Source organism: Flavobacterium sp., assembly GCF_041911335.1.
Classification (GTDB): Bacteria; Bacteroidota; Bacteroidia; order Flavobacteriales; family Flavobacteriaceae; genus Flavobacterium.
In genome coordinates this window covers 1-47514 of sequence record NZ_JAYRPD010000009.1, presented here as the reverse complement: position 1 = coordinate 47514, position 47514 = coordinate 1, and the positions used below count along the sequence as shown (strand labels likewise).

Genomic DNA, 47514 nt, shown 5'->3' with positions numbered 1-47514 from the left:
TAAAATCTGTTGAGTAATTTTGATTTTTTTTAGGCAAAAGACCTGTTCTGCCATATTGTTTATAAAACTTAACCCATTTATTAATGTTAGACTTGTTAGGCCCTTTCTGTTTAGAAACCAATTCACAAGAATAATGCTTCTCTAAAACTAATTCTACGCATTCTAACTTAAATGCATAATCATACTTGACTTTTCTTTCCATAAAAATACCCCCAAATAGTGTCTAACTTTTTGGGGGCAGTCTATTCGGCTCTTTTTTTTTGTTTTATATTTTTAAAAACTATCCATTGATAGCTTCAACTTTGATTCCTTCATCTTTCAACATATCTTTTAACATGTTTTCAATTCCATTTTTCAAAGTAAAAGTTGAAGATGGACAACCGCTACAAGCGCCTTGTAAAACTACTTTTACTCTTTTTTCTGTTGGATCAAAAGATTCAAACATAATATTTCCGCCATCGCTTTGAACTGCAGGTTTAACGTATTCTTCGATAATGTTGATGATTTGCTGAGAAGTAACATCAAGTGTGTCAAAATAAGCTTCTTGTTGTTTTTGATGAATTTCTGTTTTCACAATTGCTGTTTCATCAATTACAATGTTTCCGTTTTCAATGTACTCTTTAATAAAAGTTCTTAACTCCAAAGTAATTTCATCCCATTCTGTTATAGCAAATTTGGTAACCGAAATATAATTTTCGTCGATGAATACTTCTTTTACGAAAGGAAATTTAAATAATTCTTTTGCTAAAGGAGAAGCAGATGTTTCATCAATGTTTTTACATTCCAGAGCAGTTTTAGTTAGTAGTTTATTGCAAACAAATTTTAAAACTGATGGGTTAGGAGTGGTTTCAGCATAAACGGTTATTGGTTGTTTTTTTGTTTTGGTTTCATCTATTTTGATGATTTCTCCACCATTAGAAATGAACTCATTAATTTGATTGGCTACATCTTCTTGAACATCATCCCATTCTACAATTGAAAATTTTTCAATGGCGATAAAATTCCCTGAAACATAAACTGTTTTAACAAAAGGAAGAAAGAATAATTGTTTTGCTAAAGGAGAATTTTGCGTTTCGTCAATATTTTTGAATTCAAAATTCTCAGTTCTTACAATAATTTCATCCAATTCAAATTTTACAATGGCTGGATTTTGAGTTATTTTAGTTGCGATTACTTGCATAATACTTATTTTTTTGCAAAGATACAAAGTTCATAAGATATTTAGTTTGTTTTAGCAGGGCACTTTTTTTATTTAACTTTTTATTAGATTTTGATAAATACAATGTAAAAGTCTTATATAACATATAAAAATCACATATTAAATCTAATAATATTTAAGTGTATTGTAAAAGAAACACAAAAATTTATACCTTTGGCAAGTTCGTAGTAAAAAACCATATTTACTTATTGTTTTTTATTAATAATATTCTAATTTTAAACCATATGGTTTGATTAGGATTGTAATAGGTATGTTTTCATTAAACAATAACTACAATGAATTTTAAAAAGAGTTATTTTATTTTAGCATTTTTATTGGCACAATTTTCCTTTGCACAAGAAGGAATAGCTGTTTATTCTGATTATTTGTCGGATAATTATTATTTAATTCACCCTTCAATGGCAGGTGCTGCTAATTGTGGTAAAATTAGATTAACTGGTCGTCAACAATGGTTTGGACAAGACGAAGCTCCATCATTACAAACTGTTAGTTTTAATACAGCAATTGATCAGGATGGTATTTCTGGTGTAGGGGTAATTTTATTTAATGATAAAAATGGCTATCATTCACAAAAAGGTGCTAAATTAACGTATGCTCACCATTTAAGATTTTCTAGAGGTACAGTAGATTTAAATCAGTTGTCTTTTGGTTTAAGTACTGCTTTCGTTCAAAGTACTTTAGATGGTTCTACATTTACGGGTGATGACCCTGTTATTGTAAATGGTGTTATCCAAAAAGATGCTTATTTTAATATTGATTTAGGTGTTTCATATCACTACATGGACTTTTTTACTCATGTTACAATGAAAAACTTTTTAGCAAGCCAAAGAAGAGAGTTGTATTCTGAAGGATTTGAATCAGACAACTTAAGTAAATTATTGTGGAGTGTAGGTGCTGTTTTTGGTAATGAAGATAGATTACTTTTCGAACCTTCTTTTATGTATCAACGTATTTCTGAAACTAAAGAGTCTTCAATTGATTTAAATCTTAAAGTTTATAAAGCTGTTGATTTTGGTAAATTATGGGCTGCAGTTTCTTACAGAAGAAGTTTTGATAGCGCTCAGTATGAAGGTGGTAAACAAAATTTACAATGGGTTTCACCAATTTTAGGTGTTAACTATAAAAACTTTATGTTTTCATATACATACAGTCATGTTATGGGTGATATTAAGTTTGATAATGGAGGTTTTCATCAAATTACTTTAGGTATGAATGTTTTCTGTAAAGACAAACAATGGGATTGTAATTGTCCTGCAGTTAATTAAGAATAAAAATTTCAAGTATATTTGTCCCGATTTATCGGGACATTTTTTTTAAAAGAGTTAATTATGTTGATTAAAGAAGTAAATGGGAAGTTCCCTCAAATACCAGATGATTGTTATGTTGCTGAAAATGCAACTATTGTAGGAGATGTTTCTTTTGGTTCCAATTGTAGCGTTTGGTTTAATGCGGTAATAAGAGGTGATGTTAATTCAATAACTATAGGGAATAAGGTTAATATTCAAGATGGAGCCGTAGTTCATTGCACATATCAAAAACATCCAACGGTTATTGGAAATAATGTTTCTATTGGACATAATGCTATCGTGCATGGTTGTACAATAAAAGACAATGTTCTAATTGGGATGGGCGCTATTGTAATGGATAACTGTGTGATTGAAAGTAATTCAATTGTTGCTGCAGGTTCTGTTATTACGCAAAATACAGTCGTTGAATCGGGTTGTATTTATGCGGGTGTTCCTGCAAAGAAAGTTAAAGATATAGATCAAAGTGATTTTGCAGGTGAAATTGAACGTATTTCAAATAATTATGTAATGTATTCAGGTTGGTTTAAAGAATAAACTAAAAATTCTTATAAATTACATTTTCACAATTTCCTAGTATATTTTTTAAAACTTCAGGCTCGCTATTCGTATAGAATATTTGCGAGCTTTTTTTATTTGTAAGATTTAATAAATGACTTTGTTCTAATATTTTTTGTGTCTGTTTGGCTACTGCTTCACCAGAATCAATTATTTTAATTTGCGGAGGAATGATTTTTTTAATCTGTGGAATCAAATAAGGATAGTGACTGCAACCTAGTACCAAATAGTCAATATTTTTTTCCACCATTGGATTTAGATAACTCTTTAATAATTCCTCCATTTCTGCGGAATTCATATCTCCATTTTCTATCAATTGAACCAAACCATGGCCTATTTGTTCGATTATTGTAACGTCGGGATGATTTGCAACACTTTTATGAAATAATTCGCTATTAAGCGTTCCTTTTGTGGCTAATATGCCAATTTTTTGCGTTTTAGATTGAAGTGCTGCTGGTTTTATAGCGGGCTCGATCCCGATGAACGGGACATCATACTTAGCTCTAAGTTCTTTAATAGCGTTTGTAGTTGCTGTGTTACAGGCTACCACAATTATTTTACAGTTGTTTTCTAATAGAAACTCGGTATTCTTGCAGCTAAGTGCAATAATTTCGTCTTTAGATTTTAATCCATAGGGTGCATTCTTACTGTCTGCAAGGTAAATTGTGTTTTCATAAGGCATTAAGGCATGAACTTCCTTCCATATTGAAGTACCGCCAATACCTGAATCAAACAAGCCTATTGGATTTTTGTTTATCATAATAACAAAAATAAAAAAAACTGCTTAATCTTAGCTAAGATTAAGCAGTTTTTAAAAGCTTTTTATGATTAATTAGAAACCAAGTTCTTTTTTAACATCAGCTAATAAATCTGTTCCTCCTTCAAGAAATAAAACTACGCCAGGACTTGTAGCATCAAGAACATAGCTAACTCCTTTAGCTTTTGCTACTTTTTGAATAGCTTTTTGAGCTTTTTCATATATTGGCTTGTACAAATCCAATTCTTTTTGACCTAATTCTTTTTGAGCTGTTTGTTGGAATTGTTGAATACGATTCCCCATATCTTGCATTTCTTTAGAACGAGTTTCGTTTAACGCGTCACCAGCAGTAGCAGATTCTTGCTCATATTTTTGTAATTTTGTTTGGTATTCAGCTACCATGTTTTTGTAATCTTTGTCATAAGTGTCCTGAATTTTTTTCATTTGATCTTGAGCCGTTTTCATTTCAGGCATTGATGTAATTAAGGCCTGTAGATCAACATGAGCTACTTTAGATTGAGCTGAAACTTGCGTTCCAATAAAAAGTACGATTGCAATTGCTAAAGTTTTTAATTGTTTCATTTCTAATTTTAAAATTTAAGTTATTTAATTTTTTTCTCTGTTTCTGTTTTTGGTTCTTTTGCTTTTTTAGCAGCTTCTTTATCCTCTGCTATTTTTTTCTTTTTTTCTTCTAAAGCTTTTTTTCTCTCTTCAAGTTTTTTATTTCTTTCGTCTATAAGTTTTTGTCTAGCCTCTTTAGGATCGAGCTTTTTTGTTTCTTCTTTTACAATGTCTTTATCTTCGTTTGGGTTTTTGTCTATTTTATTATCAACTTTTTCTTCTTTATCACCCTCTGAAGTTTTATTTTCAATTACTGTGCCATTTTTTTTGGCATCACGTTCTTCTAGTAATTTTTTTCTTTTTTCGGCTGCCTCAGCTTTCTTTTGTTCGTTAGCTAATTTGCGCTCTTCTATTAATTTTTCTCTAGCAGCCTTTTTTTCATCTAAAATCCTTTTTCTTTCTGTAAATGCAGGATTTTCTTCAACAGCTTCGTCTAATGCTTCTTTTGCTTCTAAGGCTTTTAGTTGTTTTTTTGACATTTCTTCTCTTTTCTGAGAAGCAGTTAATTTCTTTACAACATAATCACTAATGTCGTATTTCTGAGCGGCAAATAACATTGTTAAATCAGACGATTTGTCAAAAACAAAATCATATTTTCGTTGTTCAGCAACATCTTGAACTATGGTAAAAATTTGATCTTGAATTGGTTTAACTAAAACAGATTTCTGAATAATCAAATCACCTTTTGGCCCAAAACGTTTTTCTTGATATTCTAAAAGTTCTTTTTCTAGATAAGCAATTTCTTCTTCTCTTTCCTCAATTAATTCTTTAGTTAAAAGTACTCTTTCTGTTTTTAAATTTTCTTTTAACTTATTGATTTCGGTTTTTTTAACTTCAATTTCTTGTTTCCATTTTTGTGCTTTTTGCTCTAATTGATTAATGGCATCCGCATAATCAGGCACTTTTTCCAAGATATATTCCATATCTATGTAGCCAATTTTAACTCCTCTAGCGGTTTGAGCTTTAGAAGAAAAAGTGATTAGTGCAACAAGTATAAATAATAATTTTTTCATTTTAACTTAATTTTGTTTCGTAGCTGTCTTACTTAATGAATGTTAAACGCAATAAAATGTGAAATATTTTTACGAATTTAACAAAAAGTACTAACAAACCCTAAAATTGTTGCCCAATAATAAAGTGTGTTTGCCAACCACTTTTAACTGTTTCCCCAGGGATTGGATCAAATCCATGTGCAAAGTCGATACCTAATAAACCAAATGCCGGCATAAATATACGTAAACCTACTCCCGCAGAGCGTTGTAAATTAAATGGATTGTAAAGCTTGAAATCATTAAATGCAGAACCGGCTTCTAAAAATGAAAGGGCATAAATTGATGCTGATTGATTCAAAGTAATTGGGTAACGTAACTCTAATGAGAATTTGTTATAAACTGTTCCTCCATCTTGAGAAGATAAAGAGTTATTTGGATACCCTCTTAATTGAATGGTTTCTCTACCATCAAGTGAATAATTTGCCAGTCCATCACCTCCTAAATAATAACGCTCAAAAGGTACTAAACCTCTGTCAGAGTTATAAGCTCCCATAAATCCAAATTCTCCTAGCGTTCTAAGTACAAGTTTTTCATATATTCTTGTGTACCAATCTGCTTTAAACTTAATTTTATAGTATTCTAACCAATTGAAACGTTTTTGGTCATATTTTGCTTTATCTAGTGAAGCTTGTTCCCAGTTTTCTCCAACAGTTTGATAAATTCCAGAACCTTCAAATGTTTCTTGAATATAATCACCAGCTACAGGATATTGCTCTTGATCATTTCCTTGAACTGCTATTCCTGCATTAGGGTCATATTGTAACTTGTATGCTTTTGAATTTTTTAATTCATTGTAGTCAATACCATTAAATAGTGAATACGGTAAAGTAAATTTTCCTGATATAGTGAACTCTGAACCCGTTGTAGGGAATATTGGATTAATTCCTTTACTGTTTCTTGATAAGGCAATTGTATAAGCTAAATTTCTTGATGAACCATTTCCAAAAGTAAATAATCCAGTATTGTAATTATTTAAATCATAGTATTGGAAAGAAACTGCCTGAGACAATACAAAGTAATCGTCAGGAACTGTTAATCTTTTTGCTATACCAACTGATAACGATGTTATGTTGAAACTTTGACTTCTTGTTACATCTCTAGTACTGTAGTTATACAAGAATTGTTTACTATGAGATATAGATGTTGAGAAGTTTATAGGTTTTTTCCCACCAAGCCATGGTTCTGAAAATGATAAACTATACGTTTGGAAATAAGAACTTCCCTGTAATCTTAAAGCCATTTTTTGTCCATCCCCCATTGGTAAAGGTTTGTAAGCTTCTTTTTTAAAGATATTTCTGGCTGAAAAGTTATTAAATGATAATCCAAGAGTTCCTATGAAACCACCACCGCCATAACCTCCTTGAAGTTCTACTTGACTAGATCCTTTTTCTACTACTTTGTATTCGATATCAACTGTTCCTGCTTGAGGATCTACATTTTTAAAATCGGGTTTAATTGCTTCTGGGTCAAAGAAGCCTAATTGTCCAATTTCTCTAATAGAACGAATTAAATCATCCTTACTGTATTTTTGTCCAGGTTTTGTTCTTAATTCTCTGTAGATTACGTGGTCATTTGTTCTATCGTTTCCTACAACTGTAATTTTATTAAAATACGCTATTGGTCCTTCGGTAATTCTAATTTCAAAATCAATAGTATCGTTAACAGTTCTCACTTCAACTGGATTAACACTTGAAAATAAATAACCGTTATTTTGATATAAATTCGTTATATCCTCACCGTCTGGTTTTGATGCGTCTGCAATTCTTTTTTGAAGAATTGTCCCATTATAAACATCCCCTTTTTTTATTCCTAAAATGTTGTTTAATTGTCGGTCAGTATATACCGTATTTCCAAGGTATCTAATGTCACCAAAATAGTATTTTCTTCCTTCTTCTACTTTTACTTTGATAGCAATAGTGTTGTTTTTTTTGTTATATGATACCGAGTCATAAATAATACGAGCATCTCTGTGTCCTTTTTCTTTGTATTTTGTAACAACGTTATCTAAATCTTCTTTGTATTTTTCTTTAATGAATTTTGATGATTTAAATATTCGTAAGACATTTTTTTGTTTCGTATTTTTAAATGCTTTTTTTAATTTGGCATCTGTTAATTCTGAATTTCCTTCAAAATCGATGCTTTTTACCTTAACTTTTGTTCCTTTATCTATATTAATTACCATGTTAACATTACTATTTGTACTGTCTGGTATCGTATTTATGGCAACTTTTGCATTATAAAAACCGTCTTTTTTATATTTGTTTTCAATATAGTTTTTGGTAGTAGTTAGTAAATTTTCGTTTACTATTTTCCCTTTCTTTAAATCCGTTTCTTTGATTATCTCTTCAGACTTTCCTTTTTTTACTCCTTTGATTTTAACATCAGATATTTTTGGTAATTCATTGATGTTTAATTCAAGGTAAATACTATCGCCTTTAATTTCGTTGACATAAAAATTCACATCAGAAAATAATCCTAATTTCCAAAGTTTTTTAATAGCTATACTTATGTCTTCTCCAGGAACAATTATTGATTGTCCTTTTTCTAAACCAGTAAAGGTTGTGACAGTTTGTTCGTTATAGGAAATTTTTCCTGTAACAGATACCTTAGCTAATATGTATTCTTTTCCGTTTTCAAGTTTAGTGTCTTGAGAAAAAATAGATGAGCTGTTTAGTAATATGAAAATTGAAAGTAGTTGTAATCCTTTTTTAAACATTTTTTTCGGGTATAATTTGTTCGCTAGTTTTTCCAAAGCGGCGTTCTCTTTTTTGATAACTAATAATTGCTTCATATAAATGATTTTCTGAAAAATCAGGCCAAAGGACTTCCGTGAAATAAAATTCTGCATAGGCTATTTGCCATAACAGGAAATTACTTATACGATGTTCGCCACTTGTTCTGATTACTAAATCGACATCTGGTAAATTGTGTGTGTAAAGATGCTGATTAATAATTGATTCGTCAATAGCCTCTTCAGAAATTATATTATTTTTAACTTTGTTTGAAATTTTTTTAACAGCTTGCATGAGTTCTTCTCTAGCGCCATAGCTAAGTGCTAAAGTTAGTGTCATCCTAGTGTTTTCAGAAGTTTTGTCTATTACTTCTTGTAATTCTTTTTGAACGCTTATGGGTAAATTTGTTAAATTTCCTATAGCATTTAATTTGATATTATTGGCTTGTAATGTTTTAATTTCCTTTTTTAAAGAAGAGATTAATAGTTTCATTAAGGTCTCTACTTCTAATTTTGGGCGATTCCAATTTTCAGTTGAAAACGCATAAAGAGTAAGGTTTTTTATGCCAAGTTTGGCACAAGTTTCAACAGTGGTTTTAACCGATTTGGTTCCACTTTCATGACCCAATGCTCGAATTAATCCCTTTTGTTTAGCCCATCTTCCATTTCCATCCATAATTATGGCTAAATGCTGTGGTAGAGTTGCTGTATTTATTTGTTGAACTAGCTCCATCTTTATTCTGTGCAAAAACAAGGGTTTTTGCCAAATGTATAAGTTAATGTTAAACCGGTAAATACATACCAATCATTACTATTTAAATTCCCAAAACGCAACGTTTCAAAATTGTCGTTTTTAGGATTGCTTCCGTCTAAATTGTCGGTAAATGTATATCGAAATCCAACTTCTGCTCCAATTATAAAATTTTGAAAAAATCGACCTTTTAATCCTACTATCATTGGTATAGCGAAAGCACTACTTTGATAATCTACATGACTAGTATTTCCTAAAATGTAAATTTCATCATAAATAAAATAACTTACACCACTGTAAACATAAGGGGAAACCTTTGTTTTAGAATCATGTAAATCAAAATCCATAAAATTAAATTCTAATCCAGCTGAAAATTCTTTTACACTATTTTCAAATGAATATCCTCTTAGGTTTCTACTTGGAACATCGCTGTCTATATCTTTCGATTTCAAACTCCCTTGGGTATATGAAAAACGATAAGCATGACGAGGACTTCTATTCCATTTATATAGAATTCCAATTGCAGGTTCATTTGGCGCGATATAAGTCGTTGGACCAACATCACCAATATAATTAACACCACCAACAAATACACCTAATTCGTTTATTTGAGCATGTGTGCTAAACCAGCAGAAAATCAGCGATATATAGATTAAAAAGTACTTCATTTTTTAAAATAGTTTGCAAATATAACAATATTGACTTCTTATCCCTATTTTATGGGATTTTTTTGTTGCTAATTAATACGCTAAAAACGTTAAAAAATGAAAAATGATATAAATTGAGTGTTAATTTCTTTTGTCTTCTCCCCAAAGTAATTTTTTTCGAATCGTATTTAGGAATGATTCTTCTTTAAATTCAATAATTGAAATGGTAAAAGGCGATTTTTTTATTCGAACAATCGTGTCTTTTGAAACCGCTGAAATTCTTGAATCTAATGAAATTAAGAATTGTTCTTCTCGACCCGAAATTCGAAGCTCAATTTCCATATCATCAGTTATTACTAATGGTCTGGCATTTAAATTGTGAGGTGCCATTGGAGTTATAACTAAGCTTTCTACATTCGGGGTAAGAACAGGTCCTCCGCAACTTAGTGAATATCCAGTTGAACCGGTTGGAGTTGAAACAATCAAACCATCTGCCCAATAGGATGTAAGATATTCTCCATTTAAATAGGTAACTATCGTTATCATCGAAGTGGTATCTTTTCTAGCGACAGTAACTTCGTTTAAAGCAAAATCTAATTCGCTAAAATTGTCATATTCTGGTGTGGTTTCAATGCTTAATAGTGTTCTTTTTGAAATTGCATAATCGTCATTAAGTAATTTTTGCAAAAGAGGTTCAATATTATCAAATTGTATTGTTGCTAAGAAACCTAATCTTCCAGCGTTAATTCCAATTATTGGGATGTTTTTATCTCTAACAAAAGTGGCTGCTTTTAAAATGGTTCCGTCGCCACCAATACTTATTAAAGCTTTAAAATCATTATTTAATGTTTTGTGGCAGGAATAGGTTTCGTAGTTTTTTGAAACGATATTTTTTTCTTTTAAAATGTCTAAAAAATGTGCTTCAAATGCAATTTCAATCTCTTTTGATTCTAAAAAAGCCACTACTTTTTGAACCGTTTCTGCCGTACTATTTTGATAATATTGACCAAATAATGCTATTTTCATTACGATCTATTTTAAATATTTAAGTATTTGTCTAAGTAATCTGAACGTTCTTTTAAGCTATTTAAATAAGAATCTTCCTGATGTTCCGAAATAATTTCATATTCATAACGTCTAAAAGTTTGAATGATATCGTTCAAGCCGCTTTGACTAATTTTTACAGTAATTTCTACTTTATTTCCTACAACATTTGAAATAAATAATCCTAAAATTTTAGCATTATTACTTTCAATAATTTGGGCTACTTGACTCATGGAAAATTTATCCGATTCTTTTTCTACGACAATAATGCCACCTTCTTCTTTTAAGAAAGGTGTTTCATGAAAAAAGCGAATTACATCTTCCAATTCGTAATATCCTAAATAAGCATTTTTGTCATCTAAAACCGGAATTAAGTTGCTCTCATTTTTAGCGAAAATTTCTAAAACATCAAGCCAAATTGTTGTAGTTCGAACAAAAAAACGTTCAAAATGAAATCGGCTATCATTAATTATGGCCTCGCTATTTATAAGTTCTACGTTTTCTTTGCTAACGCATCCTATATATATACCATCTTCGGTAACTGGAAAATGTGTGTAAGGAAAATCCAAAAATAAATCCTGTGCTTCAGCTATAGAATCGGTATGCTTTAGCGGTTTTATTTCGTTGTTTATGTAGCTTATTAAATTATTCATTGTGGATGTGATGAAAATATATCGCAAAATAATCAAAAAATACCACATGCTAGCTAACTTATACTTTGTATTTTTGTATAAATTAAAAATTATTATGACAAAGTTATCAGTAAATATTAATAAAATAGCCACACTTCGTAATTCAAGAGGAGGCAATGTGCCTGATTTATTGAAGGTTGCAAAAGACATTCAGCAATTTGGCGCCGATGGAATCACCATTCATCCAAGACCAGATGAAAGACACATTCGTTATCAAGATGCTCGCGATTTAAAATCGGTTGTATATACCGAATATAATATTGAAGGAAATCCACAACATAATTTTATTGATTTGGTTTTAGAGTGCAAACCTACTCAAGTGACTTTGGTTCCTGATGCTATTGGAGCATTAACTTCAAATGCAGGTTGGGATACAATAAAACATCAATCCTATTTAGTGGAGGTAATTCAAGAATTTCAAAGAAACGGTATCCGAACTTCTATTTTCGTAGATGCCGATGAAAAAATGATTGAAGGGGCAAAAGCAACCGGAACAGAAAGAATCGAATTATATACCGAATCTTTTGCTCACGAATATGGTTTGGGAAACAAAAACGGAATTGAGCCTTATGTGAAAGCTGCTATAAAAGCAAATGAATTAGGATTAGGAATTAATGCAGGTCATGATTTGAGTTTGGATAATTTCAAGTTTTTCAAAGATAATATTCCAGGATTACTTGAAGTTTCGATTGGTCATGCTTTAATTTCAGAATCTTTATATTTAGGATTGGAAAATGTAGTGAATATGTATCTTCAAAAATTGAAATAAGATGTTGTTGCATTCAAGAATAGAAGGAGCAGGAAAACCGTTAGTGATTGTCCATGGTTTTTTAGGGATGTCTGATAACTGGAAAACATTAGGAACTCAATTTGCTAATGAAGGCTTCCAAGTTCATGCTTTAGATTTAAGAAATCACGGTAAAAGTTTTCATTCTGAAAATTTTTCATATGATATTATGGTAGAGGATGTAAAGCAATATTGCGATTATCATCAACTAACAGATATCAATATTATTGGACATTCTATGGGTGGAAAAGTTGCAATGCTTTTAGCAACAACATATCCTGAATTAGTTTCTAAATTAATAGTGGCGGATATTGGTCCGAAATATTATGCGCCACATCACCAAACCATTTTAGCAGCTTTGAATGCTGTTGATTTTGCCAAAAAACCGAGTAGAGGAGAAGTGGAAGAAATCGTTTCGGGATACATAAAAGATTTTGGAACAAGACAGTTTTTACTAAAGAATTTGTATTGGGAAGCGCCTGAACAATTGTCTTTTCGTTTTAATTTAAAAGTTTTTAACGAAAAAATTGAGACTATAGGAACTGCGTTGCCATTTGAGAATATTTTTTCTAAAGCAACTTTGTTTTTAAGAGGGGATAAGTCGGATTATATTTTAGATAGCGATTTTGAAACCATCTATCACCATTTTCCAAAAGCAAAAATTGAAACCGTAAAGAATGCAGGACATTGGTTACATGCTGAAAATCCAAAAGATTTTTATTCCTACGTTCTAGATTTTATTAAATAAAACCACTAAAAAATTATGCATGCATAATTTTTTAGTTAAAAAAATTGTAAAATTCATATTTTGTTATAATTTTGAAGTATTGATTTTAACAAACAAAGAAAAAAAACTAACACATTTTTACATTATGAGAAAATTACTTTCTTTAACATTATTGGCTTTGGCTGGCTCTACTGCTTTTGCAGGTGGATATAGAGTAAGTATTCAGGGTCAAAAACAATTAGCTATGGGGCACACGGGTGTTGCTGTGGTGAATAGCGCTGAGGTTGCTTTTTTCAACCCTGCGGGTATGGTATATTTAGATAAAAAATTCAACTTATCTGTTGGAGGAAATGCATTATTTGCAAATGTTAAATTTCAAAATTCGACTTATAATTGGACTGCAGAAAGTAAAAATGTAGGAACTCCATTTAGTGTTTATGCTACTTATAAATTGAACGATTGGTTAACTGCTGGTTTAGCGGTTTATACTCCGTACGGGAGTGCTGTAGATTGGGATCAAGATTGGGAAGGGGCTCATTTAGTTAATAATATTGATTTACAAGCAATTTTTGTTCAACCATCTATTTCTGTTAGAGTTGGAGAACATTTTAGTGTGGGTGGTGGACCAATTTTTGCTACTGGTTCCGTAAATTTTAATAGAAATTTATCTGTCAATCCACTTCTTTCAGATGCAGAAGGAAATCCTACAGATGTTACTCTTGATGCAAAAGGAATTACGGCATGGGGTTATACAGCTGGTTTTATGTTCAATCCAACAGATAAATTAAGAATTGGTATGAATTACCGTTCTGAAATTATCATGGAGGCTCGCGATGGAGATGCAATTTATAATGACACACCAACTTTTAACCCATTAGCAAACACAACATTTAATGCAGATTTACCTTTGCCAGCTGAATTAACAGTGGGATTGTCTTATCAAGTTACAGATAAATGGTTATTAGCTTTTGACTATAATAGAACAATGTGGAGCGCTTATGAAGCTTTAGATGTAACATTTGGAAATGGTACAGAATCATTAAATCCAAGAAATTATCAAAATGTAAGTACTTATAGAGTTGGTACACAATATAAAGCAAATGATAAATTTACTTTCAGAGCAGGATGGTATTTTGATGAGAGTCCAGTTCAAGATGGTTACTTTGCACCAGAAACACCAAGAAACGACTCAATGGGATATACAGGTGGTTTAACATATCAAGTAAATAGTAAGTTAGGTGTTGATTTCTCATTCTTGTATTTACATTTTGATGAAATTGATAATTCATATAATCATTCAACTGATCCAATATCTGGACAGCCAAATCCTGACTTTGGAGGGACATATAAATCAGTTGTTTTCTCACCAGGTATTGGTATAACTTACGGTTTCTAATTTAAACTTAAAGAAAGATGAAAAATAAATTTATATATTTAGCTGTTTTAGCTGCTGGTTTTGCTTCGTGTGAACCAGAATTTGAAAATGAAGTGAGTGCAAACTATACTTCAGGAGATGCAGATTTCACCTCATATGTAGCTGTTGGTAATTCATTAACTGCAGGTTATATGGATGGTACAGTTTCTCGAGTAGGACAAACGTATTCATTTCCAAATTTATTAGCTCAAAAATTTGCACTTGTTGGAGGTGGAGAATTTACGCAACCTTCTTATGCGGAAGATGTTAATAATTTAGGAGGTTTAATGTTAGGGGGTATGCCAATCGAGTTTTTGACTGGTTATAATGAATTCAGAACTAGATTGGTAATTGATGCTTCTCAAGGGCGTCCTGAAAACATTGTAGGAACTTCAACAATAGAAGTTTCTAATATTAATGAAGGACCATATAATAACATGGGTGTGCCTGGTGCAAAATCGTTTCATCTAGGCGTTCCAAATTATGGTAATATCGCTGGTGTTGCAATTGGAGCTTCTAATCCTTATTTTGTTAGAATGGCAAGTAATCCAAGTGCTACAGTTTTAAGTGATGCTATGGCTAAAAATCCTACCTTTTTTACAAATTGGATTGGAGGTAACGATGTTTTATCATACGCAACTGGCGGTGGTGCTTTAGCAGACGATCCATTAACTCCAACAATAGATGAAAGTCTATTAAACACAGCAGCTTCTGATAACTATGGGGCTTCAAATGATAATGTTTTTGGATATAATAAAAATGATATAACAAGTCTAAATGTGTTTAGTTCTTCTTATAATACTATTATTAATACATTAACATCAAATGGTGCTAAAGGTGTTGTTGCTACAATTCCAAGTGTTACTTCTATCCCATATTTTACAACGGTTCCATTTGCACCATTATCGCCCACTGCTTTAGGAGGTGCTACTAACATTGCTACTCTTAATGCTCAATTGTATAATAATTTAGATGCAATTTTCACTGCTTTTGGTGAGCCAAATCGTGTAAATCCATTATCAGCTACTGCAGCTAATCCAATCCTTATTTATGATGTAGATGCAGCAGATAGATCAGCTCAAATTACAGCTGTTTTGACACCAACTCTTGGTGCAGCTACGGCTACAGCATTTGGACAAGTTTTTGGAAAAGCTCGTCAAACTACAGCTAACGATTTAATTGTTTTGCCTGCTTCTTCTGTTATTGGTTCTACTAATACGTCTTCTCCTTCACCATTAATTAATATCAATGGAGTTACTTTTCCAATGGCCAATAAATGGGTTTTAACTGCTAATGAAAAGGCAAAAGTAGCTAGTGCTACAGCGGCTTACAATAATTCAATCCGTTCAATTGCTGCATCTAAAGGATTGGCTGTTGCAGATATGAATGCAATTATGAACCAACTTGTAAGTGGTTTAAGAATTGAAACTGGTCAAGTTTACACGGCTAATTATTTTAGTGGAGTTGCAAATGAATGGAAAGTATTATTTTCATTAGATGGAGTTCATCCTAATGCTCGTGGATACGCTGTAATTGCAAATGAAATAATTAAAGTAATTAATCGTCATTATAATTCAAACTTACCATTACATAATGCGGGTTCTTTCCCAGGAATTAATATTGTAGGTTCAAATTAAGATTTTGTATAAAAATTAAAAAAGGCATCATTATTGATGCCTTTTTTTGTAATTTTAAATTTCTAAAAAAGATAAAATGAATTTATTAATTAAACTTCTTATTAGTACAATAGTAGTTTTTGTGCTGTCTTATTTTTTACCAGGTGTTCATGTTACTGATTTAACTGGAGCTTTGTTAGTTGCAGTAGTTTTAGGTCTTTTGAATACATTTTTAAAGCCTATTTTAGTATTGCTTACTATTCCAGTAACTTTTTTTACACTTGGATTGTTTTTATTGGTTATCAATGCTATAATAATTTTAATCTGCGATTATTTTATTGATGAATTCGAGGTCGTAGGGTTTTTAAATGCCTTATTATTTAGTATTTTATTGTCAATTATACAATCAATTTTAAATAAAATCTTTGTGAGTGAAGATTAATTTTTAGCGAATTGAATTTCAATAAATTAAAAACTTGTTTGGGTTGTAAAAATTCTATAATTTTGCAACCCAAATTTTATGGTACTTAAACAAAAGAAATAATGAACATTACAAAAACGCAAGTTGATGATTTAAATGCTATTGTAACAGTAGCAATTACCAAAGAAGATTATTCAGATAAAGTAGAAAAAGTATTAGCTGACTATAGAAAAAACGCATCAGTTCCAGGTTTTAGAAAAGGTGGAGTTCCAATGAGTTTAATTCAAAAACAATATGGTAAAGCTGTGTTGTTAGATGAAGTAAACAAAATTTTACAATCGTCTTTAAATGATTACTTAGTTGCTGAGAAATTAGATATTTTAGGCAATCCACTTCCAAAAGTTACAGAAGATTTCAATTGGGATAACGAAACCTTATCATTTGATTTCGAATTAGGATTAGCGCCTCAGTTTTCAGTTGATTTAACAGCAAAAAATAAGGTTACTAAATTCAACGTTATTGCTGATGATAAAATGTTGAATGAGCAAGTAGAAAGAATCCAAAAACAATACGGAAAATTAATTTCGCAACCAGAAGTTAAAGCAGATTACGAAGTAAGAGGAACTTTTACCAACGAAGAAAAAGGAATCAACGCTCCAGCTAATTTTGGTTTAGATATTTTTGCTGATAAAAAAGTAGCAAAAGCTTTCATCGGAAAAAAAGTAGGTGATGTGGTTACTATCGGAACAAAAGGTTTATTTGATGACGACCACAAATTAATGGATTACTTAAAAGTAGGTCATGATGATGTTCATGGTTTAGATATCAATGTTGATTTTACAATTGAAGAAATCAATTCAGTTGAAAAAGCAGAATTAAACCAAGAATTATTCGATAAATTATTCGGACCTGGAGTTATCTCTTCAGTTGAAGATTTAAAGGCTAGAATTAAAGAAGATGCGGAAGCACAATTTGCACAACAAGCTGATCAAAAATTCTTAAACGATGTTACAGAATTCTTAATTGAAACTACAAAATTCGATTTACCAGCTGAATTCTTAAAAAAATGGATTCAAACAGTTGGTGAAACGCCTTTAACTGCTGAACAAGCTGAAGAAGAATTTGCAAGATCTGAAAAAGGATTACGTTTCCAATTAATCGAAGGAAAAGTTATGGCTGATAACAATTTACAAATCACTTTCGAAGATTTAAAAGCGCATACTGCTGATTTAATCAAGAAGCAAATGGCGCAATTTGGTCAATTAAATCCTTCAGAAGATGAAATTAACGGAATTGTAGCTCGCGTAATGTCAAACCAAGATGAGGTAAAACGTTTATCAGAGCAAGTAATGAGCGAAAAAATGTTAGGTCTTTACAAAGAAAAAGTAAAAGCTAAAACTAAAGAAGTGAATTACGAGCAATTTATCAAAGAAATGTACGGAGAATAATATCTCACAAAAAATAATTATCTTTGAGCGTCAGACTAGTTTTGGCGCTTTTTTATTGAAGACATTTCTTTCATAAAATAAAAGATAATCATTTAAAATATAATGTTTTTTAGTTCAATCCATTTAAACTTTTAAACGCTTAAACATTTAAACAAAAAATTATGAACTACGGAAAAGAATTTAAAAAATATGCTACTAAGCATCACGGAGTTAACAGTTTATATTACGATAAAATTGTTGGAAGTATGACTCCATATATTATTGAAGAACGCCAATTAAACGTAGCTTCAATGGACGTTTTCTCACGTTTAATGATGGATAGAATCATTTTCTTAGGAACAGGAGTTGATGATTATGTGGCCAATATTATTCAAGCACAATTGTTGTTTTTGGAAAGTGTTGATGCTTCTAAAGACATCAGTATTTATATCAATTCGCCAGGAGGAAGTGTATATGCCGGATTAGGAATTTATGATACGATGCAATTCGTAAAACCCGACGTAGCTACTATCTGTACCGGAATGGCGGCTTCTATGGGAGCAGTTTTATTATGTGCCGGAGCAGAAGGAAAACGTTCAGCATTACCACATTCAAGAGTAATGATTCACCAACCATCTGGTGGCGCACAAGGAGTTGCAACTGATATGGAGATCAACTTGAAAGAAATGTTGAAATTAAAAGAAGAATTATACCAAATCATTTCACAACATTCAAAACAACCTTACGATAAAGTCTATAAAGACAGCGAAAGAGATTACTGGATGATTGCTGCTGAAGCAAAAGAATACGGAATGATTGATGAGGTTTTAACAAGATAAATAAATATAGTTTTCAGTTTTCAGTCACAGTTTTCAGCGATATAACTGTGACTGTATACTGTGACTGCTAACTAAAAAAGATGGCTAAAGAAGTATTAGAGTGTTCATTCTGCGGAAGGAAAAAGCCTGAAACCAATTTATTAATTGCAGGGATTAATGCGCATATTTGCGACAAGTGCATCGAACAAGCTCACGGAATTGTATTAGAAGAATTAAAACAATCAGGTAATTCAAATTTGATTGCCGATTTGATTCTTTTAAAACCAAAAGAAATTCGTGCGTTTTTAGATGATTACGTAATTGGACAAGACCAAACAAAAAAAGTAATGAGTGTAGCGGTTTACAATCACTACAAACGTTTGATGCAAGTGCAATTAGAAGACGAAGTTGAGATTGAAAAAAGTAACATCTTAATGGTTGGACAAACCGGAACTGGTAAAACATTAGTTGCAAAAACAATTGCTAAAATGTTGAATGTTCCTTTGGCTATCGTTGATGCTACTGTTTTAACCGAAGCGGGTTATGTAGGAGAAGATGTTGAAAGTATCTTAACTCGCTTATTACAAGCAGCCGATTACGATGTGGCTAAAGCCGAAAGAGGAATTGTATTTATTGACGAAATTGATAAAATTGCTCGTAAAAGTGACAATCCATCAATAACGCGTGATGTTTCGGGTGAAGGTGTGCAACAAGCTTTGTTGAAATTATTAGAAGGAACGGTTGTAAATGTTCCACCAAAAGGAGGAAGAAAACATCCTGACCAAAAATTTGTGGAAGTAAATACTCAAAATATCTTATTCATCGCAGGTGGTGCTTTTGATGGGATTGAAAGAATCATTTCAAAACGTTTAAATAGGCAAGCAGTTGGTTATAGTTCGTCTATTGGAACTGACCAAATTGATAAAGATAATTTACTGCAATATTTAATTCCAAAAGATGTAAAAGACTTTGGATTAATTCCAGAAATTATTGGTCGTTTACCGGTTTTAACGCATATGGATCCTTTGGATGCAGAAACGTTAAGAGCAATTCTAACAGAACCTAAAAATGCTTTGGTAAAACAATACAAAAAATTGTTTGAAATGGATGAGGTGACTTTAGATATTGAAGAAGAAGCTTTGGATTATATTGTGTCAAAAGCTTTAGAGTATAAACTTGGAGCCAGAGGTTTACGTTCGTTATGTGAAGCTATTTTAACCGATGCAATGTACGAATTACCAAGTTCCGATGATAAGCACTTACAAGTCACAAAAGAATATGCTGAAAACAGTTTAAGTAAAAACTTATTACAACGTTTGAAAGCCGTTTCTTAACGAAATAAATATAAATAAAAAGGTCGCCAATTGGCGACCTTTTTTTATGATTAAGCATTTTTCTTTTGCTCGATTGTTTTGGTTTGCTTAGCATTTACATAACTTGATCTACAACTCCAGCCGCTAGAGCATGATGTTAATAATACAATTGTTGATAAGGCTAATACTAGAGAGATTTTTTTCATTTTTTTATAGTTGTGATTAATTGAGAGTGTGCTTTTATTTTACGATTTTGAATTCAACCCTTCTATTTGTTTGGTCTTGTTTAGCTGAACATTTTTCGCATTTTTCTAACAATTCGCTTTCACCAAAACCTTTGTAAGTTAATTGCGTTGCTGGAATACCTTTTTTAAGCAAATATTGATATGCAGATTTTGCTCTACTTTCTGAAAGTGTTTGGTTGTAAGTTTCAGACCCTTTGCTATCGGTGTGTGCATTAATTGTAATACTCATGTTTGTATTGTTCTTAAGAACTTCAACAATTTTGTTCAACGATAATTCAGATTCTTTTTTAATTGTTGATTTATTGAAATCAAAATAAATATTTTCAATTACAATTGCATCTTCAGTAACTACTGCTTTTTTCTGAGTTAAAGCAATGTTTTTATCGGTATCACCTGTTGCAATATTTAATTTTTTAGTTTCGTAACCATCTTTATTAACTACAACATTATAAGTTGTTAATGGTTCTAGAACTAGTTTGATTTTACCATCATTATCAGATTGAGTTTCTGCTAATTTAATACCAAATTCGTCAGTTACAACAACAGTTGCGTTTGGTAAAGCGGTTTTAGTAACTTCTTCAACAACAGTATAGCTAAAGTGTAAATTTTCTTGCTTTTTAATTTCGAATTTTAAAATATCAAAATTACCCGTTTGTTTTTTATCTGTTGAAATATATCCTTTAGAAGGAGAAGTCATTACAAAAGCAATATCGTCTCTTCTTGAATTTAAATCAGTACCTAAATTCATTGCTGTTAAGAATGAATTGTCAACATAAGCCGATCTAAATACATCATAACCACCTAAATTTAAATGTCCTTTCGAAGAAAAATATAAATATTTGTTGTCAGAAGACATATAAGGATATTTCTCATCGTCTGCAGTATTTACGTTTGGTCCTAAGTTAACTAATTTCCCAATAGTTCCATCTTCTGCAATGGTAGCTTCATAAATATCAAATCCACCAAATCCACCAGGGATGTTTGAAGCAATATAGATTTTCTTTCCGTCAGGAGAAACGCTAGGAGTTTCAGCGGAATATTGCTCAGGAACTACATTTAAATTGGTGATGTTTGTCCATTTTTTAGCATCTTTCTCATTAAGAGTTGCTTTGTGTAGGGTAAATAATTGTTTATTATTAGGGTTTTCTTGAGTAAAGAAAATAGTTCTTTGGTCAGAAGAAAATCCGATAGAACCTTCGTCATTTTCAGAATCTAAGGCTTGAGAGAAAAGTAATGGAAAAGATAAATTTCCGTCTTCTTTTACATCTACACAATATAAGTTATTGTTTGGAGTATTCGTAATTGGATTAATAGTAACATCAGCATGTCTTCTTTTTTTATTAGATAAAATGATATATTTATTTTTAAAAAAAGTGGTTCCAATTTCATTTAACTCCGTATTAATTCCAGTGTCACTTAAAATAAAACTAATTCCTTTGGTATTCTTATTGATTGCGTTTACTATTGCTTCTGCTCCTTCTGAACGTTTAGGTTCTTGTCCAAATGATATTAAGCTTCCAAAAAGTAAAATTAACGTAAGGATTTTGTTTAGTTTCATAAATTTAAATACTTAAATAATAGTTAGTTAATCTATAGGGGTTAAATCGGGCGTAAAATTAGAGGTATTTTTTGGAAAAAAAATTTCCTAAGCGTTTATTTGTTGATTATAAGTAAAAAAACCGATATAATGCAAAAAAAACCGATTTACTGCAATTTGAGTAAATCGATTTTCTTAATGATTTCGCAATAAAATTAGATTAACAATAGTTGTTTTTATAAAATTCCTTATTAAAATAACTTTTTTGGGTTTTTTCTATTGAGTTTTCGCATTTTCTGTATGGCCCGCATTTATAACGTCTCGGACCACAAGAAACAGTAGTCAAGACTACAATCATAAGCATATAAATAAGGCTTCTTTTTTTCATAACTTTTATTGTAATGATAATAAACTTTCCAAATAGTTTCTCTCGTTTGAAAGTCGAGGAACTTTATTTTGTCCGCCTAATTTATCTTGTTGTTTTAACCAATCGTAAAATAGATTTTCTCTGGCTACATGTAATACTAACGGGTTTAATGTCATATTGTTATAGCGTTTGGCTTCATAGTCAGAATTTACACTTTGAAGATTTTCATCTAATGCTTTTCTGAAATTTTCAATATTATCAGGTTTGTTTTTAAATTCGATAATCCATTCATGCGCTCCTTTTTGTTTATCGCTCATAAAAATTGGAGCAACTGTGTAATCGGTAATTTCACAATTGAATTCCGTGCAAGTTTTGGTTAAAGCCGTATCGGTATTTTCAACCATCAATTCTTCTCCAAAAACGTTGATGTGATGCTTGGTTCTTCCCGTTACTTTAATTCGGTAAGGGCTTAAAGAGGTAAATCGAATGGTGTCACCAATCAAGTATCTCCACAAACCCGAGTTAGTAGTAATTACCAAAGCATAATTCTTATTCAATTCTACCTGATTCAATCGTATAACTCGTTGGTTTAATGTTCCAAATGTTTCCATTGGAATAAATTCGTAGAAAATTCCGTAATCTAACATTAACAATAATTCGTTCGAATCATTTTGATCTTGAATTGCAAAAAAGCCTTCCGAAGCATTGTAAATTTCGTAGTATTTGAAATTATCTTTCGGAAATAATTTCTTGTATTGTTCTCTATAAGGATCAAAATTTACGCCGCCATGAAAATAGACTTCCGCATTCGGCCAAAGCTCTAATAAGTTTGATTTTCCAGTAGTTTCTAACGTTTTTTGCAATAAAACCATCATCCAACTCGGTACGCCAGCCAAACTCGTTACATTTTCATTGATAGTTTCATTAATAATCGCTGGGAGTTTTGTTTCCCAATCTCCCATTAACGATATTTTGCTGCTTGGTGTTGAGCTGAATTCGGCCCAAATAGGCATATTGTCAATTAAAATGGCTGATAAATCCCCAAAAAACGTATTGTTGTCTTCGTATAATTGCTTGCTTCCGCCCAAACGAAGACTTTTTCCTGTAAACATTTGCGAATCTTCATTGTTGTTCAAATACAAACACAATAAATCTTTACTCGCTTTGTAATGACAATTTTCTAATGCTTCAGAACTTACCGGAATAAATTTACTTTTCGCATTAGTAGTTCCGCTCGATTTAGCAAACCATTTGATGTTAGAATTCCAAAAAACATTTTGCTCGCCTTGTCTGGTTCTTTCAATTAAAGGTTCTAAATCTTCGTAAGTAGAAACAGGAATTCGCTCACTAAAAGAGGTGTAATTCTTCATAGAAGAAAAGTCATATTTTCTTCCAGTTTGCGTGTTTTCGGCAGATTTTATAAGGTTGAAAAGCAATTCTTCTTGTACTTCATGAGGATATTTTAAGAACAATTCCATTTGATGAATTCGTTTCTTCAAAATCCAAGTGGCAACAGAATTTATAATTTGTAATGGCATTTACCTATTTCTAATTTTGAATTATTAAAACGGAATAATAACTTTACCAAAAATAGCATTTTTTTTAAATAATTGAACGAAAAAGTAAATCTTAACACAAATGAATTATCAAGGCACGCTAAGTAAAATGCAAACCGAATTTGGAAACCCAATTCAATACTATTTGGTTTTTGAAAATAGTTTTTTAAACCTAAACCAACTTTTAGGGAAACCAATGGAAATTGAATTTCAAGGTTACCAATGTTTGAATTGCGGAAAAGCCAAGAAAATTTTTCGTCAAGGATTTTGTTACGATTGTTTTATGAGCAGCCCAGCAGTAGGGGATTGGATTATGAAACCCGAATTAAGCACTGCGCATTTAGATATTGAAGATCGTGATTTAGAATACGAAAAACGCGTACAATTACAACCTCATGTAGTCTATTTAGCTTTATCAAGCGAAGTAAAAGTAGGAGTAACCAGAAAAACCCAAGTTCCTACTCGTTGGATTGACCAAGGTGCCGTGCAAGCGATTCCAATTGTAGAAGTTCCCAATAGATATTTAGCAGGAATTACCGAAGTTGCCTTGAAAAACCATTTTGCCGATAAAACCAATTGGCAGAAAATGCTAAAAAACGAAGTGCCCAACATGGATTTGATTACAGAACGAAATAAAGTTTTCGATTGGTTACCAACAGAAGTACAAGACTATTTCCCAAAAGAAGAAAAAATCATTCAACTCGATTTTCCTGTTTTGCAATATCCAAAGAAAGTAACGAGTTTAAATTTAGATAAAACGCCAAACTTCTCAGGAACCTTAACCGGAATCAAAGGCCAATATTTACTTTTTGAAGATGGAACCGTTTTTAATGTAAGAACCTATGAAGGTTATGTGGTGAAGATGAGTTTATAAAAGCAAAACCCTTTCAAAATTTTGAAAGGGTTTTTGTTGCAGTTCATTTTTTATTCTTCTTTTTTCTTTTTCCCTCCAAACAAATCTTTTAAAGCACCAGTGGCTTTGGTTTTTATGTCTTCTTTTGGAGTAGTTGTAGTTGATTTTGTGGTATCGGTTGCGGTATTTGATTTTGTTCCGCCAATTAGATTGCCTAAAGCATTTGTTCCTTGATTTACTAATTTTTCTTTCTGCATTTTAACTAATTGTGTAGTCAAATTTGTAGTCGATTGTTTTAAATCAGAATTAAATTTGGGTTGCGAAAAATTCCCTGTCATTAATCCATTTACTGGAATACTAGTAATTTGTTTTTGGTCGGCAGGCGTTAATTTTGCAAGCAAATTAGTTACGTCTTTACCTAAATATTTCACAGGAACATCAAACTTTAAATTGTAATTCATCGTTTGGTCAAAACCATGACTTCCGCCAACATTCACTGTGATATCTTGATATTTGATATCCATTGGTTTTAGATTTACTTTTCCATCTTTAAACGATAAAGCCGCTTTTACATCGTTTAAGTTTAGCTTGCTCATGTCGATGAATTTCATGTTTGAACTCAAAGTAGTTAACATAGCCGAGTTCTTTTCATTGATAGTTGTAGATAATAATTGCCCAAATAAATCCCCAGAAATGGTTTTTAAGTTAGGCGTCATATCGTTTTGTAAATTTCCTGAAAGTTTGATGGTTGAATTTAATTTTCCATTAATAACACCAGCAATTGGAGCAATCGATTTCAGCATGTCTAATTGCGTAAACGACTCGGCTATATTTACCGCGTTTAAACCTAAATTCATATCAAATTTTGGCGTATTTCCTTTGGTTGAAACGGTTCCGGTTAACCCAATATTTCCTCCAAAAATTCCCATTTTTAAATTATTCAATGTAACGGCTTCGTCACGAATAATCATATTTCCAGAAACATCTTTCAAATTTAAATTATCATAAACTACAGTTTTTGCTTTAGCTGTAATACTACAATCTAAGAAAGAAGGGATTTTAACCGCTTCAGTAGTTTTTTTACCTTCTTCTGAAACAGTTGTAGTCGGTGCCATGAAATCAGAAACTACTAATTTGGTCGAATTCATATTGAAATTTCCTTTCAAGATTTGGTTTTTGAATACAAATCCATAAAAGTTATCTAACGTTCCTGTTACTTGTAAATCGGATGTTCCTGTTTTGGCATCAAATTGATTCAAACGGATTTGACTCGGATTAAATGCAACGGCAGCTTGATTGATTTTGAAAGGTTTCGCCATTTCTGGACCTTCGTAATTAAATCCAGTCAAACTAACTGTTCCCGAATTTTGTATGTTTTGATACTGACTTTTCTCAACCGATTGCATATCGAATTTCGTTTTTACATCCGCTTTTAGAATTCCAGTTAAGGGTTTGTCTAATTTTACAGGATATGCTTTGGTAACATTTGCTAAGTTGATAGTTCCTTTTAATTCGGCATCCACTAAAGCATTTGTGGCGATGTTTTTCACAATTGCCTTCGCATTAAAAACGTCTTGATCAATAGCAAATGACAATTGGTGTAAATTCACAAAAGTATCATTCATTAAACCAGTTTCGTTAATAATATGGGTGTCAATCACAATATTTTTTACCGATTTTGGTAAATCTGGATATTGGAAAGACGCATTGTTTGAAGCAATTTTCACATCAAAAGCGGGAATCGTAGTTTCGGTTAAATTCCCTTTTACTTTTCCATCTACCGAAAATTGCCCTGTTGTTTTTACTTTATTAATATCGCCTGAATAAGCGGCTGGAACTAATCCTAAGAAGTTTTTAAAATCAGATGTTGGCGTTTTGAATGTTAAGTCATAGGTTTGACCCGCTTCCACCATTTGAATAAATCCATTAAATTCTAATGGCAATTGATTGATTAAGGCTTTGTTGTCTTTGAATTCGTATCTGTTTTTCTCTAAATCGATGCCTAAAATAGCATCTAAAGTAATTCCTACATTGTTCATGTAGTTCATTTTCTCCATTTCAAACGAAAGTTTTGCTGTGGTTTTAGTTTCTAAATCTAATTTTTGAGCCGCAAAATTTCCTTTTCCTTCATGATAAATACTGTCTAAAACCATTTTCATGTTTGAACCTTCGTCAATGTAAGTGAATTTTAAATTTTCTACTTCGTAATTCTGAATATCTAAAGCAAAAGGTTTACTATCCGAAGGTTTTTTTTCTTCAGCTTCTTTTAGTGCGATGTCAAAATTACCAAGACCTTCTTTGTTAAAAATAATATTCACAATTCCGTCAACGGCGCTAAAACTTTCTAAACTCATCGTTTCACCTTCACCTTTGAAAAGTTCTTTAACGCTCATAGTAACATTAGTTTCTCCGGCATATAAAAGTGTATCTCCAGCGAATGGTGCTTTGTTGATAATGCTAAGTTTGTCGATAGTAACATGCGCCTGTGGAAAACTCTTGAACAAACTCAAATCCACATCTTCAAATGCAATGTTAGCATTTACGTTTTCGTTTAATGTTTTAGCAATCATTTCCTTGATTTTGTCTTTAAACAAAAAAGGTGCTGCCGCTAATGCGATGATGGTTACCAAAAGAAATATCCCAAGTCCTTTTAAAACTTTCTTTAACATGATTGTGTTTTTTTGAAGTGAATGATTTTAGCTACACAAAAGTAATACCAATTGTAAATTTACGTATTAAATTTGAGTAAAATATAGAAAAAAATCCCAAAAACGTATTGCTTTTGGGATTTTGTTGTTTATCGTAACAATTAATGAATCTCAAGTTCGTAAGGCATCATCGCTTGAATCCCTTTTCTGCTTTTTACACGTTTGATTTGCTCTAACATTTGGAAGCCTTCTTCACCAAGTTGTTCTTTTAATAATTGCTCTTTAGTTTTGAACATCGCCATTCCAGTGAAGTTAGCTAATAAATCTTCAAAACTTTTTTCGTATTCTGGGAAGTTTTCTGTTCTGTAAGAAGACGTTTTTCCAAGTTTAGCTGCGTATTTGATTGCTGCATCTAAACCACCAATTTCGTCTACTAAGCCTAGTTTTTGAGCGTCAACACCTGTCCAAACTCTTCCTTGTGCAATAGCGTCTACTTGTTCTGTTGTCATTTTTCTACCATCAGCTACACGTTTTAAGAAAGTAGCGTATGTTTTTTCGATGCTTTCTAAAACAAAACCTTTAAAATTTTCGTCCATTGGTTCAAAAACACTGTAACCACTTGCATTTTCATGCGTTTTTACTTGTTCGGCATTAATTCCGATGTTTTTGCCTAATTGGTTCATATTGGGTAACATTCCGAAAACGCCAATTGAACCTGTAATTGTATTTGATTCTGCGAAAATTCTATCAGCATTCGCTGCAATATAATAACCGCCTGAAGCAGCATAATTACCCATAGAAACTACAACTGGTTTTGTTTTTTTAGTAATTTCGATTTCTCTCCAAATTAATTCTGAAGTTAAAGCACTTCCACCAGGACTGTTTACGCGTAAAACGATTGCTTTTACATCATCGTCTTCTCGAGCTTCTTGTAAAGAGCGTTTGATAGAACCTTCACCAATTACATTTACATCACCTTCACCACCTGCAATTTCGCCTTGAGCATAAATTACAGCAATGATATCATTTTTAGAATAATCTTCAACTGTAGAAGCTGCTTTTTTAGCATAATCGGTTATGCTAACGATATCGTATTTTTCTTTTTTAGCTACTTTTAATTTAGCTCTAATCATATCATGATATTCGTCTTCATAGGCAACTTTATCGACTAAATTATTAGCTAAAGCTAACTCTGGAGTTCTTGCGCCTAACGTATTTGCAATGGCATTTAACTGAGCAATTGATAATTTTCTACTTTTAGCGATATCTACTACAATTGAATTCCAAACCGAGTTTAATAAAACTGTCATTTGTTCACGATTTTCGGGACTCATTTCTTGTGCTAAGAAAGGTTCCACGGCACTTTTGTATTTTCCATGACGAATCACTTCCATTTTTACTCCAGTTTTCTCTTGCAAGTCTTTCATGTAGATAATTTCAGCAGACAATCCTTTTAAATCTACTTCGCCCATTGGATTCAAATAAATTTGATCAGCAACAGAATTAATGTAGTATTCTTTTTGAGAATAGCTATTTGCATAAGCATAAACGAATTTTCCCGATTTTTTAAACTCTTCTAATTTATCACGAACCGCTTTACTTTGAGCTAAACCAAGTTGTGATTGATTGTTTAAAATCGAAATTCCTTCAATTTTGTCATCCTTTTTAGCTGCTTCAATGGCATTTAAAATATCGGTAACTCCATTATAGTGCGCTTCAAAATAATTGAAGTCTTTATAATTCGTTTTTCCTGCGTAGTCTAGGGTTACCTTTGATAAATCTAATTCAATTACAGAATTATTTTTCACCGTAACGGTTTCTTCTCCTCCACCAGCAATTAATCCAATTATAATGATACCAAAAAAAGCTATCATGCAAAAAACAAAAAGCCCAACAATGGTTGATAATACATTTCCTAAAAATCTCATTTCAATTTATTTATTAATTACCTAATTAGTAGTTAAAAGCATAAAATTGTTACATGTTCATAAAAAAACAAGAAAGGTAAATTATAAGTCTAAAATTGTTTGTTATTTTGCCAATATGAGTCAACACCAAGTCATTTTATCATTAGGAAGCAATCAAGGTAATCGATTAGAAACGATTAAATCTTGTATTGATTTGATTCATAGTGAAGTAGCGACGGTTGTAAAGGTTTCCAGAATTTATGAAACGCCAGCTTGGGGTTTTGAAAGCGAACCTTTTTATAACGCTGCGATTCTAATTCATACGTCAAAATCGGCCCAAAAAATATTGAATCAGGTTTTGAAAGTAGAGAAGAAGTTGGGTCGTGTTCGTTCCAAAGATTCAGGTTATCAAGCGCGAATTATAGATGTTGATATTATTGCTTTTGATGAAGAAATTATTTCAACCGAAACCCTACAAGTGCCACATCCGTTAATGCAAAATAGAAAATTTGTGTTGCAACCGATGTTAGATTTAGGATTGAATTGGGAACATCCAATATTGAAAAAATCAGTTTCTCAGTTGTTAGTTCAAACGGAAGATACAAGCGAAATAATAGCAGTTCAATCCATAATTTCTCCAATTGAAAAACTCCAATTACAACAATTCAATTACATCGCCATTGAAGGAAATATTGGAGCAGGAAAAACGACTTTATCAACCAAATTATCTGAAGATTGCAATGCAAAATTAGTGTTAGAACGTTTTGCTGATAATCCGTTTTTGCCAAAGTTTTACAAAGATCAAAGCCGCTACGCGTTTCCATTAGAAATGTCGTTTTTAGCCGATAGATACCAACAATTATCCGATGATTTAGCGCAATTTGATTTGTTCAAAGACTTTGTAGTAGCGGATTATCACATTTTTAAATCATTGATTTTTGCCAAAGTTACACTTCAAGAAGACGAATTTCGTTTGTACAAAACCATGTTCGATATCATCCACAAAGAAATGCCAAAACCTGATTTGTACGTGTATTTGTACCAAAATACCGAAAGATTGTTAGGAAACATCAAAAAACGTGGCAGAAGTTACGAACAAGAAATTCCAGCCGATTATTTAGAGAAAATCAATCAAGGTTATTTAGATTACATCAAAACCCAAACCGATTTGAATGTTCTAATTATTGATGTTTCCGATTTAGATTTCGTTAAAAAACAAGAAGATTATGTTTTTTTGTTGAATGAGATTAATAAGAAAATAGCATTAGCACGCGGATGAAACTGATGTTACGCAATGCTGATTTAAATGTTTTTTTACCCAAACTTGTCACGCTAAAAGCGTCTTTTTTGACTTAATTAAATTCGAATTTCGCTAATTATCACAAATTCATAGCGTCCTTTGCGAAAAAACTTTGCGTCTTTGCGTTTAATTAAAAATTTTATTTCATCTTCTGAAACAAATCCCAAATCACAATTCCAGCACTCACTGAAATATTCAACGAATGTTTACTTCCTAATTGCGGAATTTCAATCACACCATCGCTCAAATTAATAGCCTCTTGAGAAACACCTTTTACTTCGTTACCAAAAATTAAAGCATATTTTGTATTCGCTTCAGGCTGAAAATCATCCAACATAATCGCATTTTCGGTTTGCTCCACTGAATACACTTTTACATTTTCTGATTTCAATTGATTTACTACTTCTAAAACGTCTTTTGCATATTCCCAAGTAACAGTTTCCGTAGCACCAAGAGCTGTTTTGTGAATTTCTTTGTTAGGTGGAGTAGCCGTAATACCACACAAATAAATCTTTTCAATCAAAAAAGCATCTGAAGTTCTAAAAACCGAACCAATATTATGCAAACTTCTAATATCGTCTAAGATTACAATAATGGGTGTTTTTGGAGCTTCTTTAAACTCTTCAATGTTTTTGCGTTCTAATTCTGCGTTGGCTAATTTTCTCATGTGGCAAAAATAGATATAAAGTGGCAATTAGACAATGTGTCAATATGTCAATTTTTTAAACATATAAGCTTTGCGAACTTTGCGAAAAACTTTGCCTCTTTACGTTAAAATTTTAGACTTGAAATTGAACTTGTTCTTGATCTTGAAAAATTGTTCTTGCCCTTGCCCTTGAAATTGAATCTGATTTTCTTACCTTCGCAATCATACTTAAAATTTGAAATTGTGGCGAAGAAATCTGCAGCAACTCCTGATAAAGCACCCAAGGAAACACCTTTAATGAAGCAATACAACGAGATAAAAAATAAATATCCCGATGCTTGTTTGTTGTTTCGTGTGGGCGATTTTTATGAAACTTTTGGAGAAGATGCTGTTCGTGCCGCAGGAATTTTAGGAATTACTTTAACCAAACGTGGAGCAGGAAGTGATAGTGAAACCGCCTTGGCAGGATTCCCACATCATTCTTTGAATACCTATTTGCCAAAATTGGTTAAAGCCGGACTTCGAGTAGCGATTTGCGACCAATTGGAAGATCCAAAAATGACGAAAACCATTGTGAAACGAGGTGTAACAGAATTGGTTACTCCTGGAGTTTCAATGAATGATGAGGTGTTGCAATCGAAGTCGAATAACTTTTTAGCATCGGTTCATTTTGGAAAGAAAACGGTTGGGGTTTCATTTTTAGATGTGTCAACAGGGGAATTTTTGGTTTCGCAAGGCAATGAAGAATACATTGATAAACTATTACAAAATTTTCGTCCGAGTGAAATTTTAATTCCGAAACAATTTAAAAATCAGTTTCACTCGATTTTTGGAGACGATTTTCATACCTTCTTTTTGGAAGATTGGGTTTACAAAGAAGATTATGCCTTAGAAAGTTTGACGAAACATTTTCAAACTAATTCATTAAAAGGTTTTGGTGTGGAAGAATTAACCGAAGGTTTGATTGCTTCAGGTGCGATTTTGTATTATTTGTCGGAAACGCAGCATAATAAAATTCAACACATCACCAATATCCAACGTATTGCAGAAGATGCTTACGTTTGGATGGATAAATTTACGATTCGAAATTTAGAATTATATCACAGTTATAATCCCAATGCAGTGACGCTTTTAGACGTCATTGATAAAACGCTTACACCAATGGGAGCAAGGTTGTTGAAACGTTGGTTGGCGCTTCCGTTGAAAGATATTTCAAAAATCAGAAGTCGCCATGAAGTGGTTTCGTATTTGAAAACCAATCCAGAAGTTTTACAACAAATTCAATATCAAATCAAACAAATTTCCGATTTAGAACGTTTGATTTCAAAAGTAGCTACAGGAAAAATTTCGCCAAGAGAAGTTAATTTCTTGAAAGATTCGTTAGATGCTATTATTCCAATCAAAACTTTGGCATTAGGTAGTGATAATGAAGCGTTGCGTGTTATTGGTGATAGTTTGCATGCTTGCGAGTTGTTACGAGAAAAAATCAAAACAACTATTCAGGAGGATGCTCCTGTAAGTGTGAATAAAGGAAATGCAATTGCTGTTGGAGTTCATCCCGAATTAGATGAATTGAGAGCGATTTCTTCAACTGGGAAAGGATATTTGGAAGAATTAGAACAACGTGAAAGTGCTGCTTCTGGTATTCCTTCTTTGAAAGTTTCATTCAATAACGTTTTTGGATATTACATCGAAGTTCGAAATACACATAAAGATAAAGTTCCAGCAGAATGGATTCGCAAGCAAACCTTAGTAAATGCAGAACGCTACATTACGGAAGAATTAAAAGAATACGAATCTAAAATTTTAGGTGCTGAGGAAAAAATCCATCAATTAGAAACGCAGTTGTTTGAACAATTAGTAAATTGGATTGCTACCTATATCAAACACGTTCAGTTGAATGCGAATTTAATTGCACAATTGGATTGTTTGACTTCTTTCACGCAATTAGCGATTGACAACAAATACGTTTGTCCAGATTTAGATGAAAGTTTTGATTTGGAAATCAAAGAAGGTCGTCATCCTGTAATTGAAAAGCAATTGCCTGTTGGTGTGCCGTATATTTCGAATGATGTTTATTTAGATAGAGAAACCCAGCAAATCATCATGATTACCGGTCCGAATATGTCGGGTAAATCGGCTATTTTGCGTCAAACGGCTTTGATTGTATTAATGGCGCAAATGGGAAGTTTTGTTCCGGCAGAAAGCGTAAGAATGGGCGTAGTGGATAAAATTTTCACCAGAGTAGGAGCAAGCGATAACATTTCGATGGGTGAATCTACTTTTATGGTGGAAATGAACGAAACCGCTTCTATTTTGAATAATATTTCGGAAAGAAGTTTGGTGTTGTTGGATGAAATTGGAAGAGGAACTTCAACCTATGACGGAATTTCGATTGCTTGGGCGATTTCAGAATATTTGCACGAACATCCGAATAAACCAAAAACCCTTTTCGCTACGCATTATCACGAATTAAACGAAATGGAAGTTACGTTTGATAGAATTCAGAATTTCAATGTTTCGGTAAAGGAATTAAAAGATACGGTTTTGTTCATTCGTAAATTAGTGAAAGGTGGAAGCGCACATAGTTTTGGTATTCACGTAGCAAAAATGGCAGGAATGCCTCAAATTGTGATTCAAAAAGCACAGAAACTATTAAAGCAATTAGAAAAAAGACATTCTAGCGAAGAGTTGTCTGGAATTAAATCGGCTAATGATGAATTGCAATTGAGTTTTTTCAATTTAGATGATCCGCTTTTGGAAGAAATTAAAGAGGAAATTGTGAATATCGACATCAATACGTTGACTCCTGTAGAGGCTTTAATGAAGCTAAACGAAATTAAACGGATGTTGGTAAAAAAATAATTTCAAAATAAATTATTCGTTATCAAAAGGTTAAAGAAAAGTTTGAAAAAAGTTTCAATTTTTATTTAAAAAGTACTTGCAAGAATAAAAATATGTGCTATATTTGCACTCGCAATACGGAACAAGTATGGCGACGTTCTTTAAAAGATAACGAAACGAAACGCGAAAATAGCTCAGTTGGTAGAGCGCGACCTTGCCAAGGTCGAGGTCGCGGGTTCGAACCCCGTTTTTCGCTCTAAACTACCTAAAAATATTTGCTCGAGTGGTGGAATTGGTAGACACGCTGGACTTAAAATCCAGTGGGTAGTAATGCCCGTGCGGGTTCAAGTCCCGCCTTGAGTACTTTAATTAACCGTAAATAATTGATTATTAATTATTTGCGGTTTTTTTATGCTTTAAAATGTACGATTTTTGTACGGTAACCGATTATTAAACAAAATATTAAGATTATTTTGAGTTTAAAATGAAACTAAAAAATATAAAGATTAACTTTGTTTTTAGTTTCTGCATTGCCTGTAAGATACTATTAAAAACAAAGAGGGAACTTTAATAAGTTCCCTCTTTTGTATTATATGAGCTTTTATTGTTTCTGAAAAATCGGTACTGTAATAATCTAAATATAAATAAACTCATTTTTATATTTCCGTTTTCATCTTTGGAATAACGCCCTTTGTAAAAAGTATTTACAAGTTGTTCAATCTCTGGATTTTTAATTATTACAATATTTGCTTTTTTATCAAAGTCAATAGATTTAAATTCCAGTTGTTCAAACTTCTGTATAAATAGATTTTCAAGTTCGTAAACCTCAGCATCTGTAAATTCTATATGTTTTTTCACGGTTCTAATAATTTGTTTTTTAACTCCTGAATTCTTTGATCTCTCTGTGATTCAGTAAGCATTTCGTTTGTGTTTGTGATTGCAATATCTTGTTGCTTCGGTAAGATGTACGGAAGCAACTTTGATAATGCGTTTACTCTGTCTACTGGCTCCAACTTGCTCAATGTAGTTTCAAGCTTTTCAATTTGTTTGGTAACTACATTTTGAAGCAGCTGTTTTGTTTCTGCGGTGGTTTTATTTGGCGTTCCTTTTGCCCTACCTCCAGTTTTTGCGCGTTTTTCCATAACTAATTTTCTATTTTTATCTACTTTAGAAAAATGCCTTTATTTTACTCGCAAAGAATCATACTCTTCACGTCTTCTTTTATAGCTAGAAACTGCTTTTATTCCTCCAGGATATAAGACCATTTTTTTTGCATCCTCATCATATTTAAGAACATGGCTTCCAGCATAATGTTTGTTAATAGAGGGAATACCTGTAGAGTTGAAAATATCTAAATATTCATTGAATGCTTCAGATAGTTTTTTAGAAGCTTCGTAAAGCATTATTTCTTCAGGTGTTTCTAAATAAAGCCTGCAATAATTTTCTAAAATCATTTCTTTATCCTCACTGCTAATTACAAAGTGACCGTCTTCAAATGAGATAAATTTCAACGGTAATTTCGGGCGGTTTGATGAATAGATTTGTGGTTGAAAACGTTTTGCGTCTGCTACTGCGTTTTTAAATCTTTCAGTTAATTTTTCACTTCCTGCAATTGCATTTTGACGAATAATAGAGATAGCTCCCCATTTATCTAACTGATTATTAAGGTTTTTTACATAAATTTCTATGTATTTTTTAGGACCTAATAAAAAACTTTCTTTTAAAACTTCATTTGTAAAAGCTCCTATTTCTAAACCTTCAAAACTTGCTTTGATTTCATTTAGAACTGGCATAAATTGCTTTAAATCGCCTGCAATTTCTTTGAATTTGTTAAAATCCTCTTCAATTAAAATTCTTTTTTCCATGGTGTGTGATTGTTTATAAGTTTGCAATAATTTCTTCAACTGTTTTTACTTCTTCGGATTTTTCGCTCGGTTTGTCCTTTGAGTTCTTTTTGAACTTTTCGGATTCTGTTTGATTTGAAATAACTTCATGAGCTATTTTTTCAACTTCTTCTGGTGTTTTCTCTTCTTGTTGTTTCATGATTTATAATTTTTGTTCTTTTCTTTTTTAGCGGAACTTTTTTCTTTTTTCTCTCTTTAGATTACTAAGAATTAACAAACTTTTTTTATCAATTTTTAATTTCAAAAAAAAAATAAAATTTTCACTCTTTTACATTATCTTTTTAAAATACCTTTTTAGAGTATCTTATTAAATAATCTTTATATAGGTGTTGTAGTTTTGTAAATTAATTGTTGATTAAAAAAAGTAGTTTTGTAAATCCTTTTATATAGTTATTGTTATGGTGTTGTTATGGTGGTTCTGGTTTTAATCTCTCTAATACTTTCTTTAATGCTTCGTTTTGAAGTTGTTTCTGTTGTTTGTCTTTGATGCTTTTTCTCTTTTTTTCAGCTTCAAAAATTAGATCTTCTAAACTCATTTTTAATGAAACATAAAAACCTCTCGTATAGCGACTGTAATAAATAAGATGCCAGTTCAATATCAATTCGTTTTTAATGTTTTCGGTTTGGTATCTGTTGGCGTATTTTCTGATTTCATTTGATAATTCGCTAACCTCTTCTATTGTGTTTGTTTTACCGTCCATTCTTGCCCACAAATACAAGTTTGTAACCTTACAATACGATTTGTTCCCTAATATGCTTTTGATTGCTAAAAAGCCTAATAAACACACTTTATCAAATTCAGTTTTCTCATTTTTGTAAAAGTCCCACCAGATAGATAAATTCAGTCCTACTTTTGGGGAATTATTAGGTACGCTATTATATAGTAATTTGCCGTTATCTAATGAGTGTTTAACGCTTCCTAATTTCATTTGATAAAATTCTGCACTATCTTTTATTTTTTGTAATTCCGTGCCGTGTTCCAGTTTTAAAGCATTTTCATAAACGGAATAATTCACTATATTATCCAACGTTTTACGGGTATCGGTAATAAAACCAGTTAGCAACTGAATAGGAAAATTTAAGTACTTTTCGTTATTCATAGTGTTATTGTTTTATAAAAGCATTAAACCAATTGTAGAAGTCTTCAAAAGTCCTTACAATTATGTAGATTCCGCCCGACTTTTCAATTTGCCTTTGGTACTCTTTCTGTGATTCACTTTGGTAACGATCACCACTATAAAAACATTTGATTTCGATTTTTACACTACGCCCTCGAATAGTTGCACTAATATCTGAAGTGCCAGTTTGTGTATTGCTTTTAATCCATTGTACGCTCCCAATAGTTCTAATGTTCCCTAAAACATCTGTTGAGGTTTTACGATTGTCTTTTATAGCTCCTGTCGAGTTGATACGTTCAGCATGAAAGCCGTTTAATTTGATGTATGATATTACGCATTTAGTTAAACCGTTTGTAGTAGCGTCGGTGTGCTTTGGTTTAACTGGGTATCTAAAGTTTGGATATTTAGCTTTTTGTAATTCAAATTCTAAATTCTCAAGCTCTTTGATAGCTTCAGATTTAACGTATCTTTTTGTTTTTGCCTGTAAACTCATGATACTACTTTTTTAATGGTGTTATAGATTCCATTAATTCGCTACGCTTGTAGTAACATTTATTAGCAAATTTGTAAACGGTAATTTTACCTTTATTTTGCCAGTGCCAAAGTGTAGAAGAGTTTATTTGTAGTAGTTCCAAAACTTGCTCCCGACTTAATAATTCGTCTTTTGCAGTTTGGGTGTTTTGGTGTGTTTGAAAGTCTTTGAGTTTTGCATCAAATACGTTTCCGATTAAGTCCGTTAAATCTTCTGGACTCAAATTTTGTAGTAAGGTTGCTTTTGTCATTTTGCAAAGTATTATTTGTTATACAGTGCAAATATTTGACTTGGTTGTATGGTTAAAAAAGAGTTGAAAAACGTGTTTTAAGTGTTTTTTACGTTTTCTGCAATTTGTTTCAAACTATCTTCAAACATTTGTCGATGTTCGTTTAATTTAGGATATACTTTTTCTTCATAGTTTGTTGTTGATTTATCAAAGTTTTTAATTGTAATGTCGTAGTTTTTTTCAATAAAATCTTTGTATCGGTCTTTAGTGCAGTTTAAAATGTATTTTTTATTAATACTATTGCGTTCAAACTCGTTAAGGTAAAACCAGATATTTGTAATTTGTCTTATTTTCCCTTTGTAGCTCTCATCATACAAGTATTTGAACAATTCAAAACATTCTTTGTTCCAATAGTTTGGATCATGCTTTGGGTGTTTGTTTTTTTCTGTTTCAATTGTTTTAGGTTCTTGAGGTTTGATTTCGACCTTTTCCGCTTCAATTGTTTTAGGTTCTTGAGGTTTGATTTCTGTTAATACTAAGTTTAAGAACGTTTCTTTTAACTTCATGTAATTGCTTTCATAACTTCTTATTCTATTATCTGGAATAGGTTGTGAAATATAAATTTCGTCTTCGCTTACTGATCCGTTATTTTGGTTTGAAGATAACATATTTGTAACAGCATCGTTAACTATAAAATAAAAATCGGTGTGTAAATCGGAAATTATTTTTTCCTTAATGGTTTGGTCTTCAATTTGAGAAAAATATCGAATAAAAGATTTACTACTATCTTCTGCAAATGATTTGTATAAAGAATAATCAAATTCATTATTATTTGAAAAATCAATTAAACTCGATAAAATAAATTCTATTTTTTCGTTTGGATTTTCGGAGTTATTATTTCTCATATTTTGCCTGTTTATGATTGTTTTGTGTTGGTTGTCAATAAATTAAAAGTATTTAGTCAATTCGAGTGCTATGTCCTTATTGCTTTTTCCGACGTATTTAAGGAACATTTTTTCTGTTGTATGTCCTGTAATGTAAATTAAAAAAGTAGTTGGAATAGTTCCGTAAAAGTTTGAAGCAAAAGAGCGTCTACCAATATGTGAGGTTACCAATTCCCACTTTTGAAACTCTTTGACTTCTTTACGGTAAACTTTGCTTTCGGGTGCAGTTTCTGTTTTTTTACCTCCCTTGACTATTTCGTTAAGTTCAGCAATTTCACAAACTTTTTTTATGTAATCATTATACTTTTGGTCTGAAATTGGTTTTGGAAAATGTCCGTTTCTTTTTTCTAATATTTCCAGTACTTTTTTGTGTATTGGAATAGTCATGTTTTTAGTAGTTTTCTTTTGAGTAAACTCCAGTAAGTGTTTACCGTCTTCAATTCTAATTTGGTCTTTTGTAAAATTCATAAAATCTGAAACTCTTTGACCAGTATAGCAACTAATAATTAACCAGTCTTTCGCATTGTTAAGGCTTTCAGTTAATTTACTTGGTTCTATTGTTTCAATTTTGTTGAGGTCTTCAAAAGTCAAATAAACATTATCAGTTTCTTTGTACTTTGCTTTCAAACCGTCTAATTGGTGGCTTACTTCTATTCCGTTATGCTGTGCGTGTTTACAAATGGTTTTAATGCTTCTTAACGCCCTTGCAATTGTATTGTGTGAATATTGATTTTTATTACAAAAGTCTTCAAAGGCTTTTTTGAAATTTTCGTTTACGTCTTTGATTAAAAACTTTTTGTTTGTTGAGGTTTCAAACTTCTTTAAAAGTGCTTTAATTGTGTTATATTTTTTTTCTGTACTTTCTGTTATTTCGCTTTTTTTACGGTCTTTGAAGTACTCAAAATAATTAACCAATTCGTTTGGAATTGTTTCAACTGGTGTAGGATTGTAGTATTCGTTTATAGTTCTTTTTAACCAGTCTTTGTTTGTGTCTTCAATAGTGTTTTCAAACTGATTTAAAATGTAGTTTTCAAGTTCCGAAATTTTGTTATTAACTTCAGTTTGTAGGTTTTTGGTATCAATATCCGAAATACGTTTTGAGTTGTGGTATTTGCTCCAATATTCTTTTGAAACTTCGATTTTTGAAACCCCACCAATAACGTAATCAATACCGTTTTTTCTGTATAGTAATCTCAAATTTAGATTTGATTTGTCTTTATTTGAACGGTATAAAAAATTAATAGTTGCCATACATTTGCCTTTAGTAATACAAATGTAAATAATTTGTACGGTATTTGTACGGCAAATTGCAATTAAATAAAATCAAATACAATTTAAAACATAAAATTAATTTAATAAAAAAGTCAATAAAATTGCATTACTCAAGTGAATAGTGTATTTTTGCCCTTGAATAATAGGAAGCTATAAAATGTATTTTTGCGGTGGTTTTACTCCCGCCTTGAGTACAAAAGCTCCGAACATTGTTCGGAGCTTTTTTTGTTTATAAAATTCTTAGTTTAGAAATTTCTGTTATCTTTAAAGAATTCTTTATAAAATTAGCAATCACAACTATATGGGTACATTTGTAATCGCACAACGATTAAGTGGAGTTTATAAATATGAGTTTGTTTCCAGAAAAGGAAAAACTATTTTTACGAGCAACGATTTCGAATTGCGTTTTGAATGTGAAGAAGAGATAGGGAAACTCAAAAGCTCTTTAGAACGATGTGTTTTTATGCGTTTTAAATCGTCTAGTGGAAAGTTTTTCTTTCGATTGATATTGGATGAGCACGAAATAGCTGTTAGTAGAAGATATACGACTCAATTGTTGCTTCAAAAAGGGATTGATGAAATAGTAAAATATGCTGATAAGGCAGAGTTTTTAGATTTTTCATCAGCCGAAGATATATTTGGACCATCAGAATAAAAAAAGCCTCGCAATGCGAGGCTTTTAATTATAAAATAATTTTAAATTATTTTTTTACTTCTTCTTTCACAGCTTCAACAGCAGCGTCAACAGCACCTTCAACTTTAGCAGCAGCAGAATCAGCAACTACAGCAGTAGAATCAGCAACAGCTTCAACAGTTTCAGTTACTTCAGTAGCAGTAGAATCAACTACAGTTTCTGCCTCAGCAGCAGCTTCTTTACAAGAAACGAACATAGCAGCAACAACTGCTAAACTTAATACAACTTTTTTCATTTTGTTTTAATTATAAAAGGTTAAAATTTTATTTTGAATAGGATTGCACTATTCTCTTCTTTATATGTTTAAAAAAAGCCCCACATTGTGGAGCTTGATTTTTTCTGTCAGCAATAAATTACTTAGCAGGTGCAGCTTCAGCAGCAGGTGCAGCAGCAGCAGCAGAATCAGCAACTACAGCAGTAGTATCAGCTACAGGAGCAGCCTCTTCAACTGGAGTTTCAACAACTGTAGAATCTACAGTTTCTGTAGTTTCAGCAGCATTTTCTTTACAAGAAACGAACATAGCAGCAACAATTGCTAAACTTAAAACAACTTTTTTCATCTTACTAAATTATAAAGGTTAATTATTAATTCGGAGCAAAGATATAAATTTTTTAACATGTCAAAATATTTTTGAACATTTTTTTTCATTTTTTTTCTCTGGATTCCGAAATGCTTTATTTCAAATGGTGTGCCAAACTTTTTATTTTTAAAAATATTTGTAATTATTTGGCTTTTTGTGACTTAGGATAAACAATTGTCATCTCTTCGATAAGGTTTTTAGCTCCTGCAAATTTATCAATCACAAATAAAATGTAGCGTGCATCAACCATGATGTTTCTACAGATTTCTGGACTATAATAAATGTCGCTCATTGTACCTTCCCAAACTCTATCAAAGTTCAATCCGATTAGGTTTCCTTTTGCATCTAAAGCTGGACTTCCAGAGTTTCCTCCTGTAGTATGATTGGTTGCAATAAACGCTAATGGCATTTTTCCGTTTTTATCCGCATATCTTCCGTAATCTTTTGCGTTATACAAATCGATTAATTTTTTTGGAACGTCAAATTCGTAATCACCTGGAATGTATTTTTCAATCACTCCATCTAAATAACTCACAGGTTCGTAGATAACTGCATCACTTGGTTTATATCCTTTTACTTTTCCATAGGTTACACGTAATGTACTGTTAGCATCAGGGAAAATTCTATCGTTAGGGAAGAATTCCATAATTCCTTTCATATAAGTTCTTTGTAATGCAATGTTTTTTAAATTGATCTCATCAAACTTAGGTGCTACATTTTTTTGGTAACTATCTGCAATTGATTTTACTAATTGGTAACCTTTATCCTGATTTAATTTCTCTAAAACCGACTTAGCATCACCATTCAATAATTCTTTCAAACCATTAAAGCTCGTTAATTTTGAAGAACCAAAAACACTTGTTGTTAAAGCTGAAGCATTAACATTGTTTAAACTTTCTGGTAAAAACTGTTTTGGTGATTTTGTAGCATATAAATTGATCAATTGTTCGAAAACTTTTTCATCTACTTGAGCACTGTAATCTTTATATAAACCTTCGAATCCTGAAATTAAATTATTCTTTCTATCGTTAAAAGCTTGTTCGCCTTTAGTGTTATACACTTGCTCTAATTGGTACAAACGGTATCCAAAAGATAAAATTTCTGAATTACGTAAAACAACTTCTGTAAAGTAATCTCTTGCAATGGCATATTCTCTAATGTCTTTGTAGTTCTTTTCGAAATCTGCTAAAATAGTTCCGTATTCGGCTTGTTTTCCTGCTTTGTTAACTCTTTCTTGGAATTTCTTTTCGAAATCTTGTTTAAAGGCAACTGCATTCGATTTTTTCAAACCTTTAGTTTCTCCAATCCATTTTTTCCAATAATTCGCAACTCCAGCATATTTAGACGCGTATTGAATTTTAATCGCATTGTCTTTTCTCATGAAGCCATCTTGCACTTTTAAAGCAGCATCACGAATTTCAATTTTAGCAGGATTCAAATCATTTACAATTTGTTCCACGGCAAATGAAGGCAAATATTCTTGAGTTCTTCCTGGGTAACCCATTACCATAGTAAAATCGTTTTCCTGAATTCCTTTTGCAGAAACTGGGAAAAAGTGTTTTGGTTTGTATGGAACATTGTCTTTTGAATATTCAGCTGGACGATTGTTTTTGTCGGCATACACTCTAAATAAAGAAAAATCTCCGGTGTGACGAGGCCAAACCCAATTGTCTGTATCCGAACCAAATTTCCCAATTGAACTTGGTGGCGCACCTACTAAACGAACATCTTTGAAATTTTCGGTTACGAATAATAAGTATTGATTCCCATCATAAAAAGCACGAATCATCACATCTTGCCAAGCCTCTTTCTGGAAACTTTTGCTAACCGTTGCAATATTTTGTTGAATTCTTTTTTGTTTGTCGCTTTCGGTTGGAAGATTTAAAACGCCTTCAAAAATTTTAGTAGTTACATCTTCAATCTTGATGATGAAAGTAACGGTTAAATCTTTGTTTGGTAATTCGTCTTCCATTTTGTAAGCCCAAAAACCATCAGTTAAATAATCATGTTCAACAGTAGAATGACTTTGAATGTTGTCATAACCACAGTGGTGATTGGTTAATAAAAGTCCTTTTGGAGAAATCATTTCTGCCGTACAACCGCCATCAAAATGAGGAACAGCATCTTTTAAGCTGGAATTATTTACCGAATAAATAGCATCGGCACTAATTTTCATTCCCAAAGCTTTCATTTCTTTTTCGTTGGTTCCTTTCAATAACGAAGGAATCCACATGCCTCCTTGTTGCGCTTGAACTTGGAAAACAACTAAAACAAGTAGTAATTTTAAAAATTTCATAGGTTTAATTTTATTTAGTGACTTTGTACTTCATTAATTTTCTGTTGTGAATTTCAAAATCGTGTGCAAGATACAATTTTTGTGCGTTTTCGTTATGAGGTTCCACTTCTAGATAGAGTAATTTTAACGATAATTTAGGAACTTCACCCTGAATAAATTGAATCGCTTCCTTTCCAAAGCCTTTTCCACGAGCGGTTTCTTTGATGAATAATTCATCTAAAAAAGCAATTTTTCCGCCATATTCAAAACTGAAAATATATGTAAGAATGATGTAACCTACAATTTCGTTTTCAGAATAAATCAGCCAAGATTTTCCAAGATGTTCATTGGTAATAAATTCTTGAAACAAAGTTTTAGCCACTTCAATATCCATAGGATAATTATCAATCGCATAGAAATTTTGCATCATTTGAGTGATGACTTCAATGTCTGCAATTTCTAAAGGTTTGAAGGTTGTCATTAACTTAAAATATGATTCATAATTGTTTGAGTTGCGCCTTTATTCATTTGTACAAACGTGCTGCAAATATGCCCTTTTTCTAATCGTTCGTCTTCGTTGTGAAGCAATAAATCAAAGGCTTCATTTAATTGAATTTGATTTTGAATCGAAATACAACCTTCCATATTCACCAATGCCGTAGCTTCAGCAAAATGGGAGTAATTTGGACCAATCACAACTGGTACGCCAAAAGTCGCCGGTTCTAAAATATTATGAACGCCAGGGTTTCCAAAGCCGCCACCAACGTAAGCAATATCGGCATAAGAATAAATTTTGGTTAAAATTCCGATGGTGTCGATAATGAAAACGTTTGAATTTGATAAATCAACATTATTTTTTTCGGAATACAAAATCGTTTTTTTGGAAACAGCATTTTTCAATTCTTGAATTTGTTCCGATTTGATATTATGCGGTGCAATAATAAATTTCACATCATCCGAACTCTGATTGATGTAATTCACCAATAAACTTTCATCTTTTGGCCAAGAACTTCCGATGACGATGGTGGTTTTGTTGTCTTTGAATTGTTCAATAAAATCCAATGAATTATCACGTTCTAATATCGAAACCACACGATCAAAACGCGTGTCGCCAGAAACTTTTACGTTGTTAAATCCAATACTTTGTAGAAGGTTTTTTGAACTTTCATTCTGAACAAAAAAGTAATCAAATGTTTTTAAAGCGTTTCTATAAAATCCGCCATACCATTTAAAAAAAGCTTGGTTTTCTCTTAAAATTCCAGAAATTAGATAAGTTTTAATTTGCTGTTTTTTTAATTCGTTCAGATAATTTGGCCAATATTCATATTTGATGAAAAATGCCATTTCGGGATGAACTAAACTTATAAATTGTTTCGCATTCGAAATCGTATCCAAAGGTAGATAAATTGTAACATCAGCTACGGTATTGTTTTTTCGAACTTCATAACCCGAAGGCGAAAAAAAAGTAACCACAATTTTATGACTTGGGAATTGTTGTTTTATAGCTTCAATTACGGGTAAACCTTGTTCATATTCGCCTAAAGATGCTGCATGAAACCAAATGGTTTTATCCGAAGATTGAATTTTATCAGCCAAAGTTTGAAAAACCGACTTTCGGCCGTCTACAAAAAGTCTCATTTTTGGACTAAAAAGCGCTACAATTTTTAAAAGTTGGGCAGCCAAAAGCGTAATTATGTTGTATAAAAATAGCATAATTGAATTTTATGGTGCTAAAATACGTTTCTTTTTAAGTTAGATAAAATTTGTACTATAGAATTTCATATTTTTGCTAGACTTAATTTTATTCCAATGAGAAAATTACAAATGGTTGACTTAAAAAGTCAATATGAAAAGATAAAAGAAGAAGTAAATGCTTCTATTCAAGAGGTTTTAGATACAAATACATACATCAACGGACCTTTGGTTCATCAATTTCAAGCGGATTTAGAAAAATATTTGGGAGTAAAACACGTAATTCCATGTGCCAACGGAACCGATGCATTGCAAATCGCCATGATGGGATTAGATTTAAAACCAGGCGATGAAGTGATTACGGCCGATTTTACATTCGCAGCTACAGTTGAAGTTATTGCTTTGTTGCAATTGACTCCAGTTTTAGTAGATGTGGATATGAACAATATGAATATTTCGTTAGACGGAATTCGTAAAGCAATAACTCCAAAAACAAAAGCAATTGTTCCAGTACATTTATTTGGTCGTGCTGCAAATATGGATGCAATTATGGAAATTGCTCGCGAACATAATTTATATGTTATCGAAGATAATGCGCAAGCTATTGGAGCAGATTACACTTCAAAAGATGGTTCTAAAAAGAAAGTAGGAACTATTGGTCATGTAGCAGCAACATCCTTTTTTCCATCTAAAAACTTAGGTTGTTATGGTGATGGTGGAGCCATTTTTACTAATGATGATGTATTAGCTCACAAAATCAGAGGAATCGTAAACCACGGAATGTACGAAAGATATCATCATGATGTAGTAGGTGTAAATTCTCGTTTAGATAGCATTCAAGCTGGAGTTTTAAAAGCGAAATTACCACATTTAGATACTTATAACAAAGCACGTCAAGAAGCAGCCAGAAAATACAGTTTGGCTCTAAGTGTAAATCCAAATATTTGGGCGCCAACTATTTGTGAATCGTGCGATTGTCATGTATTTCATCAATATGTAATCCGTATTATGAATGGAAAACGCGATGGTTTATTGGAACATTTACAAGCAAAAGGAATTCCTTGTGCGATTTATTATCCAATTCCATTACACAGTCAAAAAGCGTATGCTGATGCTCGTTATAATGAAGCTGATTTTCCAGTAACGAATCAATTGGTAAAAGAAGTAATTGCGTTACCAATGCATACAGAATTAGATGACGAACAAATTAAATTTATTACAGATTCAGTTTTAGAATTTGTTTAATTCATATTTGCGAGACGTGATTTATTGCGTCTCTCAATTTAATAACAAAGAATGAAAATACTGGTTACAGGAGGTTTAGGATTTATAGGTTCTCACACAGTTGTGGAATTACAAAATGAAGGTTTTGAAGTAATTGCAATCGACAATCTTTCGAATTCATCTATTGATGTTTTAGATGGAATTGAGCGAATTACAGGAAAAAAACCTCTGTTTGAAAACATCGATTTGAGAGATAAATCGGCTGTTCAAAATTTCTTTTCTAAACATCAAGATATTTCGGGAGTGATTCATTTTGCAGCTTCAAAAGCTGTGGGTGAAAGTGTTGAAAATCCGTTGTTGTATTATGAAAACAATATCAATTCGTTAGTGTATTTGCTTCAAGAATTGCAAAAAAAGCAAGAAGCTCATTTTATTTTCAGTTCGTCTTGTACGGTTTACGGTCAAGCCGAAAAAATGCCAATTACTGAAAGTGCTCCTATTCAAACGGCAATGTCTCCTTACGGAAACACCAAGCAAATAGGTGAAGAAATTATTACAGATGTTGCTAAAGTAACCAACATTAATTCCATTTTATTACGATATTTTAATCCAATTGGAGCGCATCCTTCGGCTGAAATAGGGGAATTACCTTTAGGAGTTCCACAAAATTTAGTGCCATTTATTACGCAAACAGCAATTGGACTTAGAGAAAAGTTATCTGTTTTTGGAAATGATTATCCTACACCAGATGGTACAGCAATTCGCGACTACATTCATGTAGTTGATTTAGCAAAAGCACATGTAATTGCCTTACAACGCTTGTTAAACAAACAAAACTCAGAAAAAGTAGAAACGTTTAATTTAGGAACTGGAACGGGAAGTTCTGTTTTAGAAGTAATCAATGCTTTTGAAAAAGTGTCCAATCAAAAATTAAATTACCAAATTGTGGGTAGAAGAGAAGGCGATGTAATTGAAGCTTACGCTAATACAGACAAAGCAAATACTATTCTAGGTTGGAAAGCACAATCTACTTTAGAGGAAGCTTTAAAAAGTGCTTGGAAATGGGAGAATAAAATCAGAAATAAATAAAATAAAAAAATCCTCAATTAGACTGCACCCAAAAGTTTAGACAAATTTATAATTAATTTTGATAATAGTGAGCTCGATATTTAATCGGGCTCATTTTGTTTAGATTTGATTTAATTCTTTCGTTATTGTAATAGTTTATATATTGTTTTATTTCATTT

At 31.9% G+C, this 47514-nt stretch carries 46 protein-coding genes and 2 tRNA genes; 18 read left to right on the top strand and 30 right to left on the bottom strand.

What is annotated here, in order from left to right; all coding sequences use genetic code 11:
- On the bottom strand, positions 1–202 hold a 202-nt coding region (locus ACE3PD_RS01130; protein WP_374398720.1), incomplete at its 3' end, for a transposase.
- A 78-nt stretch (positions 203–280) separates the two neighbouring features.
- Positions 281–1180 carry a NifU family protein gene (locus ACE3PD_RS01125; protein WP_374398718.1) on the bottom strand — a complete coding sequence of 300 codons (900 nt, stop codon included), beginning with the start codon at positions 1178–1180 and terminating at the stop codon, positions 281–283.
- A 314-nt stretch (positions 1181–1494) separates the two neighbouring features.
- Here ACE3PD_RS01125 and ACE3PD_RS01120 point away from each other — a divergent pair, with 314 nt between their 5' ends.
- Together ACE3PD_RS01120 and ACE3PD_RS01115 are read left to right on the top strand one after the other, a co-directional pair.
- Positions 1495–2484: a type IX secretion system membrane protein PorP/SprF gene (locus ACE3PD_RS01120; protein ID WP_374398716.1), complete on the top strand. Its 990-nt coding sequence runs from the start codon at positions 1495–1497 to the stop codon at positions 2482–2484.
- 63 nt (positions 2485–2547) lie between these two features.
- Positions 2548–3060: a gamma carbonic anhydrase family protein gene (locus ACE3PD_RS01115; protein ID WP_374398714.1), complete on the top strand. Its 513-nt coding sequence runs from the start codon at positions 2548–2550 to the stop codon at positions 3058–3060.
- A gap of 1 nt (position 3061) precedes the next feature.
- Here ACE3PD_RS01115 and murI read toward each other — a convergent pair whose 3' ends face one another.
- From murI to ACE3PD_RS01075, 8 genes are all read right to left on the bottom strand, one after another.
- A complete protein-coding gene (gene murI, locus ACE3PD_RS01110; RefSeq protein WP_374398711.1) occupies positions 3062–3841 on the bottom strand; it encodes a glutamate racemase in 780 nt (259 codons plus the stop codon).
- Between the two features lie 72 nt (positions 3842–3913).
- The gene (locus tag ACE3PD_RS01105; protein WP_374398709.1) at positions 3914–4420 is read right to left on the bottom strand and encodes an OmpH family outer membrane protein; all 507 of its coding nucleotides are present in this window, start codon (positions 4418–4420) and stop codon (positions 3914–3916) included.
- 20 nt (positions 4421–4440) lie between these two features.
- Complete coding sequence (locus ACE3PD_RS01100) at positions 4441–5472, bottom strand: OmpH family outer membrane protein (RefSeq protein ID WP_374398707.1); 1032 nt, start codon at positions 5470–5472, stop codon at positions 4441–4443.
- Between the two features lie 100 nt (positions 5473–5572).
- On the bottom strand, positions 5573–8302 hold the full coding sequence (gene bamA / locus ACE3PD_RS01095) for an outer membrane protein assembly factor BamA (protein WP_374398705.1): 2730 nt from the start codon (positions 8300–8302) through the stop codon (positions 5573–5575).
- Positions 8220–8975 carry an isoprenyl transferase gene (locus ACE3PD_RS01090; RefSeq protein ID WP_374398703.1) on the bottom strand — a complete coding sequence of 252 codons (756 nt, stop codon included), beginning with the start codon at positions 8973–8975 and terminating at the stop codon, positions 8220–8222. The genes bamA and ACE3PD_RS01090 overlap by 83 nt, the downstream gene beginning before the upstream one ends.
- A 2-nt stretch (positions 8976–8977) precedes the next feature.
- Positions 8978–9661 carry a DUF6089 family protein gene (locus ACE3PD_RS01085; protein WP_374398701.1) on the bottom strand — a complete coding sequence of 228 codons (684 nt, stop codon included), beginning with the start codon at positions 9659–9661 and terminating at the stop codon, positions 8978–8980.
- Positions 9662–9781: 120 nt separating this feature from the next.
- The gene (locus ACE3PD_RS01080) at positions 9782–10666 is read right to left on the bottom strand and encodes an NAD kinase (RefSeq protein ID WP_374398699.1); all 885 of its coding nucleotides are present in this window, start codon (positions 10664–10666) and stop codon (positions 9782–9784) included.
- An 11-nt stretch (positions 10667–10677) separates the two neighbouring features.
- Entirely contained in the window at positions 10678–11337 is a 660-nt protein-coding gene (locus tag ACE3PD_RS01075) for a CBS domain-containing protein (RefSeq protein ID WP_374398697.1), read from the bottom strand.
- 94 nt (positions 11338–11431) lie between these two features.
- Between ACE3PD_RS01075 and ACE3PD_RS01070 the strand changes: the two genes are divergently transcribed.
- The 8 genes from ACE3PD_RS01070 to clpX all read left to right on the top strand — a co-directional run bounded on the left by ACE3PD_RS01070 (position 11432) and on the right by clpX (position 19920).
- Positions 11432–12145 (top strand): pyridoxine 5'-phosphate synthase, encoded by a 714-nt coding sequence (locus tag ACE3PD_RS01070; RefSeq protein WP_374398694.1) that lies wholly within the window; start codon positions 11432–11434, stop codon positions 12143–12145.
- A 4-nt stretch (positions 12146–12149) separates the two neighbouring features.
- Entirely contained in the window at positions 12150–12911 is a 762-nt protein-coding gene (locus ACE3PD_RS01065; RefSeq protein ID WP_374398726.1) for an alpha/beta fold hydrolase, read from the top strand.
- A 124-nt stretch (positions 12912–13035) separates the two neighbouring features.
- Positions 13036–14286: an OmpP1/FadL family transporter gene (locus ACE3PD_RS01060; protein ID WP_374398692.1), complete on the top strand. Its 1251-nt coding sequence runs from the start codon at positions 13036–13038 to the stop codon at positions 14284–14286.
- Between the two features lie 17 nt (positions 14287–14303).
- Positions 14304–15941: an SGNH/GDSL hydrolase family protein gene (locus tag ACE3PD_RS01055; protein WP_374398690.1), complete on the top strand. Its 1638-nt coding sequence runs from the start codon at positions 14304–14306 to the stop codon at positions 15939–15941.
- A gap of 76 nt (positions 15942–16017) precedes the next feature.
- Positions 16018–16362 (top strand): phage holin family protein, encoded by a 345-nt coding sequence (locus ACE3PD_RS01050; RefSeq protein ID WP_374398687.1) that lies wholly within the window; start codon positions 16018–16020, stop codon positions 16360–16362.
- Between the two features lie 101 nt (positions 16363–16463).
- Positions 16464–17789: a trigger factor gene (gene tig / locus ACE3PD_RS01045; protein ID WP_374398685.1), complete on the top strand. Its 1326-nt coding sequence runs from the start codon at positions 16464–16466 to the stop codon at positions 17787–17789.
- Between the two features lie 161 nt (positions 17790–17950).
- On the top strand, positions 17951–18607 hold the full coding sequence (gene clpP, locus ACE3PD_RS01040; protein WP_291283078.1) for an ATP-dependent Clp endopeptidase proteolytic subunit ClpP: 657 nt from the start codon (positions 17951–17953) through the stop codon (positions 18605–18607).
- 80 nt (positions 18608–18687) lie between these two features.
- Positions 18688–19920 carry an ATP-dependent Clp protease ATP-binding subunit ClpX gene (clpX, locus tag ACE3PD_RS01035; RefSeq protein WP_111566129.1) on the top strand — a complete coding sequence of 411 codons (1233 nt, stop codon included), beginning with the start codon at positions 18688–18690 and terminating at the stop codon, positions 19918–19920.
- Positions 19921–20139: 219 nt separating this feature from the next.
- Here clpX and ACE3PD_RS01030 read toward each other — a convergent pair whose 3' ends face one another.
- Positions 20140–21702, bottom strand: coding sequence for an OmpA family protein (locus tag ACE3PD_RS01030; RefSeq protein ID WP_374398682.1), 1563 nt, complete (start codon positions 21700–21702; stop codon positions 20140–20142).
- 372 nt (positions 21703–22074) lie between these two features.
- Positions 22075–23586 (bottom strand): GH3 auxin-responsive promoter family protein, encoded by a 1512-nt coding sequence (locus ACE3PD_RS01025; RefSeq protein ID WP_374398680.1) that lies wholly within the window; start codon positions 23584–23586, stop codon positions 22075–22077.
- Between the two features lie 100 nt (positions 23587–23686).
- Here ACE3PD_RS01025 and ACE3PD_RS01020 point away from each other — a divergent pair, with 100 nt between their 5' ends.
- Positions 23687–24478 carry a DUF2797 domain-containing protein gene (locus ACE3PD_RS01020; protein WP_374398678.1) on the top strand — a complete coding sequence of 264 codons (792 nt, stop codon included), beginning with the start codon at positions 23687–23689 and terminating at the stop codon, positions 24476–24478.
- 50 nt (positions 24479–24528) lie between these two features.
- On the opposite strand, the gene ACE3PD_RS01015 is transcribed toward ACE3PD_RS01020, so the two are convergent.
- The gene (locus tag ACE3PD_RS01015; protein ID WP_374398676.1) at positions 24529–27126 is read right to left on the bottom strand and encodes an AsmA-like C-terminal region-containing protein; all 2598 of its coding nucleotides are present in this window, start codon (positions 27124–27126) and stop codon (positions 24529–24531) included.
- Positions 27127–27266: 140 nt separating this feature from the next.
- Complete coding sequence (gene sppA / locus ACE3PD_RS01010; RefSeq protein ID WP_374398674.1) at positions 27267–29033, bottom strand: signal peptide peptidase SppA; 1767 nt, start codon at positions 29031–29033, stop codon at positions 27267–27269.
- 115 nt (positions 29034–29148) lie between these two features.
- On the opposite strand from sppA, the gene folK reads away from it, so the two are divergent.
- Positions 29149–30291 carry a 2-amino-4-hydroxy-6-hydroxymethyldihydropteridine diphosphokinase gene (folK, locus tag ACE3PD_RS01005; protein ID WP_374398672.1) on the top strand — a complete coding sequence of 381 codons (1143 nt, stop codon included), beginning with the start codon at positions 29149–29151 and terminating at the stop codon, positions 30289–30291.
- A 160-nt stretch (positions 30292–30451) separates the two neighbouring features.
- Here folK and ACE3PD_RS01000 read toward each other — a convergent pair whose 3' ends face one another.
- Positions 30452–30979: an RNA methyltransferase gene (locus tag ACE3PD_RS01000; protein ID WP_374398670.1), complete on the bottom strand. Its 528-nt coding sequence runs from the start codon at positions 30977–30979 to the stop codon at positions 30452–30454.
- Positions 30980–31255: 276 nt separating this feature from the next.
- On the opposite strand from ACE3PD_RS01000, the gene mutS reads away from it, so the two are divergent.
- From mutS to ACE3PD_RS00985, 3 genes are all read left to right on the top strand, one after another.
- A complete protein-coding gene (mutS, locus tag ACE3PD_RS00995) occupies positions 31256–33823 on the top strand; it encodes a DNA mismatch repair protein MutS (protein ID WP_374398724.1) in 2568 nt (855 codons plus the stop codon).
- Positions 33824–33985: 162 nt separating this feature from the next.
- Positions 33986–34058, top strand: a tRNA-Gly gene (locus ACE3PD_RS00990).
- A 21-nt stretch (positions 34059–34079) separates the two neighbouring features.
- Positions 34080–34165, top strand: a tRNA-Leu gene (locus ACE3PD_RS00985).
- A 204-nt stretch (positions 34166–34369) separates the two neighbouring features.
- Here ACE3PD_RS00985 and ACE3PD_RS00980 read toward each other — a convergent pair.
- From ACE3PD_RS00980 to ACE3PD_RS00940, 9 genes are all read right to left on the bottom strand, one after another.
- Complete coding sequence (locus tag ACE3PD_RS00980; protein WP_026724301.1) at positions 34370–34660, bottom strand: hypothetical protein; 291 nt, start codon at positions 34658–34660, stop codon at positions 34370–34372.
- On the bottom strand, positions 34657–34944 hold the full coding sequence (locus tag ACE3PD_RS00975) for a hypothetical protein (RefSeq protein ID WP_374398668.1): 288 nt from the start codon (positions 34942–34944) through the stop codon (positions 34657–34659). Before ACE3PD_RS00975 ends, ACE3PD_RS00980 begins: the two co-directional genes overlap by 4 nt.
- 39 nt (positions 34945–34983) lie before the next feature.
- The gene (locus ACE3PD_RS00970; protein WP_374398666.1) at positions 34984–35667 is read right to left on the bottom strand and encodes a hypothetical protein; all 684 of its coding nucleotides are present in this window, start codon (positions 35665–35667) and stop codon (positions 34984–34986) included.
- A 13-nt stretch (positions 35668–35680) separates the two neighbouring features.
- Complete coding sequence (locus ACE3PD_RS00965) at positions 35681–35845, bottom strand: hypothetical protein (protein WP_374398664.1); 165 nt, start codon at positions 35843–35845, stop codon at positions 35681–35683.
- Positions 35846–36113: 268 nt separating this feature from the next.
- On the bottom strand, positions 36114–36806 hold the full coding sequence (locus tag ACE3PD_RS00960) for a hypothetical protein (RefSeq protein WP_374398662.1): 693 nt from the start codon (positions 36804–36806) through the stop codon (positions 36114–36116).
- Positions 36807–36810: 4 nt separating this feature from the next.
- Positions 36811–37317, bottom strand: a complete 507-nt coding sequence (locus tag ACE3PD_RS00955) for a hypothetical protein (protein ID WP_374398660.1) — start codon at positions 37315–37317, stop codon at positions 36811–36813.
- A gap of 4 nt (positions 37318–37321) precedes the next feature.
- Positions 37322–37606 (bottom strand): helix-turn-helix domain-containing protein, encoded by a 285-nt coding sequence (locus ACE3PD_RS00950; protein ID WP_035692577.1) that lies wholly within the window; start codon positions 37604–37606, stop codon positions 37322–37324.
- Positions 37607–37683: 77 nt separating this feature from the next.
- Positions 37684–38490 carry a hypothetical protein gene (locus ACE3PD_RS00945; protein ID WP_374398657.1) on the bottom strand — a complete coding sequence of 269 codons (807 nt, stop codon included), beginning with the start codon at positions 38488–38490 and terminating at the stop codon, positions 37684–37686.
- A gap of 42 nt (positions 38491–38532) precedes the next feature.
- Positions 38533–39780, bottom strand: a complete 1248-nt coding sequence (locus ACE3PD_RS00940; RefSeq protein ID WP_374398655.1) for a phage integrase SAM-like domain-containing protein — start codon at positions 39778–39780, stop codon at positions 38533–38535.
- Positions 39781–40102: 322 nt separating this feature from the next.
- On the opposite strand from ACE3PD_RS00940, the gene ACE3PD_RS00935 reads away from it, so the two are divergent.
- Positions 40103–40456: a YegP family protein gene (locus ACE3PD_RS00935; RefSeq protein WP_374398653.1), complete on the top strand. Its 354-nt coding sequence runs from the start codon at positions 40103–40105 to the stop codon at positions 40454–40456.
- Positions 40457–40502: 46 nt separating this feature from the next.
- On the opposite strand, the gene ACE3PD_RS00930 is transcribed toward ACE3PD_RS00935, so the two are convergent.
- From ACE3PD_RS00930 to ACE3PD_RS00910, 5 genes are all read right to left on the bottom strand, one after another.
- Positions 40503–40730: a hypothetical protein gene (locus tag ACE3PD_RS00930; protein WP_374398651.1), complete on the bottom strand. Its 228-nt coding sequence runs from the start codon at positions 40728–40730 to the stop codon at positions 40503–40505.
- Positions 40731–40848: 118 nt separating this feature from the next.
- Positions 40849–41055, bottom strand: a complete 207-nt coding sequence (locus ACE3PD_RS00925) for a hypothetical protein (RefSeq protein ID WP_374398649.1) — start codon at positions 41053–41055, stop codon at positions 40849–40851.
- A gap of 163 nt (positions 41056–41218) precedes the next feature.
- Positions 41219–43372: a S46 family peptidase gene (locus ACE3PD_RS00920; protein WP_374398647.1), complete on the bottom strand. Its 2154-nt coding sequence runs from the start codon at positions 43370–43372 to the stop codon at positions 41219–41221.
- A 10-nt stretch (positions 43373–43382) separates the two neighbouring features.
- On the bottom strand, positions 43383–43832 hold the full coding sequence (locus tag ACE3PD_RS00915; protein WP_374398645.1) for a GNAT family N-acetyltransferase: 450 nt from the start codon (positions 43830–43832) through the stop codon (positions 43383–43385).
- Positions 43832–45064: a 3-deoxy-D-manno-octulosonic acid transferase gene (locus ACE3PD_RS00910; protein ID WP_374398643.1), complete on the bottom strand. Its 1233-nt coding sequence runs from the start codon at positions 45062–45064 to the stop codon at positions 43832–43834. Before ACE3PD_RS00910 ends, ACE3PD_RS00915 begins: the two co-directional genes overlap by 1 nt.
- Before the next feature lie 96 nt (positions 45065–45160).
- Between ACE3PD_RS00910 and ACE3PD_RS00905 the strand changes: the two genes are divergently transcribed.
- Complete coding sequence (locus tag ACE3PD_RS00905) at positions 45161–46288, top strand: DegT/DnrJ/EryC1/StrS family aminotransferase (protein ID WP_374398641.1); 1128 nt, start codon at positions 45161–45163, stop codon at positions 46286–46288.
- A gap of 51 nt (positions 46289–46339) precedes the next feature.
- Positions 46340–47356, top strand: a complete 1017-nt coding sequence (gene galE, locus ACE3PD_RS00900) for a UDP-glucose 4-epimerase GalE (RefSeq protein ID WP_374398639.1) — start codon at positions 46340–46342, stop codon at positions 47354–47356.
- A 52-nt stretch (positions 47357–47408) separates the two neighbouring features.
- Here galE and ACE3PD_RS00895 read toward each other — a convergent pair whose 3' ends face one another.
- The gene (locus ACE3PD_RS00895) at positions 47409–47507 is read right to left on the bottom strand and encodes an IS3 family transposase (RefSeq protein WP_374398722.1); all 99 of its coding nucleotides are present in this window, start codon (positions 47505–47507) and stop codon (positions 47409–47411) included.
- Positions 47508–47514 lie beyond the last annotated feature (7 nt).

Excerpts from the sequence above, each read along its gene's own strand:
- ACE3PD_RS00935 (WP_374398653.1), top strand. The coding sequence starts at position 40,103 with ATGGGTACATTTGTAATCGCACAACGATTAAGTGGAGTTTATAAATAT.
- ACE3PD_RS01090 (WP_374398703.1), bottom strand. The coding sequence starts at position 8,975 with ATGGAGCTAGTTCAACAAATAAATACAGCAACTCTACCACAGCATTTA.
- ACE3PD_RS01055 (WP_374398690.1), top strand. The coding sequence starts at position 14,304 with ATGAAAAATAAATTTATATATTTAGCTGTTTTAGCTGCTGGTTTTGCT.
- sppA (WP_374398674.1), bottom strand. The coding sequence starts at position 29,033 with ATGAGATTTTTAGGAAATGTATTATCAACCATTGTTGGGCTTTTTGTT.
- ACE3PD_RS01025 (WP_374398680.1), bottom strand. The coding sequence starts at position 23,586 with ATGCCATTACAAATTATAAATTCTGTTGCCACTTGGATTTTGAAGAAA.
- tig (WP_374398685.1), top strand. The coding sequence starts at position 16,464 with ATGAACATTACAAAAACGCAAGTTGATGATTTAAATGCTATTGTAACA.
- ACE3PD_RS00970 (WP_374398666.1), bottom strand. The coding sequence starts at position 35,667 with ATGGAAAAAAGAATTTTAATTGAAGAGGATTTTAACAAATTCAAAGAA.
- ACE3PD_RS00905 (WP_374398641.1), top strand. The coding sequence starts at position 45,161 with ATGAGAAAATTACAAATGGTTGACTTAAAAAGTCAATATGAAAAGATA.
- clpP (WP_291283078.1), top strand. The coding sequence starts at position 17,951 with ATGAACTACGGAAAAGAATTTAAAAAATATGCTACTAAGCATCACGGA.
- ACE3PD_RS01060 (WP_374398692.1), top strand. The coding sequence starts at position 13,036 with ATGAGAAAATTACTTTCTTTAACATTATTGGCTTTGGCTGGCTCTACT.
- ACE3PD_RS01070 (WP_374398694.1), top strand. The coding sequence starts at position 11,432 with ATGACAAAGTTATCAGTAAATATTAATAAAATAGCCACACTTCGTAAT.
- murI (WP_374398711.1), bottom strand. The coding sequence starts at position 3,841 with ATGATAAACAAAAATCCAATAGGCTTGTTTGATTCAGGTATTGGCGGT.
- ACE3PD_RS00915 (WP_374398645.1), bottom strand. The coding sequence starts at position 43,832 with ATGACAACCTTCAAACCTTTAGAAATTGCAGACATTGAAGTCATCACT.
- ACE3PD_RS01015 (WP_374398676.1), bottom strand. The coding sequence starts at position 27,126 with ATGTTAAAGAAAGTTTTAAAAGGACTTGGGATATTTCTTTTGGTAACC.
- ACE3PD_RS00955 (WP_374398660.1), bottom strand. The coding sequence starts at position 37,317 with ATGAGTTTACAGGCAAAAACAAAAAGATACGTTAAATCTGAAGCTATC.
- ACE3PD_RS01080 (WP_374398699.1), bottom strand. The coding sequence starts at position 10,666 with ATGAAAATAGCATTATTTGGTCAATATTATCAAAATAGTACGGCAGAA.
- ACE3PD_RS00910 (WP_374398643.1), bottom strand. The coding sequence starts at position 45,064 with ATGCTATTTTTATACAACATAATTACGCTTTTGGCTGCCCAACTTTTA.
- ACE3PD_RS01105 (WP_374398709.1), bottom strand. The coding sequence starts at position 4,420 with ATGAAACAATTAAAAACTTTAGCAATTGCAATCGTACTTTTTATTGGA.
- ACE3PD_RS01100 (WP_374398707.1), bottom strand. The coding sequence starts at position 5,472 with ATGAAAAAATTATTATTTATACTTGTTGCACTAATCACTTTTTCTTCT.
- galE (WP_374398639.1), top strand. The coding sequence starts at position 46,340 with ATGAAAATACTGGTTACAGGAGGTTTAGGATTTATAGGTTCTCACACA.
- ACE3PD_RS00925 (WP_374398649.1), bottom strand. The coding sequence starts at position 41,055 with ATGAAAAAAGTTGTTTTAAGTTTAGCAATTGTTGCTGCTATGTTCGTT.
- ACE3PD_RS00960 (WP_374398662.1), bottom strand. The coding sequence starts at position 36,806 with ATGAATAACGAAAAGTACTTAAATTTTCCTATTCAGTTGCTAACTGGT.
- ACE3PD_RS01115 (WP_374398714.1), top strand. The coding sequence starts at position 2,548 with ATGTTGATTAAAGAAGTAAATGGGAAGTTCCCTCAAATACCAGATGAT.
- ACE3PD_RS01030 (WP_374398682.1), bottom strand. The coding sequence starts at position 21,702 with ATGAAACTAAACAAAATCCTTACGTTAATTTTACTTTTTGGAAGCTTA.
- ACE3PD_RS00950 (WP_035692577.1), bottom strand. The coding sequence starts at position 37,606 with ATGACAAAAGCAACCTTACTACAAAATTTGAGTCCAGAAGATTTAACG.
- ACE3PD_RS01125 (WP_374398718.1), bottom strand. The coding sequence starts at position 1,180 with ATGCAAGTAATCGCAACTAAAATAACTCAAAATCCAGCCATTGTAAAA.
- ACE3PD_RS01050 (WP_374398687.1), top strand. The coding sequence starts at position 16,018 with ATGAATTTATTAATTAAACTTCTTATTAGTACAATAGTAGTTTTTGTG.
- ACE3PD_RS00945 (WP_374398657.1), bottom strand. The coding sequence starts at position 38,490 with ATGAGAAATAATAACTCCGAAAATCCAAACGAAAAAATAGAATTTATT.
- clpX (WP_111566129.1), top strand. The coding sequence starts at position 18,688 with ATGGCTAAAGAAGTATTAGAGTGTTCATTCTGCGGAAGGAAAAAGCCT.
- mutS (WP_374398724.1), top strand. The coding sequence starts at position 31,256 with ATGAAGCAATACAACGAGATAAAAAATAAATATCCCGATGCTTGTTTG.
- ACE3PD_RS00975 (WP_374398668.1), bottom strand. The coding sequence starts at position 34,944 with ATGGAAAAACGCGCAAAAACTGGAGGTAGGGCAAAAGGAACGCCAAAT.
- ACE3PD_RS00940 (WP_374398655.1), bottom strand. The coding sequence starts at position 39,780 with ATGGCAACTATTAATTTTTTATACCGTTCAAATAAAGACAAATCAAAT.
- ACE3PD_RS01020 (WP_374398678.1), top strand. The coding sequence starts at position 23,687 with ATGAATTATCAAGGCACGCTAAGTAAAATGCAAACCGAATTTGGAAAC.
- ACE3PD_RS00930 (WP_374398651.1), bottom strand. The coding sequence starts at position 40,730 with ATGAAAAAAGTTGTATTAAGTTTAGCAGTTGTTGCTGCTATGTTCGTT.
- ACE3PD_RS01000 (WP_374398670.1), bottom strand. The coding sequence starts at position 30,979 with ATGAGAAAATTAGCCAACGCAGAATTAGAACGCAAAAACATTGAAGAG.
- ACE3PD_RS00920 (WP_374398647.1), bottom strand. The coding sequence starts at position 43,372 with ATGAAATTTTTAAAATTACTACTTGTTTTAGTTGTTTTCCAAGTTCAA.
- ACE3PD_RS01120 (WP_374398716.1), top strand. The coding sequence starts at position 1,495 with ATGAATTTTAAAAAGAGTTATTTTATTTTAGCATTTTTATTGGCACAA.
- ACE3PD_RS01085 (WP_374398701.1), bottom strand. The coding sequence starts at position 9,661 with ATGAAGTACTTTTTAATCTATATATCGCTGATTTTCTGCTGGTTTAGC.
- bamA (WP_374398705.1), bottom strand. The coding sequence starts at position 8,302 with ATGAAGCAATTATTAGTTATCAAAAAAGAGAACGCCGCTTTGGAAAAA.
- folK (WP_374398672.1), top strand. The coding sequence starts at position 29,149 with ATGAGTCAACACCAAGTCATTTTATCATTAGGAAGCAATCAAGGTAAT.
- ACE3PD_RS01075 (WP_374398697.1), bottom strand. The coding sequence starts at position 11,337 with ATGAATAATTTAATAAGCTACATAAACAACGAAATAAAACCGCTAAAG.
- ACE3PD_RS00965 (WP_374398664.1), bottom strand. The coding sequence starts at position 35,845 with ATGAAACAACAAGAAGAGAAAACACCAGAAGAAGTTGAAAAAATAGCT.